Source organism: Chryseobacterium echinoideorum (assembly GCF_007474535.1).
Classification (GTDB): Bacteria; Bacteroidota; Bacteroidia; order Flavobacteriales; family Weeksellaceae; genus Chryseobacterium; species Chryseobacterium echinoideorum.
In genome coordinates, this window is sequence record NZ_VKNW01000002.1 from 1 (window position 1) to 57671 (window position 57671).

The 57671-nt window shown below is 33.6% G+C and carries 54 protein-coding genes and 1 pseudogene (1 of these 55 running past the window's edge); 34 read left to right on the forward strand and 21 right to left on the reverse strand.

Annotated elements, in window-relative coordinates; translation table 11 throughout:
• Positions 1–883: 883 nt before the first annotated feature.
• The 6 genes from FOL89_RS02420 to FOL89_RS02445 form a co-directional block, all read right to left on the reverse strand.
• The gene (locus tag FOL89_RS02420) at positions 884–1450 is read right to left on the reverse strand and encodes a methyltransferase family protein (RefSeq protein ID WP_185146891.1); all 567 of its coding nucleotides are present in this window, start codon (positions 1448–1450) and stop codon (positions 884–886) included.
• A 1-nt stretch (position 1451) separates the two neighbouring features.
• On the reverse strand, positions 1452–1751 hold the full coding sequence (locus FOL89_RS02425; RefSeq protein WP_144281261.1) for a 2TM domain-containing protein: 300 nt from the start codon (positions 1749–1751) through the stop codon (positions 1452–1454).
• Positions 1741–3066 (reverse strand): 2TM domain-containing protein, encoded by a 1326-nt coding sequence (locus FOL89_RS02430; protein WP_144281262.1) that lies wholly within the window; start codon positions 3064–3066, stop codon positions 1741–1743. Before FOL89_RS02430 ends, FOL89_RS02425 begins: the two co-directional genes overlap by 11 nt.
• Before the next feature lie 82 nt (positions 3067–3148).
• Entirely contained in the window at positions 3149–3787 is a 639-nt protein-coding gene (locus tag FOL89_RS02435) for a hypothetical protein (protein WP_144281263.1), read from the reverse strand.
• Positions 3788–3816: 29 nt separating this feature from the next.
• Entirely contained in the window at positions 3817–6048 is a 2232-nt protein-coding gene (locus FOL89_RS02440) for a TonB-dependent receptor (RefSeq protein ID WP_144281264.1), read from the reverse strand.
• 157 nt (positions 6049–6205) lie between these two features.
• Positions 6206–8335 (reverse strand): carboxy terminal-processing peptidase, encoded by a 2130-nt coding sequence (locus tag FOL89_RS02445; protein WP_144281265.1) that lies wholly within the window; start codon positions 8333–8335, stop codon positions 6206–6208.
• Positions 8336–8481: 146 nt separating this feature from the next.
• Between FOL89_RS02445 and surE the strand changes: the two genes are divergently transcribed.
• A complete protein-coding gene (gene surE / locus FOL89_RS02450) occupies positions 8482–9252 on the forward strand; it encodes a 5'/3'-nucleotidase SurE (protein ID WP_144281266.1) in 771 nt (256 codons plus the stop codon).
• 61 nt (positions 9253–9313) lie between these two features.
• Here surE and FOL89_RS02455 read toward each other — a convergent pair whose 3' ends face one another.
• From FOL89_RS02455 to FOL89_RS02470, 4 genes are read right to left on the reverse strand one after another with little or no spacing between them, the layout of a single operon-like run.
• Positions 9314–10516, reverse strand: coding sequence for a glycosyltransferase (locus FOL89_RS02455; protein ID WP_144281267.1), 1203 nt, complete (start codon positions 10514–10516; stop codon positions 9314–9316).
• A 59-nt stretch (positions 10517–10575) separates the two neighbouring features.
• The gene (locus FOL89_RS02460; protein WP_144281268.1) at positions 10576–11979 is read right to left on the reverse strand and encodes a radical SAM protein; all 1404 of its coding nucleotides are present in this window, start codon (positions 11977–11979) and stop codon (positions 10576–10578) included.
• 11 nt (positions 11980–11990) lie between these two features.
• Entirely contained in the window at positions 11991–12224 is a 234-nt protein-coding gene (locus FOL89_RS02465; protein ID WP_144281269.1) for a hypothetical protein, read from the reverse strand.
• Complete coding sequence (locus FOL89_RS02470; protein WP_144281270.1) at positions 12221–12985, reverse strand: prolipoprotein diacylglyceryl transferase; 765 nt, start codon at positions 12983–12985, stop codon at positions 12221–12223. Before FOL89_RS02470 ends, FOL89_RS02465 begins: the two co-directional genes overlap by 4 nt.
• Before the next feature lie 197 nt (positions 12986–13182).
• Here FOL89_RS02470 and FOL89_RS02475 point away from each other — a divergent pair, with 197 nt between their 5' ends.
• On the forward strand, positions 13183–14223 hold the full coding sequence (locus tag FOL89_RS02475; RefSeq protein ID WP_144281271.1) for a GMP reductase: 1041 nt from the start codon (positions 13183–13185) through the stop codon (positions 14221–14223).
• Positions 14224–14274: 51 nt separating this feature from the next.
• On the opposite strand, the gene fabG is transcribed toward FOL89_RS02475, so the two are convergent.
• From fabG to FOL89_RS02495, 4 genes are all read right to left on the reverse strand, one after another.
• Positions 14275–15018: a 3-oxoacyl-[acyl-carrier-protein] reductase gene (gene fabG, locus FOL89_RS02480; RefSeq protein WP_144281272.1), complete on the reverse strand. Its 744-nt coding sequence runs from the start codon at positions 15016–15018 to the stop codon at positions 14275–14277.
• A 127-nt stretch (positions 15019–15145) separates the two neighbouring features.
• Positions 15146–16033 (reverse strand): Abi family protein, encoded by an 888-nt coding sequence (locus FOL89_RS02485; protein WP_144281273.1) that lies wholly within the window; start codon positions 16031–16033, stop codon positions 15146–15148.
• 6 nt (positions 16034–16039) lie between these two features.
• The gene (gene rsmI, locus FOL89_RS02490; protein ID WP_144281274.1) at positions 16040–16717 is read right to left on the reverse strand and encodes a 16S rRNA (cytidine(1402)-2'-O)-methyltransferase; all 678 of its coding nucleotides are present in this window, start codon (positions 16715–16717) and stop codon (positions 16040–16042) included.
• A gap of 2 nt (positions 16718–16719) precedes the next feature.
• Entirely contained in the window at positions 16720–18096 is a 1377-nt protein-coding gene (locus FOL89_RS02495; RefSeq protein WP_144281275.1) for a ring-infected erythrocyte surface antigen domain-containing protein, read from the reverse strand.
• Positions 18097–18156: 60 nt separating this feature from the next.
• Here FOL89_RS02495 and FOL89_RS02500 point away from each other — a divergent pair, with 60 nt between their 5' ends.
• The 8 genes from FOL89_RS02500 to FOL89_RS02535 all read left to right on the forward strand — a co-directional run bounded on the left by FOL89_RS02500 (position 18157) and on the right by FOL89_RS02535 (position 27417).
• Positions 18157–18741 (forward strand): thymidine kinase, encoded by a 585-nt coding sequence (locus FOL89_RS02500; protein ID WP_144281276.1) that lies wholly within the window; start codon positions 18157–18159, stop codon positions 18739–18741.
• A gap of 59 nt (positions 18742–18800) precedes the next feature.
• Positions 18801–19139, forward strand: coding sequence for a hypothetical protein (locus FOL89_RS02505; RefSeq protein ID WP_144281277.1), 339 nt, complete (start codon positions 18801–18803; stop codon positions 19137–19139).
• A complete protein-coding gene (locus FOL89_RS02510) occupies positions 19117–19419 on the forward strand; it encodes a type II toxin-antitoxin system RelE/ParE family toxin (RefSeq protein WP_144281278.1) in 303 nt (100 codons plus the stop codon). The genes FOL89_RS02505 and FOL89_RS02510 overlap by 23 nt, the downstream gene beginning before the upstream one ends.
• Positions 19420–19422: 3 nt before the next feature.
• On the forward strand, positions 19423–21870 hold the full coding sequence (locus FOL89_RS02515; protein WP_144281279.1) for a bifunctional UDP-N-acetylmuramoyl-tripeptide:D-alanyl-D-alanine ligase/alanine racemase: 2448 nt from the start codon (positions 19423–19425) through the stop codon (positions 21868–21870).
• A 5-nt stretch (positions 21871–21875) separates the two neighbouring features.
• Positions 21876–24032, forward strand: a complete 2157-nt coding sequence (locus FOL89_RS02520) for a patatin-like phospholipase family protein (protein ID WP_144281280.1) — start codon at positions 21876–21878, stop codon at positions 24030–24032.
• Positions 24033–24035: 3 nt separating this feature from the next.
• Positions 24036–24446: an rRNA maturation RNase YbeY gene (gene ybeY / locus FOL89_RS02525; RefSeq protein WP_144281281.1), complete on the forward strand. Its 411-nt coding sequence runs from the start codon at positions 24036–24038 to the stop codon at positions 24444–24446.
• A 194-nt stretch (positions 24447–24640) separates the two neighbouring features.
• On the forward strand, positions 24641–26503 hold the full coding sequence (gene mnmG, locus FOL89_RS02530; protein ID WP_144281282.1) for a tRNA uridine-5-carboxymethylaminomethyl(34) synthesis enzyme MnmG: 1863 nt from the start codon (positions 24641–24643) through the stop codon (positions 26501–26503).
• Positions 26504–26595: 92 nt separating this feature from the next.
• Complete coding sequence (locus FOL89_RS02535) at positions 26596–27417, forward strand: class I SAM-dependent methyltransferase (protein ID WP_144281283.1); 822 nt, start codon at positions 26596–26598, stop codon at positions 27415–27417.
• Between the two features lie 244 nt (positions 27418–27661).
• Here the strand turns inward: FOL89_RS02535 and FOL89_RS02540 are convergent, their stop codons facing one another.
• A complete protein-coding gene (locus FOL89_RS02540; protein WP_144281284.1) occupies positions 27662–28852 on the reverse strand; it encodes a phosphoglycerate kinase in 1191 nt (396 codons plus the stop codon).
• Between the two features lie 882 nt (positions 28853–29734).
• Between FOL89_RS02540 and rpiB the strand changes: the two genes are divergently transcribed.
• From rpiB to tsaB, 12 genes are all read left to right on the forward strand, one after another.
• Complete coding sequence (gene rpiB / locus FOL89_RS02545; protein ID WP_144281285.1) at positions 29735–30169, forward strand: ribose 5-phosphate isomerase B; 435 nt, start codon at positions 29735–29737, stop codon at positions 30167–30169.
• Between the two features lie 325 nt (positions 30170–30494).
• Positions 30495–32645, forward strand: a complete 2151-nt coding sequence (gene rnr, locus FOL89_RS02550) for a ribonuclease R (protein ID WP_144281286.1) — start codon at positions 30495–30497, stop codon at positions 32643–32645.
• A 141-nt stretch (positions 32646–32786) separates the two neighbouring features.
• On the forward strand, positions 32787–35297 hold the full coding sequence (locus tag FOL89_RS02555) for a hypothetical protein (RefSeq protein WP_144281287.1): 2511 nt from the start codon (positions 32787–32789) through the stop codon (positions 35295–35297).
• A gap of 19 nt (positions 35298–35316) precedes the next feature.
• On the forward strand, positions 35317–35691 hold the full coding sequence (locus FOL89_RS02560; protein WP_144281288.1) for a hypothetical protein: 375 nt from the start codon (positions 35317–35319) through the stop codon (positions 35689–35691).
• Positions 35692–36499: 808 nt separating this feature from the next.
• Entirely contained in the window at positions 36500–37018 is a 519-nt protein-coding gene (locus tag FOL89_RS02565) for a hypothetical protein (protein WP_144281289.1), read from the forward strand.
• Between the two features lie 36 nt (positions 37019–37054).
• Positions 37055–37270, forward strand: coding sequence for a hypothetical protein (locus FOL89_RS02570; protein WP_144281290.1), 216 nt, complete (start codon positions 37055–37057; stop codon positions 37268–37270).
• A gap of 548 nt (positions 37271–37818) precedes the next feature.
• Positions 37819–38505, forward strand: coding sequence for a LysE family translocator (locus tag FOL89_RS02575; protein ID WP_144281291.1), 687 nt, complete (start codon positions 37819–37821; stop codon positions 38503–38505).
• A 148-nt stretch (positions 38506–38653) separates the two neighbouring features.
• Positions 38654–39577, forward strand: a complete 924-nt coding sequence (locus FOL89_RS02580; protein ID WP_144281292.1) for a S66 peptidase family protein — start codon at positions 38654–38656, stop codon at positions 39575–39577.
• A 48-nt stretch (positions 39578–39625) separates the two neighbouring features.
• The gene (locus FOL89_RS02585; protein WP_144281293.1) at positions 39626–39997 is read left to right on the forward strand and encodes a YraN family protein; all 372 of its coding nucleotides are present in this window, start codon (positions 39626–39628) and stop codon (positions 39995–39997) included.
• Between the two features lie 96 nt (positions 39998–40093).
• Positions 40094–40846, forward strand: coding sequence for an SDR family NAD(P)-dependent oxidoreductase (locus tag FOL89_RS02590; protein WP_144281294.1), 753 nt, complete (start codon positions 40094–40096; stop codon positions 40844–40846).
• A 37-nt stretch (positions 40847–40883) separates the two neighbouring features.
• A complete protein-coding gene (locus FOL89_RS02595; protein WP_144281295.1) occupies positions 40884–41315 on the forward strand; it encodes a hypothetical protein in 432 nt (143 codons plus the stop codon).
• 51 nt (positions 41316–41366) lie between these two features.
• Positions 41367–42044 (forward strand): tRNA (adenosine(37)-N6)-threonylcarbamoyltransferase complex dimerization subunit type 1 TsaB, encoded by a 678-nt coding sequence (gene tsaB / locus FOL89_RS02600; RefSeq protein ID WP_144281296.1) that lies wholly within the window; start codon positions 41367–41369, stop codon positions 42042–42044.
• 44 nt (positions 42045–42088) lie between these two features.
• On the opposite strand, the gene porW is transcribed toward tsaB, so the two are convergent.
• The 5 genes from porW to FOL89_RS02625 all read right to left on the reverse strand — a co-directional run bounded on the left by porW (position 42089) and on the right by FOL89_RS02625 (position 47389).
• Complete coding sequence (gene porW / locus FOL89_RS02605) at positions 42089–44659, reverse strand: type IX secretion system periplasmic lipoprotein PorW/SprE (RefSeq protein ID WP_144281297.1); 2571 nt, start codon at positions 44657–44659, stop codon at positions 42089–42091.
• Positions 44660–44730: 71 nt separating this feature from the next.
• Positions 44731–45300, reverse strand: a complete 570-nt coding sequence (locus FOL89_RS02610) for a Maf family protein (protein WP_144281559.1) — start codon at positions 45298–45300, stop codon at positions 44731–44733.
• 12 nt (positions 45301–45312) lie between these two features.
• Positions 45313–45831, reverse strand: a complete 519-nt coding sequence (locus FOL89_RS02615; protein ID WP_144281298.1) for a KdsC family phosphatase — start codon at positions 45829–45831, stop codon at positions 45313–45315.
• Positions 45832–45853: 22 nt separating this feature from the next.
• A complete protein-coding gene (locus FOL89_RS02620) occupies positions 45854–46609 on the reverse strand; it encodes an SIMPL domain-containing protein (protein WP_144281299.1) in 756 nt (251 codons plus the stop codon).
• A 27-nt stretch (positions 46610–46636) separates the two neighbouring features.
• The gene (locus tag FOL89_RS02625; RefSeq protein ID WP_144281300.1) at positions 46637–47389 is read right to left on the reverse strand and encodes a Rossmann-like and DUF2520 domain-containing protein; all 753 of its coding nucleotides are present in this window, start codon (positions 47387–47389) and stop codon (positions 46637–46639) included.
• Positions 47390–47558: 169 nt separating this feature from the next.
• Here FOL89_RS02625 and FOL89_RS02630 point away from each other — a divergent pair, with 169 nt between their 5' ends.
• The 4 genes from FOL89_RS02630 to lepA all read left to right on the forward strand — a co-directional run bounded on the left by FOL89_RS02630 (position 47559) and on the right by lepA (position 51505).
• On the forward strand, positions 47559–48110 hold the full coding sequence (locus FOL89_RS02630) for an RNA polymerase sigma factor (RefSeq protein WP_144281301.1): 552 nt from the start codon (positions 47559–47561) through the stop codon (positions 48108–48110).
• A gap of 21 nt (positions 48111–48131) precedes the next feature.
• Positions 48132–48746 carry a hypothetical protein gene (locus FOL89_RS02635; protein WP_228444846.1) on the forward strand — a complete coding sequence of 205 codons (615 nt, stop codon included), beginning with the start codon at positions 48132–48134 and terminating at the stop codon, positions 48744–48746.
• A gap of 5 nt (positions 48747–48751) precedes the next feature.
• On the forward strand, positions 48752–49261 hold the full coding sequence (locus tag FOL89_RS02640) for a hypothetical protein (protein ID WP_144281302.1): 510 nt from the start codon (positions 48752–48754) through the stop codon (positions 49259–49261).
• A gap of 447 nt (positions 49262–49708) precedes the next feature.
• A complete protein-coding gene (gene lepA, locus FOL89_RS02645) occupies positions 49709–51505 on the forward strand; it encodes a translation elongation factor 4 (RefSeq protein WP_144281303.1) in 1797 nt (598 codons plus the stop codon).
• Between the two features lie 103 nt (positions 51506–51608).
• Here lepA and FOL89_RS02650 read toward each other — a convergent pair whose 3' ends face one another.
• Positions 51609–52244 carry a DUF1579 domain-containing protein gene (locus FOL89_RS02650; protein WP_144281304.1) on the reverse strand — a complete coding sequence of 212 codons (636 nt, stop codon included), beginning with the start codon at positions 52242–52244 and terminating at the stop codon, positions 51609–51611.
• Between the two features lie 121 nt (positions 52245–52365).
• Between FOL89_RS02650 and FOL89_RS02655 the strand changes: the two genes are divergently transcribed.
• From FOL89_RS02655 to FOL89_RS02690, 8 genes and pseudogenes are all read left to right on the forward strand, one after another.
• Complete coding sequence (locus tag FOL89_RS02655) at positions 52366–53043, forward strand: NUDIX hydrolase (RefSeq protein WP_144281305.1); 678 nt, start codon at positions 52366–52368, stop codon at positions 53041–53043.
• Between the two features lie 329 nt (positions 53044–53372).
• Complete coding sequence (locus FOL89_RS02660) at positions 53373–53807, forward strand: ADP-ribosylation/crystallin J1 (protein ID WP_144281306.1); 435 nt, start codon at positions 53373–53375, stop codon at positions 53805–53807.
• Entirely contained in the window at positions 53782–54414 is a 633-nt protein-coding gene (locus FOL89_RS02665; protein ID WP_144281307.1) for a DUF4291 domain-containing protein, read from the forward strand. The genes FOL89_RS02660 and FOL89_RS02665 overlap by 26 nt, the downstream gene beginning before the upstream one ends.
• Positions 54414–55322 (forward strand): ADP-ribosylglycohydrolase family protein, encoded by a 909-nt coding sequence (locus FOL89_RS02670; RefSeq protein ID WP_144281308.1) that lies wholly within the window; start codon positions 54414–54416, stop codon positions 55320–55322. Before FOL89_RS02665 ends, FOL89_RS02670 begins: the two co-directional genes overlap by 1 nt.
• Complete coding sequence (locus FOL89_RS02675; protein ID WP_144281309.1) at positions 55312–55827, forward strand: O-acetyl-ADP-ribose deacetylase; 516 nt, start codon at positions 55312–55314, stop codon at positions 55825–55827. The genes FOL89_RS02670 and FOL89_RS02675 overlap by 11 nt, the downstream gene beginning before the upstream one ends.
• 109 nt (positions 55828–55936) lie before the next feature.
• On the forward strand, positions 55937–56623 hold the full coding sequence (locus FOL89_RS02680) for an SIR2 family NAD-dependent protein deacylase (RefSeq protein WP_144281310.1): 687 nt from the start codon (positions 55937–55939) through the stop codon (positions 56621–56623).
• Positions 56623–57555 carry an ADP-ribosylglycohydrolase family protein gene (locus FOL89_RS02685; RefSeq protein WP_144281311.1) on the forward strand — a complete coding sequence of 311 codons (933 nt, stop codon included), beginning with the start codon at positions 56623–56625 and terminating at the stop codon, positions 57553–57555. Before FOL89_RS02680 ends, FOL89_RS02685 begins: the two co-directional genes overlap by 1 nt.
• Before the next feature lie 10 nt (positions 57556–57565).
• A pseudogene (locus FOL89_RS02690) lies at positions 57566–57671 on the forward strand (RNA 2'-phosphotransferase); it runs 438 nt beyond the window's last position.

Here is a 57671-nt window from a genome sequence, read left to right on the forward strand (position 1 = left end):
TGAGCCTGCGATACAGCCATGGTGCATACAAGAAATGCACCCGAATAGAGTTTTTTCATAGCCGTGTTTTTTTAATAGTTTATTTTTTAATTTTTCAAATATAAATGAATTTTTTGAATGCATAATTCACCGTTTTTTTTACTGGTTTAAGATTATTTCACGCAAAGATTTATTTCAAAACGTTTTGTTTTAAGATATAAAGGCAATGAATTGCATCGCAAAGCTTGAAAATATCGCTTCATCAATCAACTTGTTGATTCAACTTTGCTCCTTATGAATAGCATTCTTTTTTTAAAACTTTGCGTTGAATGATGCGTCAAATGTCATGTAATAAAGTTTTATTTTTAATTTCACGCAAAGGTTTAATTCAAAACGGTTTGTTTTAAGATGCAAAGGCAATGAATTGCGTCGCAAAGCGTGAAAATATCGCTTCATCAATCAACTTGTTGATTCAACTTTGCACCTTATGAATAGCATTCTTTTTTTTAAACTTTGCGTTAAATGATGCGTCAAATGTTCATGTAATAAAGTTTTATTTCACGCAAAGATTTATTTTCAAAACGTTTAATTTTAAAGATGCAAAGGCAATGAATTGCATCGCAAAGCGTGAAAATATTTTGCGTTTAAAATATCGTCATTAAGTCTCCATATAATAAGTTTTATTGTTACCTCTGCAAAACTAAATCCTTAATGCGACAAAACTTGACGGGTTTGGAATGAACAAATAAAAGAAAATAAATTTCTGTAAATCATTATATTTTTGAGGGTAAAGGCAAAGTATAATTTTGATTCAAAAGAAATATTATAGTATATAAATAAACAAAGGAGACGTTTTACCATCTCCTTTAATATTATTTTCAATTATAAAAGTTCATTAAATATTTTAGTAAACAAGCGGAATTAGCATTTTAGTTTTCTTTTTATACTGAATGTATTCTTCGCCAAATTTTTCAGTAAGCGCCTTTTCTTCAATCTTAATGCGATACAGAAATGCAAGAAAGGTAGGCACAAAAGCAAGAAATAAAGAAATCCAGTTATTCAGAAAAATTCCGAGACCTAAAAAAGTAAGGAGCGCAAATGTATAAGAAGGATGTCTGATGTATTTATAAAATCCTTCCTGCTTTATTTTGTGATCTTCTTTGATGGAAACATCAACCGTAAAATATTTTCCTAATGATCTGATGATAATCCAGCGGAAAAAAATTCCGGTCAGAATAAGAAATTCACCAATATAAAGTGTAAGGTATTGATTTCTGATAGGAAAATAAGTGGTTTTGGAAACCAAAACGGCACAAAAAACAGAAGGTAATATGACTACCCATAAAATATTGAGTGTTGACTGATCTTTTTTCTGATCTTTTTCCCCGGATTTCAGCATTCTTTTATAATACAGTTCACTGAAAAGCCAGAGCGCAACAGATGCATAAAAAACAAGATAAAGTGCATTCATATTATTTATTTTTTTCCATTAATTCTCTTATTTTCTTTTCTTCCCAGTTTTTACCCAAGATAAATGCCGGCAGAAAAACACTCAGTCCATGAGCAGCCACACCAATTCCCCACAATGCAGGCAAAACGAGCAAATCCCATTCCCAAAATTTCGCTCCGGGTTTTGCTGTAATAGCTTCAGAAACAATGATAAAAATATTTACAAAAAAATATACCATAAGATGGATGTAAAAGCCTTTAATTTTCTTTACTTTTTTTTCTGCTTCACGATAGCGGATATTTCGCATCATATTATTTTCCATAGTTGTTGTTTTCTTTTTCTAAAATTTCTTGTATTTTTCTCTCCTCCCAGTTTCTACCGATAGAAAATACACTTAATCCGTGTGCAGCCACACCCATTCCCCAACCCAACATAGGCCAGTAAAACCAAAGATTTTTAGGTGATGTTATCAGATTAATAATAACTAAAACCGGTATCACCACAATGTAGGAGATAAGATTATTGTAGAAAGATTTAATTTCTTTCACTCGTTTCAATGCTCTTTCATAGTACATATCATCATCAGAAACAATCTCTTGTACGACATTTGGTTTTTCATTCAAAACAGGAAGTTTTACTTTAAAATAATCTTCAGATTTTTCTATAAAAACATTCCGTTTGGTAAGCAAAGCGTATCGCTGTACAATATTTGCCAAGCCGATTCCCGCACTTTCTTTGATCTGCTCACGGATCTGCAGATTATTTTCGATACACAGACTCTCTCCCTCCGTAAAAATTTTAATTAAAAGAGGTTTTGAAGAAGTGGCAAGATTATGTTTAATACAATTCTCCAGAAGTAACTGCAGAGAAAGCGGAACAACAAATTTCTTTATATCTTCTTTTTTAATATCAAAAATAAAATTTACACTGTCTTCAAACCTTGTTTTAAGCAATTCGCAATAGATTTTGGCAAATTCAATCTCGTCTTCTACAGTAACAAGTTCTTTATCTTTCTGCTCCAAAACATAGCGGTAAATCTTAGACATTGACGCCGTAAATTTCTGTGCCTGAATAGGGTTTTCATCTATCAATGAGCTTAAAACATTCAAAGAATTAAACAAAAAGTGAGGGTCAAGCTGATTTTTCAGACTTTCAAACTGTGCATTGGCAGATTTTGCAATAAGTTTTTGTTCCACCACTTCTTTTTTGGAAGCTTTTTTGAGTTCCTCCATGAAACCTTTTGCATGGAGAAATGCAGAAATCAGTAAAGCAATATTGATGGTAAACCAATTGATAAAGTTATATTTCCCAAGAAAATACTCTTCCGTTGTTGCCGATTTCTGAAAAACGACAAAGTTGATATAGTTGCAGAAATAAACCAGAATAATATTGGTAATTAAAATCGTAACAATGCTGATGACTGCACGCTTTGTCGTGGCTTCAGACCAAGGAAATTTCTTGTTAAGAAAATCATTCACAAAACCGTTTCCTCCACCTAAAACAAATGAATACATGGAAGAAATAAGAATGGTAAGCAAAAAGTTTTCGATTGTCTTTTCATTTGTAAACAAAAAGAAAAAGAACATAGATGTTGCGAAAGAAACCCAGGCAAGAGTTATCAGATTTTTGCGTGTCATAAGTTATTGTGTATTCAAATTTAGATAATAAACTGTATAAGGCGCTATTTTTAATATTCTTATACCATTTTTAAACTTTACTTTACTGACTGATAAAATATTCAGCTTCAGATTGTCCCCAATTAGGATCTAAAGACGTTTTAGGCTTAAAAGTTTTATACTTCTCCAAAGCTGATTTAAAAAGTTCCATTCCTTTAGCCTTGCTTCCACCATATTGTTCGGGAGTAAAATAAGTATCTTCAGCTTTAATCAAAACAACTCGTGGATTTGCCGGATTCAGCTGTTCAGCTTTTTTGAGTGCTTCTTCCGCTTTTGTTCCGAATGTCATGTATCTTTCCATAGGATTGACCATCATCTTGAGCGAATAAATCATTTTTTGAAGCAAGTGAATCTCAGAGTTATTTTTTTCTATAGATTCTGCCACATCCACATACTTTTGAGCCTGATCTGCCACCTCATCCAAAGTCTGCATTTTTCCTTCTCTCATCAAAATTCTTCCTTTCTGAATATAAGAAAATGCAGTATAATAATTGGGCTGCCATTTTCCCTTTTCTTTATCGGCAATTCTCTGAAAATCGTTGGCAAGAGCCTGAAAGTCTTCCGGCGTTTTGCTTGTTTCCAACTTGCTGATTTTTTCAGTCATTATTTTTTCGTAATTAGTTTGAGCATAAGAAAGTAAACTCATACAAACTAAAGCAAAGCTTAAAAGATATTTTTTCATGATTTCTAAATTTTAAAAAATTATTATTGTTAAAGATTATTATTGATTGCATCCTGTGTTCTGTCGACTCCGAAACTGAAAAAAGCTCCAACAAAAACAAAGGTATTTACAGGCGGTACCACCGCAGAACTCTGCATCCCGTTTCTGGAAAAATTATATCCGTAAATATTTTTATTTCCTAAAATATTGGAAATACTTAACACAAGTACAACAAACGACTTCGCATCTTTCTTTCCTAAATTCGGAAGATAATTAAAACTAAAATTAAGTGAACTGAAATCTTTCAGTCTTCCTTCGTTTCTGATAATATTTTCTCCGTTTTGCGAAACAATATCGTAGAAAGGTCTTCCTTTAGCGTAAGTATAAGAAAGATTGGCTCCGAATTTCAGATCAGGAAAAAATCTTTTGGCAACTGCGGAAATCGTATGTTCTGAAGCGAAATTGGGTCTTAAACTCAATGGATAATTTAAAAAATCTCTTTTAGAATCCAGAAAAGAATAACTTATCCAGTAATCTATATTTTGGAACGTCTTTTTGTCTCTCCAGAAAAATTCAAGACCTTTGGCAAAACCATTTCCGTCATTATTAATCGCTGTCTGCACAGGCGGAGACTGACCGTTTATCTCATTGATATTTAAAATTTTAACTAAATCATCATACTTTTTATAAAAAGCTTCCAGCCTCAAACTTCTTCCTTCCGAAGCTCTCTGAATCTGAAAAATATAATGCTGTGACTGCTGAAAATCTAATTTCAGCGGCGAATTGATGTAACGGCTTTCCGGATTCTGGTAAAACAATCCGTAGGCGAAAGAGGCTGTCCATTCTTTTGCCAGTCTGTAAGCCAAAGCAAAACGGGGAGCCACATTAAATTGGTTCAGAAAAGAAGAATGCTCCGAACGAACTCCGATTTTAGCAGAAAAATGATTGCTGAATCCCAAATCTGTTTCCACAAAAGCAGAAGAGATCAAATCTTTATAATTTTTATTAAAATCTGTTACTTTCAGCTCTTCACTGGTGTTATTCAGCTCAAAACCACCTCTCAATGCACTGATTTTATTCAGTTTTCTTTCTAAAACGGTTTTAAAATTAAAGTAGTTTCCCTGATTTAAAATCTGAGTATTCTCTGATTCTATTTCTTGTTTTTCTGTTGAAAAATTCAGATCAGATTCGTTAAAAGAATAAGAAGTTCCTATGTTCAAAAGATATTTCCCGAATTTTTGTCTGAAAGAGAGATTATGATATGTATTTTTTCCTTTCAGCTTTACCAGCGCAAAATCGTATTCCGGTTCCAGACTTTCTGTTTTTACACCCATTCTGTCGGTACTATACATTCCGTAATACTTGAAAAAGCCTCCGGATTTAGTTTTAAATCTGAAATTTGCATCTCCGTTAAAACCTTGTGGTCCATCTGTAAAATCGGTATTAAAATTAAAAATTTTGCGCATCGGAGTCAGCAGAGAATATCCTGCACTTGCTCCATAAGAGTGATTTTTATCTTCACTTAATCTTTGGAAACCTGCATTAAGGAATATCGGAGAAATTCCAATATCATAGGAACTCTGATCGGGAAGATCTACGCTTTCCAACATCAGAACACCAGAGAGAGCCTGTCCGTACAATGCAGAATAGCCGCCGCTGGAAAAAATATTTCCTTTAAAAAGAGAAGTATTAAAGCGGTCTCTTCCTGCAATTCCCGGAACAGAATTAGAAAAATAATTGTTGATAAGACTTCCGTCCATAAAAATTTTGGCTTCGGTTCCGGTTCCGCCACGAATGAAAAGACCTTCCGTTTCACCTACTTTCTGCACGCCCGGAAGATAAGTGAGCGCAGAAGAAACCTGCCCGTCTGCTCCGGCAATCGTATAAATATCTATGGGCGTAAGCAAAGCTGTGGCTCGTTTTTTATCGCTAGCTTCAATGGCTCCTGCGGAAATTACAACGGCTTCAATCTCGCTGATCTGTTCTTTAATTTCGGTAGTTACTATAATATTTTCATTTCCTATCAAAATATTTTTTTCTACTTCAATATACTTAGGATGCGAAAATGTAAGAACATGATTTCCTTTTTCAGTTGTTTCGAAAGAAAAGTTACCGTCTTTGTCGGTTGTAGCGCCGTCGTAAGTGTCTTTCAGTGTAACATTTACTTCACTGATTCCCCTATTTTTAAAAGTAACCTTTCCTGAAACTTGAATTTGAGAATAAGAAAAAAGAAAGCTAAGCATCAAAAGAAAGAAAGCAACTTTCTGAAATATCGTTTTCATGTCTGTTTTTATTTTTTGTAAAATTATCTCTAAAATTTTACAGAAAAATATTTTTATGACTGAATGGTAGATTTTAACTGCTGAGTTGTTTTTTCTGCCTGATTTGTGTTTTACAGAATAAAAAAACCAGCAACTTTCGTTGCTGGTTTGTGGTATTTTATTGTTTTGACTTCATGTCGGCAATGATATTCATCGCTTCCTGAAGATAAGAATCTTTCTGGAGATTTTTCATCCACATTTCAGATTTCTTTTTAAATGCTTCATCTTTCTTTTCTCTCTCAATCTCTGCAGGATACATGGCAAACTTCAGCCCGTTATCGAATTTAGAAAGTTTTTTGAACTTTTCGATCTGTGCTTTTCTCTGTTTCATCAATTCATTAAACTTATTGATGTTTAAAGTAATTGTTTCTTCTTTATTGAGCTGCTCTCTCCATTGTGCAGATTCCAGAAGCAGCTGATAGTTAGGATTTTTTGCCATTCTGTCGCTGCTTGCTTTTTCTAGTGCTTTCACATCAAAATTATTCATTCTCTGGAAATTAGCACTCGGAATTTTATCCCAAGCTAAAGCAAAATCATCATATCGTTCTCCGATTTCCGCAAAAGTGAAGAAATCTTTCATCTGAATATCCGACACAATTCCTTTTCTTTGGTTTGATTCTCCTGTCACTCTGTAGAATTTCTGAATCGTCAGTTTTAAAGATCCAAAATCATCTTCAGTATTTAAAAATCTGTTAAGATCTACGAAAGTCTGTACCGTTCCCTTGCCGAAAGACTGTGGAGATCCTACCACGATTGCTCTGCCATAATCCTGCATTGCACCGGCAAGAATTTCGGAAGCAGAAGCAGAAAGCTCGTTTTGCATGATTACTAAAGGACCATTCCAGATCGGGGATTCCTGCTTGTTTTTTAAAGTTTGGATTTTTCCGTTTCCGTCTTTTACCTGAACGTATGGACCGGCATTCATAAACAGTCCCATAATATCTCCTACTTCTGTTAAAGAACCTCCGCCGTTGTTTCGCAGATCAAGAACAATTCCTTCAATTCCCTGAGCTTTCAGTTTGATGATTTCGTTTTTGATGTCATCTGAAGCATTTCTGCCTTTTTCATCCTCAAAATCTGCATTGAAGCTTGGAAGATTGATAAATCCGTACTTTTTACCATTCGGTGAGTTTACAATAATACTTTTCGCAAACGTATCCTCAATCGCAACTTCTTCCCGAATCATGGTTACATCTCTGATCGTACCATCTTTTTTCTGAACCGTTAAAGTTACCGGAGTTCCTTTTTCACCTCTGATTAATCTCACGGCTTCATCAGCAAGCATCCCAACAACATTCACAGCATCTTCTTTTGGTTTAGACTTTACTTTCAGAATTTTATCTCCTTCAGAAAGCTGTTTAGATTTCCACGCAGGAGCTCCGATTGTTAATGCGCCTAAATAAAGATAACCTTTCTTCTCCTGAATTAATGCGCCAATCCCGATCACTTTTCCTTTAAACTGAGTGTCAAAGTCTTCTTTATCTTTTGGAGAATAATAATTCGTATGCGGATCAAAAACTTCTGTATAAGCATTCATATAGACCGTAAACCAATCCATTTTCTTTCTTTTTTTGAATCTTGTAAAAGTTTCTTTTACCAGATCCTTTACCTCATCTGTTGCTTTTGTCAGCTTTTGCTGAGGTGTAAGAATTTCGAGTTTTATGGTGTCTTTGAGCTTAAATTTCTGTACAGAGTCTTTTTTCTCTTTTTGAGTTTCTTCTTTGCTGTTCATCGACTCAATTTCCTGAAGAATATTGTATTTGATGAATTTTTTCCACTCGTTATACTGCTCCTGTTTGTTTGCAGGAGTTTTCTTAAGTTTAGGCTCTAGAATCAATGTTTCGTCTTCTTCAAGATTGATTGGTTTCGTAAAAATATCCTGCGTCATCTTATCAATTTCATCTACTCTTTGGTATAATCTATCAATCGTAAGCTTGTAAAATGTAAGATCTCCCTGATTAATGTAATCGTCCAGCTTGGTTTCATGCTTTGCAAATTCATCCATATCAGACTGAAGAAAATATCTTTTTGCAGGATCTGCCAATTCAAAATAATGCTTGTAAACATCTTTAGAATACGCATCATTGATAGGTTTTGGGCTGTAATGTAAGTAAGAAAGAGTATTTTTAACACTCACCATAATCGTCTGCATCTTTTCATCATCATTTTGAGGCGAATTGAAACAAAACATAAGACTTGTTAATGGTATGAGGAGTAAAAATTTATTCAGTTTAAAATTTTTCCACATAAATCTATAATATATTTTATTAATTTTTTAAAATTGTTTTTAATTAGTATTGATAATTAAATTTCCGTTACAAACTATCAAAATTAATACCTTCTTTAGAATTATCAATTAGTTTTAAGTATTTTTGTTAAAATTAAATTTTTTATATGGAAAAACCACTTATTCTGGTAACAAATGACGACGGAATTACAGCTCCGGGTATCAGAAATCTTGTAGAATTTATGAATGAGATAGGAGAAGTGATTGTGGTGGCTCCCAATTCTCCGCAAAGCGGAAAAGGTCATGCAATTACCATCAATTCTACTTTAAGCTATGAAGAAGTACATTTGGACGGACCTCAATGGGATTTTTCCTGCAGCGGAACTCCGGTAGACTGTGTAAAAATGGCTTTGGATAAAATTCTTCCGAGAAGACCGGATATTGTAGTATCAGGAATCAACCACGGAGCCAATTCTTCCATCAATGTTATTTATTCGGGAACGATGTCTGCTGCTGTGGAAGGTGGTGTAGAAGGACTTCCTTCCATTGGCTTTTCTTTGCTGGATTTCAGCTGGGAAGCAGATTTCACACAGGCTAAAGAATACATTCAGGGAATTGTAAAAAAGGTGATTGATAACCCAATGCCAAAAGGTGTAGTGCTGAATGTTAACATCCCAAAACTTACGAAAGAAGAAATAAAAGGCGTAAAAATCTGTAAACAGGCGAACGCAAAATGGGAAGAAAGCTTTGATGAACGCATCAACCCGCATGGAAAAAAATATTACTGGCTTACAGGATATTTCAACAATATGGATGAATCTGAAGATGCAGATGAAACGGCTTTGGCAAACGGATACATTTCTATTGTTCCTGTAAAATTTGACCTTACTGCGTACGAATACATGAACGAATTGAATGAAATAATGAAGTTTGATTAAACTTTTTAATTTCTTTTTAAGACAGATTTCTACAAAACTTAAAAATGCAGAAATCTGTCTTTTATTTTTTATTTTTCTCTTCAATCCAGCGACTCATATATTTGGTTGAATTTAACTGATGATGCTGCAGAATGATTCCCAGGTAATTTACTGCCCGATGATCTTGAAGGTTTTCCTTGATGTTCGCAATTTTTTCCCAAAATTGGTCAACGTAAAGCTGCTTATCAAAAACCTGTTTCAGGATCTCTGCTGCATAATCGTTTGCCTGGTTCCAGACTGTTTCATTTTGATATAGCTCAACCGCTTTTTTGATAAACTTGTCGTCAGAATCTTCAATAAAACCATTCCATGGCAGATTTTTGTGCATCGCTTCTGCTCCAACCGAGCTGGTAACATTCGGCAAACCCAATTTCATGCTCTCCCATAGTTTTCCTTTCAAACCCGCACCAAAAGGAATGGGAGCGAGTAAAACACGGTATTCTTTCAAAACAGCTTCCGCAGACTCTGCTCTTCCTTTCACAACAAAACCCTCATTCTCATTATTCAGCTGAAAAACTTTTTCTGTTGCATACGCTCCGTAAATATGAAGTTCCGCATCCGGGATTAGCTTACGAATTGATTTCCAGATCGTTTTAAGCTTAATAACAGTCTGCCAATTAGGTTCGTGAAGAAAATTCCCAATGCTTACGAAATGTTTCCGCTCTAAAAAAGATGTTTTATTCTTTTCCTTTTTTTCTGTCAGAAACGGAATATAAAAGAGAATTTCAGGATTAATTCTGAACTTTTGTATCAGCAAATTCATTTCAAATTCAGAAATGATTAACGATAAATCACACCGCAAAATGGAAGCAATTTCTCTTTTAAAAATTTCATTGATGAAATCCTGATCGTTTACTTCTCTTTTTTCAATAAAAGCTTTTCTTCGTGCTTCTCTAAGGAAATGAAGGTCTTCTGTATCAAGGATTTTAATCGCTTCCGGACAATTTTCAGAAATCCGCCAACCCAGCTGTTCTTCGGTGACATATCGGTCAAAAAGGACGATGTCGGGGTTCAGAGCTTTAATTCTTTTGTCAAAACTTTCACTGTTGATTTCAATTTTTTCAACATCAATTTTCTCCGAAAACTCAATATTCTTGGCTGAAGTAAGAAATGTGATTCTGTAATTTTTTTCTCTGAACAATTCAATAAGCTGCATCATTCTGTGGCCTGCTGCCGTAGAAGCCGGTTCGGGAATAACGAGACCGATAATAACAAGATGTTTCACAAACGCAAAAGTAGTACTAAATTTTTCAAATCATCAGATTAAAGCAATCTTCATCAGAGTTAAAATAAAACCCTGTCATCTTTTCGCAATTCTTCCAGATATTTGATTTTGTCATCACGATAAAATAAATTCATGGTCTCAAAAGGAATCATTTTCAAATCTTTGTTGACGATATGTACACAGGATTTTTTTACTGCACGAACATCAAAATCATGGGCATCCATAAAATTCATAATGATGATTCTGAATAAATTATCATAATCAAGATTCGGAGCCGAAACTTCAGGAAGACAACATAATAGCTGATTGACTTTTGGTTTTACTTCATCCACTGAAATACCTGTGCTGAAAATATCTAAGAGCTGCATCTGCAAACCGGTATCCTGTTCGTAGACGATTGTATTTTTGGTTTCATTATTTAGCAGATCAGCGGGATTGATATATCTTGTTAAAGGAATAGTTTCACCTTCCAGCTTCAGAATATATCCCATTGCCAAAGCATCGGGATTACACGGAACCGGAATCAAATCATCCGAATTTAAAAGCGGAAACTGATTTAAAATTTCCTGCCTTACTTCCGTTAAAGTAATTTTTTCATGTGCCGAATCTTCTCTGTTTCTGCCTGCAATTTCCACGGGCTGAAAGGTAATTCCGCGAACGCATTTTTGCTTTAAGGCAAACTCAATAATTTTTCCTATTTCATCAATATTCTTACCTTTTTGCAGGACAATTACCAATGTTGTGGAAAGATTTAAAGCATTTAATTTTTCTAAAGCTTTCATTCGAACATCTGTCAAATCTTTCCCTCTGAAATCTTCCAGAACTTCTGGCTTAAAAGAATCAAACTGAAGGTAAATTTCAAACTCCGGTGCATAAGTTGCTAACTTTTCTGCAAAACCCGGATCATTGGCGATTCTTACACCGTTAGTATTCAACATCAAATGCTTGATAGGTTTTGACTTCGCAATATCCATGATTTTGAAAAACTCAGGATGAATAGTCGGCTCTCCTCCACTGATCTGAACAACGTCCGGTTCGCTTTCATTTTTAACAATGATATCTAACATCGCTTCAATATCTTCCAGACTTCTGTGACTTCCGTAATGTGGAGAAGACATGGCATAGCAAGTCGGACAAGTCAGATTACAACGATCTGTCACTTCTACTATAGAAAGGCAGCTATGTTGCTCATGATCAATACATAAACCACAATCGTAAGGACAGCCATACTCTACATCGTTTCCAAAATGAACAGGTGTTTCTGATGCTTTATTGTAGTTTCGTATGTTTTTATAGTACTGAACATCGGAAGCAATTTTAGTTTTAAAAAATCCGTGATCAGGACATCTTTTGGTCATGAAGACATTATCATCTTCGATGATAATTTTAGCACCGACTCTTTTAAGGCATTCCGGACACAAACTGATGGTATAATCGTAATAGGTATAGTTTCTTACTGGCATAATTTCTTTTTTTACATTCCGCCACACACAAAACCGCTAATTAATCCGCAAACTAGTAAGCAAATAATCATAATTTGCCATAGTTGTTTTTTCGTTAGTCTTTTCTTATTATTAAACTCATAAATAAATTTAACAAGAGCTGTAATCATTGCGGATATCAATAAGGCAACGATGAGAATAATTACTATTATAATTAGAACAAAGACTTCTAAACCTCCCACCTCTAAAAGCGTAAGTATTTTCATATTGTAATTGTGTTTTTAATGTTCATTAAATATATAGTGTTTTTAATAGCATAAATATAATATAATATGAACATCAGGCAAACTACTTGTATGGTTCCCAATTTTCCTATAATTTCTATTTTGGGCTTAATAAAATCCAGAAAAAACCTAAAGTTGAAATAACTCAGCATAAATATCTGAAAAACAAAACCTGAAGGATATTTATTTTTCCTCTGGATAATTTTTAAAACAATCCATAAGACCATAAGAAAAGCAATTTCGTATAACGCAACAGGATGCCGAAGATATTCATCACCTAAATGCATTCCGAAAATAAAATTGGTAGGAATTCCATATGTTTCTTCGTGAATTCCGGTCAGAAAACATCCGATTCTGCCGATCATCATTGCGAGAATCAAAGGAAAAACAATCAAATCTCCTGTGCTTTCTTTGTGACCGACAATTTTTTTTGCCCATTCTACACCCATTAAACCAAAAGCCAGTCCACCAACGATGGTATTGTTTGTCCAGAATCTTTTAAAATCAAAATCATTAAAAAACACATCCGGATTTTCTAAATTCCCAATAAGCTTTGAACCCAATAATGCTCCTGCCGTAGCTCCGATTAAGACCGCAGCAGAAGTGTTGAAGGACAGCTTTTCTTTTGACTTCCGTTTTAAATAAAAATAATACCGCATTCCGATGAAAATCCCAATGGTTTCAAGAACAGGATGTGCAAGGATTGTATGATCAAAAATCTGAAAAGTAACAGGAAAATCCATAAAACCAAATGTAAGATATTTCAAAATAAGATGAAAATGTGATTTTATCAATTAACACTTTCACAAAATCTCAAAAATCGTGAATGATTAGCATCTATTGTGATACCTCTTGGGATTTAAAATTTTCATAAAAGTTTATTTCAAAACTTATCTTTTAAATCTTTTCCTTAATTTTAATTAAAATATTTTTCCAAATTATGAGAATAGAATATGATATAAAGCTAGGGTTTAAAGATGTAATGTTTCGTCCTAAACGTTCAACGTTAAAATCTCGTTCTGAAGTTGACCTTGAGAGAGAATTTACATTCCTTCACACCCAAAAAAAATGGAAAGGAACTCCGATTATCGCTGCCAATATGGACACGGTAGGAACTTTTGAAATGGCAGCTGAACTTGCAAAAGAGAAAATAATCACTGCCATACATAAACATTATTCTGTAAACGAATGGGCTGATTTTCTGAAAGATAAAAGTGATGAATTCTACCAATACATCACATTGAGTACAGGAACCGGAAAAAGCGATGAAGAAAAAATAAAAACAATTCTCACACAACATCCAAAAATTGAGTTTCTCTGCATAGATGTTGCCAATGGTTATTCTGAGCATTTTGTACAATTTGTAAAAAAAGCGAGACAGAATTTCCCTGATAAAATTATCATTGCTGGGAATGTGGTAACGGGCGAGATGGTAGAGGAACTTCTTTTGGTGGGTGCAGATATTATAAAAGTCGGCATTGGTCCCGGCTCGGTTTGTACTACCCGAGTAAAGACAGGAGTCGGATATCCACAGCTTTCAGCAATTATAGAATGTTCTGATGCAGCTCACGGATTGAAAGGTCATATTATTGCAGACGGAGGGTGTAAAGTTCCGGGAGATGTTGCCAAAGCTTTTGGCGGAGGCGCAGATTTTGTTATGTTGGGCGGAATGTTTGCCGGTCACGATGAAAGCGGAGGCGATATGGTGGAAGAAAACGGTAAAAAATATAAGCTTTTCTATGGAATGAGCTCCAAAACTGCAATGGATAAACATTCGGGCGGAGTTGCAGAATACAGAGCTTCCGAAGGTAAAACGGTGAAAGTAGAATATAAAGGTGCCGTGTCGGAAACAATAAGAGATATTCTTGGCGGTGTTCGCTCTACCTGCACGTATGTTGGTGCTTCCACCTTGAAAGAACTGTCAAAAAGAACCACTTTTATAAGGGTTCAGGAACAGGAAAATCAGGTTTTTAAGGATTAAAATAAAAATCCCGCAAATTTTTTTGCGGGATTATATTTAATTTTCTGTTTGTTAAGTAAGCATTCCACCGTCTACATTCAGAACCTGACCGGAAATATAAGAAGACATTTCGCTTCCTAAAAACACACACGCATTAGCTACATCTTCAGGCTGCCCTCCTCTTTTCAAAGGAATTCCGTCTCTCCATCCCTGAACTGTTTTTTCGTCTAAAGCTGCGGTCATTTCAGTTTCGATAAATCCCGGAGCAATTGCATTACAACGGATATTTCTTGATCCCAGTTCTAAGGCAATAGATTTTGTAAATCCGATAACACCTGCCTTAGAAGCGGCATAGTTTGCCTGTCCTGCATTACCTTTTACTCCTACTACAGAAGTCATATTGATGATAGAACCAGATTTTGCCTTCATCATCGGTTTAATTACCGCTTTAGTAAGGTTGAATACAGAGTCCAGATTTACTTTGATAATGGTATCCCAATCTTCTTTTGACATTCTCATCAACAAATTATCTTTTGTAATGCCTGCATTGTTGACCAAAATATCAATTTTTCCAAATTCAGTCATTACTTCATCTACTAATTTTTGAGCCGCTTCAAAATCTGAAGCATCAGACTGATAACCTTTAATTTGAGTTACAGAACTTAAAGCAGTTTCTAATTCTTTTGCTTTTTCTACAGAGCCTGCGTAAGTAAATGCTACTTTTGCTCCTTGCTGAGCAAAAATTTCTGCAATACCCTTTCCGATTCCTCTTGTAGCTCCGGTAATTAGTGCTACTTTTCCTTCCAATAGTTTCATATATAATATTATAAAGTTTTTCAAATTTATAAAAAAAGCTCACAATAAATTGTGAGCCTACGTTCTTTTTTTATAGTGCACCTATATATCTAGTATACAAAGGCACTTTCTTTTGCAAAGATATGATTTATTTTGTATTAAACATAATTAATCCTGATTTTTCACTATAAATTTCAAATGCTTCATGACAATTCTGAAATTTTTTTAGACAATCATTGATTTCAATTTCAAAATCATTTTTACGATTAGAGGAAATTTGATTTAAAACATATGAAATAGTTTTTACAATAACTCCTAAATTGCTTCTATTATCATCTTTATACATTATGGATGGAATGGTTGGCAAACTTGTTGGCAAATAATAATTGTATAATATCGCAGCATGAGCACATCTATTTCTTATATGGACTAAACCTTTAAAAGTTTTATTGAACTTAATTATTGGCTTAATTCCTAACTTTTCAGATATTCTTTCCTTAATTTCTTCATTTTTTATATTCTGATAAATCTTAAAGATTGATCCAAATGGAAAATTTTCAAGCGTTTTCCAAGCTGGTGCATATTTGCTACTAGGATATTTTCTATGATGATTTTTTATTACGTAATGTTTTAATTTAAAATCTTCATTATAATGATTATCAAAATCTTTAATAAAAGAATTCTCCATTACTTCATCATTTACAAACCATAATGAATCATCTTTATATTTTACCGAAACATAATAAACAAGTGATGTTCTAAAATTTATTTCAATTCGATTTAAATACTTAATTAAGATATATCTTATATCGTTATCTAGATAATAAAGATCAATAATCGTTTGAAATTTTGTTTTTTCAATAAAACGATGCGAACCTGTTCCGTCTCTTAAATCATACCAATAAAATCCTAATCGATAGTACCCAATATCTAATAAAATCTCTTTTATTTTTTGAGTTGTAAAACCTTCAAAACATAAACCTCTACTTTTTAGTAGATCTATTTGCTCATCGATTGATAAAGCTATATTTCCCATAATTAATTATTTGACAGAATTATTCACTACCAAAACAATCTCTCCTTTCAAAGTTTTGCTTTTAGAAAATTCAATTAATTCATCAATTGTTCCGCGTTTAGTCTCTTCAAATTTTTTTGAAATCTCGCGGCTTAAGCTTACTTTGGTTTCTTCACCGAAAAACTCTTTGATCTGTTCCAAAGTAGTATTGATTTTATGAGGGCTTTCATACAAAACAATCGTTCTTCTCTCTTCCGCAAGCTGTTTCAGTTTAGTTTGCCGTCCTTTTTTCTGTGGAAGAAAACCTGCAAACAGAAATTCATTATTGGGAAGACCGGAAACCACTAAAGCCGGAATTAAAGCCGTTGCTCCGGGAAGGCAAATCATCTCAATATTATGATCTGATCCTGCTTTTGCCAGTAAATAACCCGGGTCTGAAATTCCCGGTGTTCCTGCATCAGTGATGATCGCAATATTTTGCTCGTTTTTAAGATCAGTAATTATTTTTTCTGTAGCCTGATGTTCATTGTGTAAATGATAGGATTTCAGAGGTTTAGCTATTTCAAAATGTTTCAGGAGAATTCCCGAAGTTCGGGTATCTTCACAAAGAATATAATCCACTTCTTTCAGGGTTTTTATTGCTCTGAAAGTCATATCATCTAAATTTCCTACAGGAGTAGGTACAAAGTATAGGATTCCGCTCAAAACTACATAAATTTATTTTCTACCAACAGCCAAAGTCTTTGGGCATATTCATCTACCTTATCCCATTTTTTATCATAATAGAGGTCACTGAGATACTCTTTGGCTTCTTCAAGATTTTTACATCTGTTGAGTTCTGAAATAGCATTATTCAAATCTGTCTGGCTGCCTCCGAAAAGTATTTTTGTAAAAGCAAGCCTGTCATTTAGATCCAATCTAAACTCAGGTCTTGGTTTTGGGGCTTCCATAAAGTCGGTTGGAATATTGCTTTTTAACAAACTACCTGCATCCTCTTTCATAACCGAAGTTTCTGGCTTTTCTTCTTTTTCTCTTTCCAGAGGGTCATCATCAAACAAAGTCTGGATAGATTTCAGCCCTCTTATATTCGCCAGTTTTATTTTCTTTTCGTTTTTATAGGCTTCAATATTTTCAAAACTCTGATCCGAAAGAGGTGTCTCTCTTACAGTTTCGGAAACCGGATTCTCAATATCTATAACTTTGCTTCTATCAGATTCATCACCTATATCTTCCTGATTTTGAAAATCTTTTTTTATTTCATCTAACACAGTTTCTACGTTAGAGTTTTCAGTAATTATTTCTTCCTGATTCAGTTTTACAGCATCAGAAATATCATGATTTTCTGTTTCTTCGATCAGGATATCTTCTTCTTCTTCGTAATGATCGGAATCAAAAATGTCAGCAATTTTTTCTGAAATTTCCGGCTGGTTTTGTTGCTGAATATCAGCTTCACTCAATTGTTCCGTAGAACTGTTTTTTTCAGAAAACTCTTCATCTTCTTGTTTAAAATTATCTTCAGGTTCGGCATTTTCCAGAATCCTTTCTTCGTCCACAAAACTTAGAACAAGGTCTTTATTATCCGGCTCTTCTTCCTCAATTTCATTCAGCTCATTATTAAATACAGCTTCTTCCTCAAGATGATCCGAAATTTCATCAGAAACAAAATCTGTGGCAGCTTCGGGTTTATTTTCTTCAACAAAGTTAACTAGTTCCTCATGCAGATCACTTTCGATAATTTCATTGATCTGGTGATTAAAAATAGCCTCTTCTTCTTTTACTTCAGTGCTATTTTCAGATTCTGAAGGATACTCACTGCCAATCTCATTCAGCTCATTATTAAATACAGCTTCTTCTTCGAGATCTTCATTTTGAACAAAATGTTGTGGCTTTTCAGAATACAATTGATTATCAAAATTCCGGAGATTCTTGTTTAAAAGTTTTAAAAAAGAAATCTTCTCTGCAAGATCATCAGCAAGATCGTGCTTTGAAATCAGCTCTTCGACGTTATTTACGCCGCTCAGAATATGAATGATATTCCTTGATTCGGAAAAAATCTTATCCTTTAAATCTTGAATGTTCTGCATTGTAGATTCTTATTAAAATTGCTTACTTTTGATGTTAAAATATTACGGCTAATTTAACAAATGTTTTTAGAAAATACAATTAATCATTCCAAACAGAGCGGTTGGATGGAAGTTATTTGTGGCTCAATGTTTTCCGGAAAAACCGAAGAGTTGATCCGAAGACTCAGAAGAGCAGAAATGGCGGGGCAGAATGTGGAAATTTTTAAACCGAAAATCGATGTACGGTATTCTGAAGACGATGTAATTTCCCATAACCAAACTAAAATACGAAGCACACCTGTAGAAAATCCTAACGAAATCCTGCTTTTGGCTTCTAATTGCGCCGTTGTAGGAATAGACGAAGCTCAGTTTTTTGATGGAAGTGTTGTAGATGTAGCCAATCAGTTAGCCAACAGCGGAATAAGAGTTGTCATAGCCGGTCTTGATATGGATTTTTTGGGTCGTCCTTTCGGTCCTATGCCGAATTTAATGGCAACTGCAGAATATGTGACAAAAGTTCACGCAATCTGCAGAAGAACCGGAAATCTTGCTAATTATTCGATGAGAACATCGGCGGGAAAAGATCTTGTAGAACTCGGAGAAACAGAAGCTTATGATGCAGTGAGCAGAAGAGTTTTTGTGGATGAAGTTTTGAATAAAAAATAATTTAATATCAAATTAATTATTATTTTTGTTTAAATATTAATAGTAAAAACTATCATAAAATGATATTGGAAATCAAAAACTATATCAAAATCAGCAATTCTATTGATGAAATTCTGAAAAACTCTCCGTTTAAGATGAAATATATCATTGAAAAAAGCGGAATATCTGAACCTACATTTTTCAGAAAAATGAAAGAAAAAAAATTTCTTCCTGAAGAATTGCTGAAGATTGCAGAAATTATTGAACCGGAAAAAATTTCGCATGATGATATTCTCAAAGCTATTCAGGAAGGTTTAGATGACGTAAAAAACGGAAGGATAACCGAACATCTGGAAGTAATGACCGAAGTAAAGGCAAGAATTGCAAAAAAGAAAAATGAATATTTTTTGGACAAATAGAGCCAAATCGGATTTAGAAATTTTAGAAGATTTTCTTATTAAAAATTGGGGGTTTGATGTTTTGGAAGATTTTTATGAAATTTTAGAAAGAAAAATTTCTCTGCTTGAAAATGGAAATCTTATTCATCAAAAATATGAAGATACAGAGTTTCACAAATTACTAATTACGAAACACAACTCTATCATTTACGAAATTTCAGAAACTCAAATAAATCTTTTAAATATGATTAATAATTTCCGAAATCCTGATTCTAATTATAACTTAATTACAGAAAAGTAGTTTATGAACTACACGACAAACCATATTGCAGAAATCACCAATGCGAAGATTATTGGAGAAAGAAATATATTGATCAAAAATATAGCTTTCGACAGCAGAACGATTTATTCTACTAAAAATACAGCATTTATAGCGATCAATACTCCAAAAAATTCAGGAGAAAAGTTCATTGAATCTGCGGTCGACCGTGGAATAAACGTCATCATTTCCGAACATCATTATCCTCAGTTTGAAAATATCACATGGATTATTGTTGAAAATTGTGTGGAATTTCTTCAGAAATTAGCAAAATTTCATTTTGAAAATTCTCACATAAAATCTGTAGGAATTACAGGAAGCAACGGAAAAACGATTCTAAAAGAATGGCTTTATCAATGTCTCTGGAACGAATTTTCTACAGTAAAAAGCCCAAAAAGTTTTAATTCTCAGATTGGTCTTCCGCTTTCTCTTCTCCAGATCAATGATTCTCACAAGCTCGGAATCTTTGAAGTAGGCATTTCGGAACCGGACGAAATGGAAAAACAGGAAAATATTTTTCATCCACAAATTGGTTTGTTAACACATATCGGAACTGCTCATCTTGCAAATTTTAAATCTGAAGAAGAGTTGATTGATGAGAAAATCAAACTTTTCAAAAATTCAGAAGTCATTATTTATAATGGCAATAACCCATTGGTTGACAAAAAAATAAAAGAATTATATTCAAGTAAAAAATTAATTTCATACGGCTTTAAAGATCACAATCAGGTTTATTACAAAAACAATGTATCTAAAAATGAAGATATTGTTGTTAAATATTTGGATGAAGAAATTTCATTTCCTGTACATCAGAGAGATGAGGCTACTTTAAGCAATGCTCTAGCGTTAATAGCAGTATTAAAGGAATTAGGACTCGAAAATCAAAAGATCATCGAAAAAATCAATGCTTTGAAAGCTGTTGAAATGAGATTGGAAGCCATTGAGGGAATCAAAGGCAATATGATCATCAATGATTCTTTCAATCTTGATCTTGACTCTCTGAAAACGGCTCTTCAGTTTCTGAAAGAATATAAAAAACCAAAAAAGTCTTTAATTTTAACCGATATTATTGGCGTAAATGCCAATTCAGAAGCACTTTATGAGGAAGTTTCAGATTTAGTAAACGAACAAAAATTCAATTTTATTTTCTTAATCGGACATGAAATTTCTAAATTTAGTGACTTATTTAAAACTAAAACCTTTACTTTTATTAATACTCAGGAATTAATTGAAAGTAAACATCTTACAGAACTTGAAAACCAGCTCATCCTTCTAAAAGGAGCAAGGAAATTTGAAATTGAAAAACTTAAAGATATCCTTGAGCTCAGAAAACATGATACCGTTTTAGAAATTAATCTCAATGCTATTCTCCATAATATCAATTACCATAAATCTCTGCTGAAACCTTCTACAAAAATGATGGCAATGGTAAAAGCAAATGCTTATGGATTAGGAAGTTATGAAATTTCAGAATTTTTGCAGCATCATCATATTGATTATCTTGGAGTTGCATTTGTTGATGAAGGGATTGAGCTTCGAAAGAAAGGAATTACTGTACCAATTATTGTGATGAATCCGGAGCAACACAGCTATGATGCCATTATTCAGTATAATCTTGAACCTGAAATCTACAGTTTCAGAGTTTTAGAATTGTTTTATAAAACAGTTCAGAAATCAGGTTATGATAAAAAATATCCCATTCACATAAAACTGGAAACCGGAATGCACCGTCTTGGTTTTAAAGATCATGAACTCAATGAACTCGGCAATATTCTGGCTAATAAAAATCTGAAAGTTCAAAGTATTTTCAGCCATCTTTCGTCTTCAGATCTACCTGATGAGAAAGAATTTACTCTGAATCAGCTAAAAACTTTTGAAAAAAATTCAATTTATTTAATAGAAAAACTGGGCTATACTCCTATCAGACATATACTCAATTCATCAGGAATTACAAATTATACCGAGCATCAGCATGATATGGTGAGAATAGGTATTGGAATGCTTGGTGAATCCTCAGATTCTGAGATTCAAAAACAATTACGCTCTGTTGTAAGCTTCAAAACAGTTATTTCTCAGATTTCTGTAGTTGAAAACGGAGAATCTGTGGGTTACAGCAGAAGATTTAAAACGAATCATCCTACAAAAATTGCTACAATACCTGTAGGTTATGCCGACGGAATACCAAGATTGATCGGAAATCAAGTTGGAAATGTAGGCATCAATAAAACTTTGGCTCCTATCGTGGGAAGTATTTGTATGGATATGATGATGATCAATATAGATCACATAAACGATATAAAAGAAGGAGACACAGTTACAATTTTTAATGCAAAACCTAGTTTAAAAGAATTTGCAGCCTATTGCGAAACAATTACTTACGAAGTTTTAACATCCATTTCGCCTCGAGTGAAAAGAATTTATGTAAAAGATTAAAGCCTATGAAAAAGTTCCTGATTTTACTTTTCATATTAGAGATATTTTTTCTTAACGCTCAGGTTAAGAAAAATCTTGTTATTCCGAAAAATCCTAAGATAGGACTATCTTTAGCCGGTGGCGGAGCAAAAGGTTTTTCTCATATCGGAGTGCTAAAAGTTCTGGATTCTTTAGGCGTAAAGGTCGATTATATATCAGGAACGAGCATGGGTGCTATTGTTGGAGGATTATATGCAGCAGGATATACCGGTAAAGACATTGAAAAAATTGTCATGGATACCGACTTCTACTCTCTCATCAGAGATCCGAAATCACGTAAGGAAAGTACATTTTTCAATAAGTCTGTTGATAAATACCTATTCACAATCCCACTCCAAAATGGAAAAATTACTTTGCCTTCTTCAATAAGTTCCGGACAAAAGAATGTTTATCTGTTAAAAGAATTATTTAAAAATGTCTCTACAATAGATGATTTTTCGAAGCTTCCGATCCCTTTTATGTGCGTAGCAACAAATCTGGAAAGCGGTAATATGGAAATTTTTGAAAAAGGAGATCTGGTACAGTCTATTATGGCAAGTTCTGCCTTTCCTTCTTTGATGGATCCTGTAAAAATTGGTGACAGTATTTATATTGACGGCGCAATGACAGTTAATTATCCTTCAAAACCATTAAAAGATAAAGGAATTGACATTGTTATCGGTGTAGATCTGAATCAGGATTTATCTAAAAGAGAAGATTTAAACAACATAATTTCTATTCTCAATCAGATTATAGATTTTGGAATCAAAAAAGATACAAGAAGACAATATAAGTTTACCGATATTAATATTAAGCCTAATCTTACAGGAATGACTGCAACAAGCTATGATGATAAGAAAAAAATTCTTGATAGCGGTTTTGTAGAAGGTCTTAAATATACTGAAATTCTGGATCAGCTCCCGAAAAGAAACTTCGACCGTCTTAGACAGCCCGTAAATCCAATATTTTCAAATGTCTATAAGATAGATAGCGTTGTGATAGATGGAGGAAGAATCTACGGCAAAAACTATGTTTTAGGAAAGATGGGACTGCGGCTGCCATCAATGCAGACCTACGGAAGCATCAATCGAGGAATTGATAAGCTCATTGCGACCAATAATTATAGTTTTATCAATTATGATATTCTTTCTTCCAATAGTTCCAATTATCTCAAACTTTATGTAAATGAAGATGAAACAAGACATTTTCTGAAAGTCGGTCTCCATTATGATGAAATATTTAAAACAGGATTGCTGATGAATTATTCAGCAAAGAGACTTTTATTTAAAAATTCTAATCTCTCATTTGATGTTATTGTAGGAGATAACCCCAGATATTATCTAAATTATTTTATTGATAATGGGTATATTCCAGGTTTTGGAATTTATTCTTCCGGTATGAGTTTCGATATTAAAGATATGAACAATTACAATATAGACCAATGGGAATGGCTTAGAAACGAAGCTTACATACAATCTATCTGGAGAGACAAATTTGCTATTGGAGGTGGACTTAGCTATGATTACTTTGAAGCAGAATCAAATGGAACAAATAAAAGATATAACAGATTTCTTAATCCGTATGTGTTTTTGAAAAGTGATACCCAAAACGACAGAGATTTTGCCACTCAGGGAATTTATATTAATGCTGAAGGTAAAGTAGTAGACCTTTTAAAATCCGAAGTAGAGAAAAGAATTGTTCAAGTAAAGGCTGATATTAAAATCAATATTCCCATTTCAAGACAATTTACTTATAAGCTTAATTTATATGGTGGAATTACAATAGGCGAAAATACTCCGCAATTTTATAAATACAGATTGGGAGGAGTTTTTGAACAGAATATTATTAATTTCAAATCTTTTTCCGGTTTTTATTTTGCTCAGCTACATTCGAATAATGCTGTTTTAATATCTAATGATATACAATTTAAATTCAATAAAAACTATTTTCTAACCGGTAATTTTTCTTTTGCAAATTTATCTGATGATATTAGTTTTGAAGATACCGTAAAGCTTAATTACAGTTCTGCCGGTATCACTGCAGGATACAAATCGCCTTTCGGACAAATAAAAATAAATTTTAGCCATTCACTTAAAATTAATCAAAAAGGAATATTCAGTGTAATTTTAGGACACTGGTTTTAAATCATGATACAATATTTTTACGAAAACATTACAGCATCTGTAGATCAGAAATATATTACCTGGCTTCAGAATATTATTCTTTCAGAGCAAAAAAAAATTGGGGAAATCCATTATATTTTTTGTGATGACGATTACTTACTTAAGGTAAATCAGGATTATCTGCAACATGATTATTATACAGATATTATCACTTTTGATTATGTAAAAGGTAAAACTATAAGCGGTGAGATTTTCGTATCTTTGCAACGCATTTCAGACAATGCTTCTACCCTATTCAAAGATTACGAAGAAGAACTAAGAAGAGTATTGGCACATGGAATTCTTCATCTCTGCGGTTACAAAGACAAATCTGAAGAAGAAGAAATAGAAATGCGAAACAAAGAAGATTATTATTTAAATACATATTCTGAATAATATCTTTTATTAGGAGCTTAATCCCGCTCTCCGCACTCGCTATTTTTCTTTTAAAAGAAAAATGAGCTCAAACAATTGCTTCGATCGGGGCTAAAATGCCCATTTAAAGGGTTTTTTAAGCGTACTAATCAATAAATGTTTCACGTGAAACATTGAGGATAAAAAATAAAAATAAGCTTTAATAAGCAATAGAAATGATATCAGAAATATATGACGTAATCGTCGTAGGAGCAGGTCACGCAGGTTGCGAAGCAGCAGCAGCAGCAGCTAATCTGGGTTCTAAAACCTTACTCGTCACGATGAATATGCAAACCATAGGACAAATGAGCTGCAATCCTGCAATGGGAGGCATTGCCAAGGGACAGATCGTTCGTGAAATAGACGCAATGGGGGGTTATTCAGGAATTATAGCAGACAAATCTGCTATCCAGTTCAAGATGCTCAATCTTTCAAAAGGTCCTGCAATGTGGTCTCCGAGAACACAGAATGACAGAATGCTCTTTGCAGAAGAATGGCGTTTAGCTTTAGAAAATACACCGAATCTTGATTTTTTTCAGGATATGGTGAAACAGCTGATTATAGAAAACAATAGGGTTACTGGTGTAATTACTTCATTGGGAATTGAAATCAAAGGACATTCTGTAGTTTTAACTAATGGAACTTTCCTTAATGGTTTGATTCACGTTGGAGACAAACAATTAGGCGGCGGTAGAATGGGTGAACCAAGAGCTTTTGGGATTACAGAACAATTAGTCTCACTAGGATTCGAAGCTGGAAGAATGAAGACCGGTACTCCACCTCGCGTAGATGGAAGAAGTCTTGATTACTCCAAAATGGAAGAACAAAAAGGAGACGAAAATCCACAAAAATTCAGTTACTTAGATACGCCAAAGTTGACTAAACAACTAAGCTGTCATATAGTGTATACTAACGAAACAGTCCATGACATTTTACGTGAAGGTTTCGACAGAAGTCCTATGTTCAATGGGACTATTCAAAGTTTAGGACCAAGATATTGCCCAAGTATTGAAGATAAAATTAACCGTTTTGCAGAGAGAAATAGACATCAGCTATTTGTTGAGCCAGAAGGATGGAAAACTGTAGAAATCTATGTAAATGGCTTTAGTTCATCTCTTCCTGAAGATGTTCAAATAAAAGCAATGAAGCACATTCCTGGATTTGAAAATGTAAAAGTGTTTCGTCCTGGTTATGCTATTGAATATGACTATTTTCCACCTACTCAATTAAAGCATACTTTAGAAACAAAATTAATTGAAAATCTATACTTTGCCGGACAGATAAATGGTACAACAGGCTATGAAGAAGCAGCCGGACAGGGCTTAATTGCAGGTATTAACGCTCACAACAAGGTAAAGGAAAAAGAAGAATTTATTTTAAATAGAGACGAAGCTTATATTGGCGTTCTTATAGATGATTTAATTACTAAAGGAACAGAAGAACCTTACAGAATGTTTACTTCCAGAGCAGAATATAGACTGCTTTTAAGACAAGATAATGCTGACATCCGTTTAACACAAAAAGCTTTTGATTTAGGATTAGCAAAGCAGGAAAGGTTAGTAAGAGTACATGAAAAAGTGTCTAAAAGTGAGGAACTTGAAAGCTTCCTTAGAGAAACTTCTTTAAAACCAGGGATGATAAATCCCATTTTAGAAAGTATTGAAAGCAGTCCTGTAGATCAGGCATATAGAGCCGCTCAGATTTTAACCAGACCTCACATGAATTTGAATAAACTTGAGGAACTTGATTTTATCAAAGAAGTATCTTCTCTATATGATGATGAAGTAAGAGAGCAGGCCGAAGTAAATATCAAGTACAAAGGTTATATTGAAAAAGAGAAAGAAAATGTAGCTAAGCTAAATCGTTTGGAAAATGTTAAGATTCCAGAAGATTTTGATTATTTGCAAATTTCGAGTCTTTCTTCTGAAGCAAAACAAAAAATGAATAAACTAAAACCAAAAACAGTTGCACAGGCAGGAAGAATCAGCGGAGTATCACCTGCAGACATTAATGTATTACTAGTTTATTTAGCCAAATAATTACAAATGTTTCACGTGAAACATTCACTAAATAAAGTTCAAAAATAAAGTTTAAAAATAGCTGATTTTGAACTTGAATCTTTTTTAATTTTATGAAAATAAAAGACCATTTTCTCACTCAGGAAGAATTTGAAATTATAGAAACAAATACAAAAGGTGTTTATAAAACCTCCCCTATTCCTTCCGATATTTCAAAATATTATGAAAGTGAAGACTACATATCACATCATCAGGATTCCGGAAGCCTTAAAGAAAAGCTATATAAATTTCTGCAGTCTTTTAATCTACAGTATAAAAAGACTATTCTTTTAGATAGAATAAATAAAGGGTCAAGAGTTTTAGACTATGGTTGCGGAGCTGGAGAATTTGTAAAATATATTGAAACCAATTTCATAACCTACGGTTTTGAACCAGATAAAGATGCAAGAAATGCAGCTCAAAATAAAATTTCTAAAGCAGTTATTTTAGACAATATTCAATCTATTGAAGATAACAGCTTGGATGCAGTTACATTATGGCATGTGTTTGAGCATATAGAAAATCAGGATGAAATGCTGGAAATTTTTAATAAAAAATTAAAAGAAAAAGGTCTGCTCATTATTGCAGTTCCTAATCCTACTTCTTATGATGCCCAACACTATAAAGAATTTTGGGCAGCTTATGACGTGCCAAGACACATTTATCATTTCTCAAAAAAAGGAATGGAAAATTTGATTGCAAATAAACCAAACTGGAAACTGAGAAAAATTAAACCTTTAGTATTAGATTCCTATTATATCTCAATGCTAAGCGAAAAATATAAAAAATCTTCACTATTTTGGATTAAAGCAGCAATATACGGAACGATTTCTAACGTAAAAGCAGTATTTTCCAACGAATTTTCAAGTTTGATATATATTATCGAAAAAAGATAGAAAATAGATTTTTAAGCCATTTATGGAGGTCAATTTTCCGTATTTTTAATTAAAAATACAGAATTTAAAAAATTTTATGGTTTAAAACTAATTACCATAGTTAGTTTTTGAGCATTTATAAATTTTCTAAAAAGAATTATAGAAAATAAATTGTAATTTAAAATTTCAACAAACAACTACATATTGAAAAATAAAATAGTCTGCCTAAAAATTAAGCAGACTATTTTTTATAAAATGAAATAGATTAATTGTTAATCGCAGCAACACCCGGAAGCTCCAACCCTTCCAAACTTTCAAGCATTGCACCTCCGCCGGTTGAAACATAGCTTACTTTGTCGGCATAACCAAATTGTTTTACAAAAGCAACACTATCCCCTCCTCCAACTAAAGAAAATGCACCTAACTTAGTTGCCTCTGCGATACTGTCTCCTAATGCTACAGTTCCGCCTGCGAAATTAGGCATTTCGAATACACCGATAGGACCGTTCCATAAAATTGTTCTGGAGTTTAATAGAACATCATTAAATTGCTCTCTTGATTGGGTTCCAGCATCCAATCCCATCCATCCTTCCGGAATTTCATAAATATTAACTTCTTTTCTTTCAGCATCATTATTGAAAGTTTCAGCGATTATCGTGTCTGAAGGAAGATATACTTTAACATTATTTTCTTTTGCTTTTTCCAGAATTTCCAATGCTAAATTGAGTTTGTCCTCCTCTACCAAAGATGTTCCTATCTTACCACCTAAAGCTTTAATGAAAGTAAATGCCATTCCTCCGCCAATGATTAAATTATCAACAGCAGGTAAAATATTTTCTATGATTGTAATTTTTGTAGAAACTTTAGAACCTCCAAGAATAGCTGTTACAGGTTTTTCACCAGATTTCAAAACTTTATCAATCGCTTTAAGTTCATTTGCCATTAAAATACCGAAAAATTTAGTTGAAGGAAAAAACTGAGCGATTACTGCCGTAGAAGCATGTGCTCTGTGAGCTGTTCCGAAGGCATCATTTACATACGCATCTCCCATTTTTGACAATTGCTCTGCAAATTTTACATCTCCTTTTTCCTCTTCATTATGAAATCTAAGATTCTCAAGCAAAAGAATTTCACCCATTTGTAATTCTGATGTTGCTTTTTCTGCCTGTTCTCCGATGCATTCATCTACAAACTTCACTTCTTTACCCAAAACTTCTGAAACTTCATTTACAATATATTTCAATGAAAACTCATCCTTTCTTTCTCCTTTCGGTCTTCCTAAATGGGCCATAAGAATTACAGAACCTCCATCAGAAAGAATCTTATCTACAGTAGGTTTCACCGCTACAATTCTGGTATTGTCGGTTACTTTAAGCTGATCATCCTGCGGAACATTAAAATCTACTCTTACCAGAGCTTTTTTTCCATTGAAATTGTAATCGTTGATCGTTTTCATATAGTTTAAAATATTGTATGAGTTATATTGAGTCTAAAAGAAATCTTGCATTTACTATTTGATTCTTTTAAATTTTACTTTCACAAATGTATGATTTTAAATTTTCGGAGGAAACGGAAACTTCTAAAAGTTTTCAAAAAAAATAAGCAACCCGTTCATTCAATAATCAACATTAATTTCTTTTTTTTAAAATAAAAGAATGAGTTATGTTGTTGAGTGTTGTGAATTTCGGGGATAAGTTTTCACATAAAACTTCATCACATAAAAATGATCTTAAACTCATAAATAATCCACATTATAATAACTTATAAATGTGGTTATTTCTATTCTTACTAACAATTATGGATAACTTTATTGATCAGCTGTTTATTAGTAAAAAGATTATGGAAAAAAATAATAATACCCGAAAAAAGTTTTTAAAAAGTTTTTGAATTTTTTTTGGATGGATATTTCATTACGAATTTTTATAAAGCAAAAAAACACTATTTTCAACAAAGTTTTCCACACTTATTCACATTGCTCTTAACAATTTATAAGGGTTTAATTAACAATTAAGGAATAATAAGCTTTTTTAAAAATATGATCATCAGTTTCGTTTCATTTTCAGATACTTATGAGATTCAATAGGTTTGTAAAAATTATTTATTGAGAAATCTGATTTAAATTATAATGGACTGCGAATTATCAGATTTTAGAAAAATCTGTTTGCTTTGTAATGTATAAGTAAGAATAATGAGAGTCTAAAATAAAATTAAAAATAATTTTAAAACTAAAAATTTAGTTAATTAAAATGACTATAATATTAGATTTTATAAATAATAATACCTAAGATTTACCGTAACTTTGTCAGATAAATCTACTATATCAAGTAAAAAATTAAAAATGAAAAGAAAAATTGCTATAGCAGCTGACCATGCCGGTTTTGAATACAAAGAAATCGTCAAGAAACATTTGGAAGAAAATTTTGAAGTTCAGGATTTCGGAACTTTCTCTACAGATTCTGTCGATTATCCGGATTTTGTACATCCTGCTGCAACTTCTGTAGAAAATGGAGAAAACGAATTCGGAATTCTCATCTGCGGAAGCGGAAACGGGGTGCAAATTACCGCCAACAAACACCAGAAAATAAGATGTGCATTATGCTGGATGCCGGAAATTGCGGAATTGGCGAGACAGCATAACGACGCCAATATGATTTCTATCCCGGCAAGATTTATCGCAAAAGAAGTTGCCATAGAAATAGCAAAAAGGTTTCTCTCTACCGATTTTGAAGGTGGAAGACATCAGACAAGGGTAGATAAAATAGCATACTGCTAAAATATAAAGGCTTGTAATTCGGTTTACAAGCCTTATTTATTTTTAAGTTGTATATTTGTAACTCACAACAGAATTTACCAGACTGTTGTCTTCTCTAAAATTTTAGATGATCTTAAAAAATGATCGGAAAGTTTTCCTCGCACTTCTCCATATTTATTATAAATTTATAGAAAGATTATTACAAGATCCTATTTGATTTATTTCTGTACGGTTGAGCAGAAAATTATTGGCAAGGAAAATGATGAATTTTAATCATAATAAGTGTAATTTCATACAACTGAATATTCCAAGATAATGGTGGAATATATTTGAATTAATTAAAAAAATGGCAAAAAAGAAAAAATATATAAGTCAGAAAAACGACCATAAATTGATGGAAATCGGGAGATTAATCATGAGATTTATGAATCAGAATCAAACAAAGCTATACAATTACAAACAAATCTCAGACGGGATAGATTATAAAAATCCCAGACAGCGTGAGATGGTAATTCAGGCTTTGCACAAATTATTAGCAAACCAAAGAATAAAAGAAACCGAGAAAGGAAAATTCAGTATTAATCTTAATATTGAAGGCACTTTAACAGGAACTATTGATTTCAATCAAAGCGGGAACGCTTATGTTACGGTAGAAAATTTAAAAGATGATATTTTCATCCATTCAAAGAATGTGAAAGATGCTTTGCAAGGCGATACCGTATTAATTGTCACTTACAATTTCAAAGGTAAAAAACTGGAAGGTTCTGTTTTGGAAGTTATAGAAAGAAAAAGATCAGAATTTGTAGGAACATTTCAATTGGTTACTCACAAAGAATTTGGTTTTGTAGTTTGTGATAAAAAGACCATCAACACCGATATATTTATTCCGAAAGGTAAAATAAACGGTGCAGAAAATGGCAATAAAGTCATTGTAAAAATGACCGAATGGAAACCTGGAGATAAAAATCCCGAAGGAGAAATTCTACAGGTTCTCGGAAATCCCGGAGAACATGAAACTGAGATCCACTCTATTCTTGCAGAATATGGTTTGCCATACGATTTCCCTGAAGAGGTGGAAATAGATGCTGATAAAATAGACCGCAGAATTACCGATGAAGAGGCAGCAAAACGCTGGGATATGCGTGACGTACTCACTTTTACAATAGACCCGAAAGATGCAAAAGATTTCGATGATGCACTATCAATCAGAAAATTAGAAAACGGAAACTGGGAAGTAGGAGTTCACATTGCAGATGTTTCTCATTATGTGGTTCCGGGAACGATTCTGGATGACGAAGCGTATCAGAGAGCAACATCTGTTTATTTGGTAGACCGTGTTGTACCGATGCTTCCTGAAGTTTTAAGCAACGATGTCTGTTCACTTCGTCCGAATGAAGATAAATATACATTTTCTGCTGTTTTTGAATTAAATGACAAAGCAGAAGTTAAGAAAGAATGGTTCGGAAGAACGGTTATTCATTCCGACAGAAGATTTACTTACGAGGAAGCTCAGGAAAGAATTGAAACGAAAGAAGGCGATTTGCAGGAAGAAATCAATGTTTTGGACAGCTTGGCTAAAATTGTGCGTGGAGAACGTATCAGAAATGGCGCAATTACGTTTGACAGAAGCGAAGTTCGGTTCAATTTGGATGAAAATAATCAGCCGATCGGTGTGTATTTTAAAATCAGTAAAGACTCAAATCACCTGATTGAAGAATTTATGCTTTTGGCCAATAGAAAAGTTTCGGAATTTGTATCGCTGAAAAAAGGAAGACCGAATGGAAATACCTTTATTTACAGAGTTCACGATGATCCGGATCCGGCAAAACTGGAAGCTTTAAGAGATTTTGTTTCCACTTTCGGATATAAAATGGATTTGGCAAACACCAAAAAAGTTGCTGAATCTTTAAATAATTTATTGAAAGATGTGAAAGGTAAAGGAGAAGAAAACATGATCGAAACTTTAGCAATGCGAAGTATGAGCAAGGCCATCTACTCTACCGAACCAATCGGTCACTATGGTTTAGGATTCGATTATTACTCGCACTTCACCTCTCCTATCCGCCGTTATCCGGATTTGCTTGCACACAGATTGTTGCAGCATTATCTGGATGGAGGAAAATCTCCCGACAAAAACGAGCTGGAAGAAAAAGCAAAACACTGCAGTGCAATGGAACGATTGGCAGCAGATGCAGAAAGAGATTCTATTAAATTTATGCAGGTAAAATTCATGGAAAAACATCTGGGCGAAACTTTCACAGGAGTAATTTCAGGAGTTGCAGAATTTGGTTTTTGGGTTGAAATTCCTGAAAATGGAGCGGAAGGATTAATTAAATTAAGAGATTTAATGGATGATTCTTACACGTATGATAAATCAACTCATGCAGTTTACGGAAACCGTACAGGAAACCGTTATCAGTTGGGAGATCAGGTAAAAATTAAAGTAGTAAAAGCTAATTTGATTGCTAAACAGCTTGATTTTAAGATTGTTGAATAGAATTTTATCTTTCATTAGGATATAAAGACCACAATTTTGTGGTCTTTTTTGTTTTAAATTATAACACGTCAAGTTTTGTCGCTGCCTCACTTTAGATTTGTCGGAGAAACATTTCATACCTATTAATTAAAAACTAAAAAAATGGAAAATTTTGACGACGAATTTGGAGATTTATCCGGATACAAAATACTTTCTTTTGAAGAAGTAACCCAAGGTTTTGAAGGGAATAAAAATCCGTTGCAGGGGATAAAAGGAATGCAAAAATCTGATATTGAGTATAAAAATGATGTTTATATCAATCTTAATCTATTATTAGATCATATAAGATTAGCTTATAATTCAGGTTATGGAGATAAAATGCAGTATGCTTATCAAGAATATTTTCAGGATACAGCACAAACCTACATCATGGATGGAAATAAACATATTGATGTTTCCGCTAAGATATACCTCAAAAACGGAATAGTAAAAGTCTCTCAAAGAGTGGGAAGAGACAAACCTGCTATGGAAGTGTTTTTTGATGAAAATGATAAGCTTACCTACACCCTTACATTTAGATATAGTGAAACATTGCAGACCGCCATAGAACTTCGAACTCATTCTTTTGAAGATTACAAAAGCCTTTTATTATATTTGGGTTACGGAGATATAGAAACAGATTATGATGCATCTACCTACTTTATCAAAGAGTTTACAAATTTTCTAAAAGACCCCAACAATACAGCAACCGATCTCTACAAAGTATATGCGGATTTGCCCAAAAGCTTTATAGTGCATATACATCTAAGTACAGAAAATGTAGTAAAACATCTCATTACACTCACAAAGGAAGATGATACGGGATGGTTTAGTTGGATGAAAGATACAAGTTCCCTATTAATCACCGTAATGTCAATGTTTCGAGATTATGACAAGGTAGTAGATTATTTTAATGAGAACCCGAAATTAGTGAATGAAATTTACGATAATCTGGATGGACATTCTGAAATATTAGGGTTACCTTTTTCTAATCGAATACTATTTGCTTCTGTATTAAATATGTTTATCCAAAGGGATCCAAACATAAAAACGAAAATCACCAACAGCCTTATAAGAAAAGGAGACTATTATATTCAGTCTAATATTTTGGAACTTAATGATACACTTAATAATATTAAAGGAGTTACAAGTGTCGATTGGGATTTCGATTACAAAGACGCCATTTTCTTGCAGCAGAAAAGAACCGTACAAAAAACAATAGTACGACCACTTATAGACGAAGATGGAGAGCCTGTAAACGATATTACAATTGAAGAAAAAATTAATGTAGAAGAAAATATTGATCCAGGATATTTTTACAACCCTATGAGTCCGGTCATATATTTGGATGAAGAAGGGAATTCAAATATTGTAACCGCCTTATTTATAAAAGCCATTGCCGATGAAAAAGAATGGGCGAAAGTGATGCAAAACATCCGTATTGGAGGAGATATTTTTGCCATCATTTTAGGAGTAATGACGATAGGACTCACGTTGAAAATTTCTGCAATAGCAGCTGCAGATCTTGCGTTGGCGATTGTAGATTTAACATTGATGGATGAGGAGGTCAAAAAATGGCTCTCCCAATATTCTGAAGGCAAATGGTTTGCGAAAAACTGGGATTTAATCTACGCTTTGGTAGGTGCAGGAATAATGAGCGTAGTAATAATGGAAGGCATTCTTACTTATGGTCCTGCACTTTTGGAAAAATTGAAAAATCTAAAAAATCCTATTTCAAAGTATCGTAGTTTTGTTACGCAGTTAGACGAATTAGTAAAACAAATTTCGGTTTATGAAAGCAAATTGATAAGAGAGGGAATAATAGAGGAAGTGATTATTGCGGCAAAACAAAACAGTTCTGGAATTATACAAAAACTATTGAAATTAATTTTTCCTGGAAGTATAGAGACTTTTTTAAAGGGAGCTGCAGAAAATCTTGTACAAAAAGGATTTTCTATCATAAAAAAAGGCGAAGATTATATTGTTTCATATAAAGGAGTAGAAATTCTAAAAGGAAAAGATAGACTTGCTGGAGAGTTTTTGCGGTCTGCTCATTTTTCTACACGACAAGGTTTTCGTAATTTTATTGCCGTTTATGTAAATAAATTTGTAGCTCACCGTTTCTCGCATAATGCAACTAGTGGAGCGAAGTTGTTAGGAAATGAAGATTTAGGGACATTTTTAGTAGGAAGTTTTGGATCAGATTTGCATAATGTTTTAAAAGAGCTAGATTATCCCGAGCTTATTGATAAAGCAATGCTTAAAAGTGGCTACCCTTTTAATGCGCCGAAGGGACAAAAGTTTAATCTTTTAAATGTTTCCGATGAAATATATGAAGAAGCTATTGCGCAAGGAGGATTTTTTACCAATGTAAACTCCAAATGGGTGGATGCAGCTGTAAGACAGAAAGCCGAAGTGGTGATTATGTCGGATTTAATTAATTTAAGAAATCCAATAATGGAAAATGGAATAGTAATTGGTGAAAAGCTTACAGGTTTTGGTAAAGAAGTTCATCGTTTTGAATGGAAACATGATTATAGGTTTCATCCCAAAACCAAACGTATGGTACCTCCAAATGAAGCAAAAGGATTAAAACCGTTAACTAAACTTGAAGAATATACAATTAAAAATTAACACTTAAGAATTAAAAAAAATGGAAATAGCAGGATATATTGATTTTATAAAAGAACAGTTTAAAGAAGTTTCGATTTCAAATAATTTGGTATATGACAATAGAAATAAATATGCTGGGACACTGAAAAATAAATTTGTTGAAATTTATTTTTCAACTGAAAAATATGAAGATGGAATGAATGCATATTTTAAGAATGTTAAAAAAGGAACTTATTACAGTTTATATAACTCTATGATTAAAAAATTAGGGAATACTGATTTTTTAAAGCAAGATGAAATAACAAAATCTATAGGATTTAATGATAATAATAAATCTTTAATATTTAATGTAGCAATATTTGTTAAAAATCATTGCCAAGACTTATTGAATGGAGATTTTAGTTCTTTAGAATAGTTATAAAGTCGTCAGCAATGGCGACTTTTTGTTTTAAAAGGTTTTGGAAAAGAAGGCCATAGATTTGAGTGGAAACATGGATATAGGTTTGATGTAAAAACAAAAAGAATGTTATCACCTGAACAACTAAAAGGGAAAAAGCTTCCTACATTAACTCAATTTGAAGAATATAATATAAAATAATTAGGCATTAATATACCAGTTTACACTGATATAATTTGATTGTTATTTTTATTTCAAATAAAAAAGACCGCTTTTCAACAGTCTCTTAAAAATTCGTTACTTTTGATTTAGGTTTACATTACTACATCATAGGCAAATCATCCAAACATTTCGCCGAAGATGACACGGTAGTGGTTGTCATTGTAAAACTTGTAAAACAATGAGTAGAAAATCTACCAACAAGTTCGTAAAAGTACACAAGTCTACTAAAGACGGTAGAAAATACTTTTACAGAAGTAAACCTAAATCTTGTAAAAAGTAACAGGTTTCATAAGGGGTGTGAAAGCACCTCTTATTTTTTCTTATTATTCAATTGTAACATTCATTTTTTCTATATTTGTAATCTAAACATATTGACAAAATAAAGCGTTTGCTTTTTATTCTACCTTGCGGAATCTGGTAAATTCAAAAATAGGTGTAGGATAAATAAGTGAAATGCTCATGCTATAGGCGTGGGCTTTCCTGTTTATTCACCTAATGGCTTACCAGAGCCTCGCAAGAGATAAATACGGCAAAGTCCCACGCTTTCTGTATTTATAATAAACCATCACTTTGGGACTAGGTGAATCCAAAATCATCTTATGTCATGAAAAAAATCTTCGTTTCTGTAATGCTTTTAGTTGGAGTATTCAGTTTTTCTCAATCCGTAACAGAGAGATACAACTCTCTTTCTAGGCGATACGAATACTTTAATTCATCAGGAAATATTATCGGTTATAAACAGTATAACAGTCTTACCCGACAATGGGAATACTATGATTTAAAGTCTACTGAGTACCAGAGAAAACCAAGACAATATGGCGAATACATTCAGCCTAATAATCTTGGTTTGATAGAACGTGCTTTACAACAAAAGCAACAGAATTATGATAAAAACTTCCAATTTGTCAAATCTAAAATTGAATATATGATAAACGATATTAGAACATGGGATATAGATACTAATACCAAGTACCAAATAATTAGTCAGTTTAAAGATGCTATTTCTAAAAACTTAGACAGTAGAGATATTGATTATGGTTCTAATCAGCAAACTAATATTGTTATCGAGTGGTTGTTAGATACTTTGGAAGCTATAATTAAAAAGGTAAACTCTAATAGATAAAACATTTTTGTATCTTAGGGCAAAACTTTTTTATATATGAACGAAAAATTTAAAATTGGTGATTTAGTTACCTTTAAGGCTCAACCTAATCCTGGGCAAATGACTGTTGTTGACATTAAAGCAAAGTTCTTAGGTTTTCCACATGCATCTGAAGATAATCCCTTAATTATTGTTCGTTATTGGGATGACAATAAAAAAGATTTTGAATTTAAAAATTTCTACTTCGTAGAATTGGAATTGGTTAAAAATTGATTCATTTGTTTATTTCTTAGAATTAGGTAAAGAATTAATGCCTTCATCAGACATTAGTTGTAATACTCCATAGTAATAATGAGTTAAATGAATTTCATTTTTACAGTTTCTCATTGCAGATAGTAAAATCAATCCTTTAGAATAAGAATTAATTTTTGTTTTTTTTGATTTTTTCACGTTGCAAATTTTAAATTGTTAAATAAAAAAGCCCCTGAAATTAGGGGCTTTATTCGTTTGGTATTTTTATTAAGGTCTTTATAATCCTTTCAAATTCGATGTCTGTAATATATTCTTTATCTTTTTGAATCCCCCTCGCTGCCGCACGATTCTATCATGTGGCATTTCTTTAAAAACTACTCAAAAATTTTATCTTGATAAAAACATCCATTAATGAGTAGAAATTAAATTCAAAATTAATTTATTAAACCACACGAAAGGATTCGTGCAGGAGCGGGAGCCTTTTTAGTTTAGGATATGAATTAAAACACACCGTTTTTAAACCCAAATAAAAATATAATCTTTAAATTTGGCTTTGAAACAAAATTTGAATGTTTGAACTCATACTTTCTGCCATTGGTTTAGGTTTTATGCTGAGTCTCGTTTTTATCGGACCCATTTTTTTTCTCTTAATTGAAACTAGCTTTTCCAGAGGTCCGAAACATGCTTTAGCACTAGATTTTGGGGTAATTACTGCAGATTTACTTTGTATCATTGCAGCCTATTACGCCAGTGCAGATATTGTTGATCTTATCGACAAACATCCGGGATTTTATAGGATTACGTCCATTCTTATCCTTACTTATGGAATTATCATGCTGGTAACAAAGACCAAAATGCGGATGCCCGGAGAAGAAAAGTTGATCAGTCAGAATTATTTTAAAACCTTTATCAACGGATTTTTATTAAATCTCTTGAATGTGGGAGTCATCCTTTTCTGGCTCGTTACAGTTATAGGAGTCAGGAACCAGTATCCTGATACAGAAAGCGTAATTATATATCTTGGTATTGTGATTGCAACGTATCTTGCAATAGATTTTCTTAAAATATTTCTTGCTAAACAGTTCCACGACAAGCTTACCCAAAAACTGGCGAATAATATAAGGAGAGGTGTAGGTATTGTATTGATTATCTTCAGTTTTTTTATATTCCTTCAAAGTTTTAAAATGTTTAATCAGTTTGATAAACAATTGGAAGAAGCCGAAAAAAAGGAATTAAAATACAAGAAAAACAGATAATTTTAAAAGTATAATAATTCTCATCATCAACCTTACTGAGTAAATGTTCTTGCAAAAAAATATACATCGGAACTACAGAGAAATCATTGCGCACATTGCGAAAAAGCAAGTTTTAAACATTAATTTTAAATAAAAACAACATCTGATAATGAAAATATATCCCAAATCTCTTAAAAAAGGCGATAAAATTGCCATCATTTCTCCTGCCGGAGTTGTAGAACCTTCTCAGCTCGAAAAAGGAATTGAGATGATTAAAAATAAAGGTTACGAACCTGTTCTAGGTGGAAATCTCTATACAAAGTTTTCCAACGGATATAATTACGCAGGAACTGAAGCAGAAAGACTAAAAGATATCAACTGGGCATTAAATGACAGCGAGATTTCCGCAATCTGGGCTTCAAGAGGCGGTTACGGATGTCAGCATTTATTAGAAGGTTTAAACTTAAAAGAATTTACTAAAAATCCTAAATGGTACATCGGATATTCTGATAATACGGCTATTCAAAGTTGTTTGCTGAAAAAAGGTTTTGTTTCTATTCACGGACAAACGATTAAAACTTCAAGTTTTGGGGTTACTACAGAAAGTAATGATCTTATTTTTGATATTTTAAAAGGAAAAAAGCCAAAATACAGCTTAAAATCACATCAATTGAATAAAGAGGGTAATATTGCGGGAGAATTGATCGGAGGAAATTTAGCCTTGGTTTATGCACTTTTAGGAACTAAATATTCTTTTGATTTTAAAGATAAAATTTTATTCATCGAAGAAATCGGTGAAAAGTTTTATGCACTTGATAGAATGATGATGAGTCTCGAACTGGCGGGAGTTTTCAAAAAGATCAAAGGTTTAGTCATCGGCGGAATGACCAATATGGGGGACGAAAAAGACAACAAACTATACGAAGAAAGTTTCGATGAATTTGCTTATCAACTGATTTCAGACCGAATTTCCAAGTATAATTTCCCGGTAGTTTTTGGTTTTCCGAATGGTCACATTAAAGACAATCGTCCATTGATTATCGGAAGTGAAATTAAAATGAAGATTGATGATAAAGTAAAGATTCGGTTTTAAATAAAAGACGCTTAAATAGTCAAACTCTCCCACTCTCAAACTTATCCAATGGCAGATCATAACGAATTAGGCAAGAAAGCAGAAGACTTGGCAGCTGAATATTTAGTAAAAAACGGATACAAAATTCTTGTCAGAAACTTTCGTTTTCAAAAATCTGAAATTGATATTATTGCTGAAAAAGAGAATCTAATTGTTGTGGTTGAAGTAAAAGCGCGTTCCACAGACTTTTTTATTCTTCCTCAGGAAGCGGTCACAAAAGGAAAGATCAAGTCAATTGTTTTGGCAGCCAATCATTTTATGGAGGAATTCAATAAAAATCAGGAAGTAAGATTTGATATTATTTCCGTTCTTCCCGACACAAACGGAAATTTAGTTATAGAACATATTAAAGATGCCTTTGAAGCATTTGACGCAAATTAATATAACAATGTATCAATTTAGCAATGTAGTAATGTAACAATCACCGGTAAACTGTTATATTGATACAGTGTTACACTTAAAAAAAGTGAAATTTTTATGAAAACAATACTCATCACGGGAGCTACTTCCGGAATTGGAAAAGCAACAGCAGAACTTTTAGCAAAACAGGGAAACAGAATCATCATCTGCGGCAGGCGTACAGAAGTTTTAGAAAAGGTAAAATCAGAATTATCGAAATTGACTGAAGTTTTCAGTTTGCAATTTGATGTCAGAAATTTGCAAGAGGTTGAAAATGCTATTACATCGCTTCCCGATGAATGGAAAAATGTGGATGTTCTCATCAATAATGCAGGAAATGCACATGGTTTAGAACCACTTTCAGCAGGAAGCACAGATGACTGGGACAATATGATTGATGGAAATGTAAAAGGACTTTTGTATGTTTCTAAAACTTTGATTCCGATGATGAAAGAAAGAAGTTCCGGACATATTATCAACATCAGTTCGGTTGCGGCGAGACAGACCTATGCAAATGGCGTAGTTTATTGCGCTACAAAAAAAGCGGTTGATGTCATTTCCGAAGGAATGAGAATCGAATTGACTGAATTCGGAATTCGTGTCACCAATATTCAGCCCGGAGCTGTAGCGACAGATTTTTCTTTAATCCGATTTAAGGGCGATCAGGAAAGAGCTGCAACAGTTTATGCTGGTTATGAAGCCTTAAAAGCTGAAGATATTGCCGATGCGATTGCGTATTGCATCAACGCCCCGCAACATGTAACGGTTTCGGATATGACCATTTATCCGAGTGCACAAAGCGAACCGAGAACGATTTACAGAAAAGGATAATTTCAATCTGAAAATAATTTAATTTGAGAATTTGAAAATGAGGTTGTTCCCTATCCTACTTTTGTTTTGTTATGCTTTGGGATTTTCTCAAAAGTATTTAAAACAGGAAAAAGCAGTTTTAATACAGGCTAAAAAATTGGATTCACTGATGCAAAATAATGATTACCAAATTTTGAATTTGTTTGAAAATGGGGTTTCTTTCGGTCATTCCAATGGCTGGATTCAGAATTTGCATGATTTTAAAAAAGATTTTAATTCCAAAAAAGTAGTTTATAAAGAGATTAAACAGACAGAGGTTTCCGAAATCAAAAAATTCAACAAAACATTCAGCATCCGAAGGAAAATAAATGTCTCAGGTTTATATAAAAATCAGGAATTTAAAATGACTTTATCACTTCTGGAAATCTGGATCAAAAACAAATCCGAATGGAAATTGTGGAGCCGGCAAAGTGTGGAGATAAAGCCGTAAATTTGCCAAAGTAAAAACAGATTAGATTTATCGGTTAAAATTTAATTAAAAATGAAAATCCTATACCTCGAAACCTCTTCCAAAAACTGTTCGGTTGCCATTTCTGATGACGATAAATTGTTATGTGTATGCGAAGAAGTTTCAGAAAACTATAAGCAATCCGAAAGTCTTCATACCTTCGTAGAATGGGCATTGGAAGGCGCAGAAATTTCGTTGAAAGATATTGAAGCCGTTTCTTTAGGAAAAGGTCCCGGTTCTTATACAGGTTTGAGAATTGGTGCAGCTTCGGCAAAAGGGTTTTGTTATGGTCTGAAAATACCTTTGGTTGCCGTTAATTCTATGGAAAGCATGATTGAGCCGTTTTTAGGGCTAAACTTTGACTTTATTATCCCTTTAGTCGATGCAAGACGAATGGAGGTTTATACGGCTGTTTATGACGGAAATTCGGGTGAAGAGATTTTACCGACAGAAGCAAAAATTTTAGATGAATATGCTTTTGAAGAATTTAAAGATAAAAAAATTCTTTTCGTAGGAGATGGGTCTGCAAAAGCTAAAGATATTTTACAGCTTCCAAATGCGGAATTTAAAGCCGACATCTACCCTTCTGCTCAATATTTAGTCAAAAAAACTTTAGAAAAAATAGAAAACAAAGATTTTGAAGATATCGCCTATTTTGAACCTTTCTATCTGAAAGATTTTCACGGGGTAAAAAAGAAAAATACGGAATAGGCATCCATCAAAAAAAGCGAAGATAAATCCTCGCTTTTTTGTATTTATTTACCGAATTGCTTTGCCGGAACAGTATTGGGAACCATCTGAAGATCACTTTCTTGTGGTTTTTTAGGAACTCCATTATTCTGATTATTCATCTGCTGCATATTTTTATTCTGTTGAATTTGATTTTGCTGCTGATTGATTTTATTCTGAGGAATATTCCCTGCTTGATTAGTTTGATTTCCAATCACCTGCTTATTATTCTGAATCGTATTTCCCTTATTATCGGTTGCCTGAAATTTCAGATCACTTTTCAGGTAGTTCAGCATTTCTTTGGCTTTAATACCTTCAGGTGTTTTTGCATAATTGAGAACCAGCTGTTCAAGCTGTAGAATCATGACCTCTTTCCCATTCATTTTTCCGGCATTGAAGGCGTTCAGAAGACTTAGTTTAGGAACCAGCGCATCTTTCGGATATTTAAGGATAATCTCTTCTATTGTGCTTTGGCTCTGCGTAAATTTTTCAGATTCATATAATGCATAAGCAGTTTTATACGCATTTTCTACCTCATCGGATGATTTTACAAAGTTGCTGTTTTTAGGATTTCTTACAAATTCAGCATACGAGGTATAAGGATAATCTGTAAGTAAAATCTGCTTGGCTCTTGCTGCAACCTGTGGGTTTTTCTCGTAATTCATTGCAAAAATTTCATACAATGCCTGCAGCATCACTTTTTCTTCCGGTTTCACATCTACCAGATCGTATAATGTTTTAGTGGCTAAAGGGGTATTGGTAAAATAGTTCTGATACATCACGCCCAGTCCCAAAGAAGCTGTATCTCTGTCTTTTTTCAGCTGGGAAAGTTTGGCTGCATCTGTAGGAATCTGCTCAATATAAAAAGCCGGCTCAAAACGTCTGGGATTGGGAGCTGAATTTACGCCCAAAGCTTCATTTTTCAAGTCTTCCAAAGAAGCCATTTTTTTGGAATAACGCCAGTTGTCTGACAGCGCACGGTCTCCCCAAACCTGCTTAAAGGTAGCAGAACCTTTACTTACCGTATTATTATTGCTGAAATAAAAACCTTTGGCAGCTACTCCAAAATCCTCAAAACTTCCGCCTCCGTTGGCAAAAATGGAATTGGCATTATAATCTCCGGTATCAAAACCTTTACTTCTTTCGGCTCTTCTTCTTTCCTGTTCTTCTTTTTCTTCTTTAACTTTTAGTTTTTCGATGTATTTGGCAAAATATTCATTTTTTTGTGGCTCTGTCATTTTAGCTAAAGAAAGAATACTGTCGTTTTTCTTGATCAGGTAATAGTTTTTTGAGATTTTTTTGATATAGTTAGACTGATCCTGCAATAAAATTTTTGAGGGCTCATAAGTCATGGCTACCAATGCGGAATCATAGTAAGCTCCTGCTCCGATGTAATCATTCTTTTCCAGATAGCTCTTCCCTATTTCATAATAAGCCAGTCCTCTTACCTGCGAATCGGAAACTTTTTCCTGCAAAGACTTTCTGAAAAACTCCTGTGCCTCTGTCTTTTTACCGGCTTTATTTGCCATTAAGCCGAGCGCATAGTAAAATTCATTTTTTCTTGATCCATAAGTTCCCTTTTTACTTATTTTTTCAAGATAATCTTTTGCGCCTTCGTAATTTCCTTTGCCATTGAATGTCTTTGCGATTTCAATCTGAGATTTTACTTCAAATTCAAAATCATTAGCATATTTATAAGCAGCAAGAAAACTTTCTCTTGCAAGATCAGATTTCCCTTGTTCCTGCAATACCTGTCCCCTCAAAAAGGCTATCCTGCTTTTCAGTTTTCTGTTTCCGTTAAGTTCAAATGCACGGTTTAATTCTTTTATTGCCTCTTCTTTTTTTCCTGCATCTAAAAGGGACTCTGCATAGTAAATACTTAGGATTTTTTCGTGATCTTTACTTATTTTTTCACTTTTAAGCTGAGCGAATATTTCTTCAGATTTATGAAAGTTTTTCATCTGAGCATACGCCAAAGCCTCATACACATGAGCCAGAGGAAGTCTTTTATCCTCTTTCATGTGCGTAAAAACATAATTCAGCGCATCCAGAGCAGGAAGATATTTTCCTTGATAAATTCTGGATTGTACCAAAATCATGTAGGCATCAAAAATGGTTTTGTTCTGCTCTTCTCCTTTTCTGATAACCGAATATTTATTAATAGCTTTCAGAGCTTTTGCTTCGGCAATTTCTAAAACGGAAGCTCCGGTATTTTCGGTTCCGTCTGCATTTTGAGATACAGGATTATTTCCTGGCATTCCCGGTGGCATTCCGGGAGCACTTCTGGTGCTTGATGACCGGTTGACTTCTGCCATTTTCATTGAATTTTCTGCAAAGGCTGCAGATTGACCCAAATCACTTCCCAAAGGTTGTTCTTCATAAGTCAATATGGGAATATAAGGGGCATAAAAATTATCTTTATGCTCTTTATCTCTGTCTGTAAACTCACTGTTTAAAGCATCTTTGGCATTAAACAATGTATTATAATATGTGGAAAACCCTTTTAAAAACTTTGATCTCGCTTCCGGTTTCTTCACTTTCGTGGAACAGGAAACGACAACAATTGCTGCTAAAAGGAATATAATTTTCTTTTTCATTATTTTAATATAACTCGCTAATTTACTTTTTATTATCAGCAGTTTGATGATTTTGTAAAAATAATAAAAAATTATTTTGGAAATTCCTGTAGTTGTTTCAATATTTTAATGACCAAATGGGTAGGCAGTCCCATAATAGTATAGAAACTTCCTTTAATACTTTTTATTTTAGCCATTCCGAGCCATTCCTGTATTCCATAGCTTCCTGCTTTATCAAAAGGCTGATAATTTTTAATATAGAAATCTATTTCATCATCAGATATTTCATCAAATTCCACATCAGCAACATCAGTTTCTGTAATGGTCGTATGGATCGTTTTAATAGTAATTCCCGTAAAAACCTGATGAATTTTCCCGGATAACAGACGGAGCATTTTTTTTGCTTCCTCTTTATCTTTAGGTTTGCCGAGAATTTGATTATCAATAGCAACTACAGTATCTGCGGTGAGCAAAATCTCATTTTCAGAAAGATTTTGGTAAGCTTTTGCTTTGAGTTCGGAGAGATAGGCGGCTGAGTCTGCGATAGCAATATTCTGAGGTAAAATTTCATCACAATCAATTTTTATCACCTCAAACTTTAAACCCAGTCCGGATAAAAGTTCTTTTCTTCTAGGAGACTGTGAAGCTAAAAGTAATCTCATCATAAAAATTTTTTAAACAGATTGCGTATTGTCATCATGCCATTTTCCCTGTACTTTCATTACCTGTTCAATCACATCGCGTACAGCTCCGCTCCCACCCTTTTTCGATGAAATATAGTCTGCGATACTTTTAATTTCAGGAACAGCATTTTCCGGACATACGGCAATCACAGAATTTTGCATGATATGATAATCAGGAATATCGTCACCCATTGTCAGAATTTCTTCGTTTTTGAGATTGTATTTTTCTTTAAAATTTTCAAAATCGGTCATTTTATCATGCGATTTTGCATAGTAGTCTTCTATTCCGAGATAATTAAGTCGATGCCTTACCATTTCATCATTTCCACCTGTAATTACTCCGATGAGATAATTATTTTTTAGTGCTTTCACTACAGCATATCCGTCTAGAACATTCATAACTCTGCACATATTTCCGCCGGGCATCAAATATACATTTCCGTCTGTGAAAACGCCGTCTACATCAAAAACAAACGCTTTTATATCTTTTAATTTTTCTTTGTAACTCATTATAAATTTTAAAAATTCAGATCTAGTCGAGGTTGTAAGTAAGCCTTACGGTAATTCTCGCTGATTTTTCTTTACTCGAAGTATCAAAATTTCCGCCATAGCTGTCTTCATCCGTAGAACCTTTTGCCGTAATCTGGAAAACTCCCATTGAGGCATTTTTCAGTTTTCCAAGATCTCCGTCCGCGCTGCTGACAATCTTTTCAGCTCTCTGTTTGGCATCTTTAGAGCCTGCTTCTATCAAACTATGTTTCAACGAAGCAAGATCAGAATAGGTATATTGTGCTGAAGAAGGTTCAAACTGAACACCGTTGTTGATGAGTTCGGCCGTTTTGTCGATCACGCTTTCAATCTTTTTCATCAAAGCAGGGTCTTTTTTCGCTCTGAAAAAAACACTTTGAGTGGCTTTATATCCGTCAAAAATATCTTCAGATTTTTCGCTTCCATCAGATTCTTTTGTGGTTATGGTACGATAGGATCTCGAAAAATTTACTCCGCCAAAATAAAACTCTCCTGCTTTAAAACCTTTGCTGTAGAAAAAAGCTTTTACTTTTTCTTTATCCTGCGATATTAAATTATATGCGTCTTTTGCATCCATTGCGTTGGCATCAAAACTCCCGCTCCAGTTTATTTCGTCTGAAGTAAAATCTTTAGATCCTAAACCTGTAACAGATATAGTATCCTGTTTTAGATTTCTGTTTTTAAAACTTGAGCCTAAGATTAGAGCCGTAATTACAACAGCAGTTCCGATGATTAATGAGCGGATGATATTAGTATTCATTTTTTGAGTTTTATCAAAGGTAAAACTTTATGACAAATGATACATTTTTTTAATAGAATTATTAATGGTTTTGTAGAGTAAAAGACTTTCGTCTTTTAATAATTGTTCGTGAAGCTGCAAGACTCTCTCGTCATTTCTTACAGCAGGTCCTGTTTGAGCAGATTTAGGTTCAATTTCATGAATTTTCTGGACGGTCTCATCAATTAATGGCAAAAAATAGTCAAAAGGTATTTGTTGAGAATCTGAAATTTCTTTGGCTCTGGAAAAAAGATGATTCACAAAATTACAGGCAAAAACGGCGGTAAGATGGATATATTTTCTTTTTTCATATGTACTTTCCATGACATTTGCTGAAATTTGGGAAGCTAAATTCATTAAAATTTGCTGATCTTCACTATTTTCAGCTTCGATAAAAAAAGGAATTTTTTTGTAGTCCAGATGTTTAGATTTAGAAAAAGTCTGTAAAGGATAAAAGCTTGATTTTCTGTACTCTCCTACTAATATTTCTTTAGGTAAAGATCCTGAAGTATGGGCAACAAGACAGTTTTTTTTAGAGATGATTTTGGAAACTTCTTCAATTGACTGATCACTTACGGAGAGAAGGTATAAGTCCGCTTCTTCAAGCTTTTGAGTAGAATAAGGAATATGTAACTCGCTTGAAATTTTACGAAGTTCATTTTCATTTCTACCATAAATTTGTGCTAAAGGAATGTCATTTTGCTTACATGCTTTTGCTAAATGATAAGCCACATTTCCTGAACCTATAATGACTGTTTGCATCTAACAAAGATAATATTTTTGTTTTTTGATTGAAAATATTGCGCATACAAGTCAGAAGTTTTATCTATATTTATCAAAAGAAGTTTTAAAATTTGATTTATTGGACTAAAAATTGAATGATTAATTTAACTTTTAAATATTTTTGTAATCAAAACAATGAAAGCATCACATGAAGAGTAAAGACGCAGAGATTATTGCGCTTATGCAAAACTCACGAACACTTGATAAAGGGATTCGTGTGATGATGGATGCTTATCAGAGTAGATTGTATTGGCACATCAGACGTATTATTGTAGATGGAGATCTTGCTCAGGATACGCTGCAGGAAACTTTTATAAAAGCATATCAGAATTTTCATCAGTTTAAAAATGACAGCCAACTGTATACCTGGTTGTACAGAATTGCAACCAATGAGGCATTACAGCAAATCAATAAGCTAAAAAGAATGCAGAAAACTGATGAAGATCCGGAATATTATATGCAGAATATAGTTGCCGATAATACAGAAGGAGACGCCGAAGAAATACAGATTCTGTTACAGAAAGCCATACAAAGTCTTCCGGAAAAGCAGAAGCTTGTATTTACGATGAGGTATTATGATGATTTGCCCTATGAAGAAATATCTAAAATTGTAGATATGTCTGTAGGAACACTGAAAACAAATTATCATTACGCAAAACAAAAAATAGAAGAATACATCAAAGAAAATTACGAAAAATAATTTTTGAGAAAAAAACCAAACATGAAAGATTTTAATCTAGATAATTTAGAACGCAAAAACATTTACAAGGTTCCTGAGAATATGTTTGACAATATTCAGGAAAGAGTGTTGAGCGGAGTGAAAGATTTTGATCTGGACCAATTAGAACGCCAAAACATTTATAAAGTTCAGGATGACTTATTTTCTACTGTTCAGAATAATGTTTTAAAAGAGATATCAAAAAATAAAAAAACACCCGTATTCAGGTTACACTGGGGTTATGCAGCAGCAGCGTCTTTAGCACTTATCTTTGGATCTGCTTATATTTTTAGCAATGATAAAAACAGTGATGTTGAAACACAGAACAGCATAACAAAAACTGAAACACAGGCTAGTGAAAGCCAGATCGCTTATCAAACGCTGAAAGATGATTTAACCTCGGTTGAAAATACGAATCAAAAAGTGATAAGTCTGAAAAATGCAGAAGTTTCTGTTGCAAAAAGTAAAGTTATCAAAAATACAGAAAAGGTAAATCTGCCTAAAAAAGTTTCAGCAGAGACGAGAATGAATGAATATCTGGATTCTTTTACCAGTGCAGAAATTGCTGAGTTAGCAGATAATTCTAATCAGGATGTCTATTTAGACTTGTATAATTAAAGAAAATGAAAAAAATATTATTTTTACTTTTAATGATCTCCGGATTTGGTCTGAATGCTCAGATTAAAGATTATGACTGGAAGAAAATGAATCCGGAGCAGAGAAAGGAGATAATAAACAATCTTTCAACTGAAGAGAGAAAAAAACTTCTTACTCAGTTCAGAAATAATATGATGGTGGAAATGCTCAATGTTCCTGCGCAGGATAAAGATGAGTTTACCAAAATGTATACTGAATATATTGAAAGCCAGAATAAAATAAAAGGTCAGTTTGATTCTGACTTTGATCCGGATAAACTTTCAGAAGAAGAAGCAAAACAAAAACTTCAGCAAAGTTTTGATGTGGGACAGCAACTGTTTGAAAACAGAAAAAAGTATGCGGAAAAAATGCAGACCGTGATTCCTTGCCAAAAAGTACTGAAGCTTTTCCAGTCTGAGGGAATGATGCGAGATAAAATGAATGAAAGAAAACCTCATGGAAGAAATAAAGCTTCAGGAAGAAAGCAAACCCCATAATAGTTTATTTTTTTAATGTTGGACGACCTTTGCAATTTATTGTGAGGGTCGTTTAATTTAAAAAATCGCATAAAATAGGATAAGATATAAGCTAATTCATACTTTTGTACATAAGAATGAACTCTCAAGTTTGTTTAAATTAATTCGCAATTTTATAAATCATGAGTGTAAAAAAAATATTGTTCTTTTTATTGATTTCAAATCTGTTTCTTGGGCAGAAAACTGAGGTTATTAACTTATCAAAATCTATTAAAGATAGCAAGGGTACAATTAAAACTTTCACTGTAATAGATCAGCGACCAGAGACAAGGAGGTCGGAAGTGTCATATATCATAAAAGTAAGGTAAATATTATTTTTGAAAACGAACTTAAAACAGCATTTGCTACTAAAATTAAAAATTAAATTCTCCTGCATTTTATTATCTTTGCAAATTACATAGTTCTTAAATGAAAAACATACGAAATTTTTGCATAATCGCTCATATCGACCACGGTAAATCTACTTTGGCAGACCGTCTTCTGGAGTATACCAATACAGTGACTCAGAGAGAATTACAATCTCAGACGCTTGATGATATGGATTTGGAAAAAGAACGTGGGATCACGATAAAATCTCACGCTATCCAGATGGATTATGAGCTTAATGGCGAAAAATATATTTTAAACCTTATTGATACACCGGGACACGTAGATTTTTCTTATGAAGTTTCCCGTTCAATTGCTGCCTGTGAAGGAGCGCTTCTTATTGTAGATGCTGCGCAAAGTATTCAGGCACAGACAATTAGTAATTTATATTTAGCACTTGAAAATGATTTAACAATCATTCCGATCTTGAATAAAATTGATCTCCCTTCTGCGAACCCTGAAGAAGTTACCGATGAAATCATGAATTTAATTGGTTGCGATTATGAAGATGTATTAAGAGTTTCGGGAAAAACAGGAGAAGGTGTTCATCATTTGCTTGAGCAGATTGTAGAAAGAATTCCGGCTCCGGTGGGAGATCCGGATGCACCGCTTCAGGCATTGATTTTCGACTCTGTTTATAACCCGTTCAGAGGAATTGAAGCCTATTTCAAGGTTGTTAACGGAAGTATTTCTAAGAACGAGAAAATTAAATTCTTTGCAACCGGAAAAGAATATGGTGCAGATGAAGTAGGAACTTTGAAACTGAAACAGGTTCCAAAGAAAACCGTTCAGTGTGGTGATGTAGGATATTTGGTTTCAGGGATTAAAGATGCTCGTGAAGTAAAAGTAGGAGATACAATTACTTCTTTTGAAAAACCTGCAGCCGGACCTATTGAAGGTTTTGAAGAAGTAAAGCCAATGGTTTTCGCCGGGATTTACCCTATTGATTCTGAGGATTTTGAAGAATTAAGATTTTCTCTTGAAAAATTGAGACTGAATGATGCTTCTTTGGTTTTTGAGCCAGAAAGCTCTGCAGCACTTGGCTTCGGTTTCCGTTGCGGATTCTTGGGTATGCTTCACATGGAAATTGTGCAGGAAAGACTCGACAGAGAGTTTAATATGAATGTGATTACCACGGTTCCCAACGTTTCTTATTTCGGATATACTAAAAAAGAACCAGAAGTTCCGATTTTGATCAACAATCCATCCGAAATGATGGATCCTTCTACGATGGATAGAGTAGAAGAACCTTATATTAAAGCTTCCATCATTACAAAATCTGATTTTGTAGGAGCTGTAATGACGCTTTGTATCGAAAAAAGAGGCGAAATTGTCAATCAGAGTTATTTGACTTCAGACAGGGTTGAGCTCATTTTTAATATGCCTTTAGCAGAGGTGGTTTTTGATTTCTACGACAGGTTAAAATCTATTTCTAAAGGTTATGCCTCATTTGATTATCATCCGATTGGTTTTAGGGCTTCTAAACTGGTAAAAATGGATATTTTAATTAACGGAGATATGGTAGATGCTTTATCTTCATTAATCCATGATTCTAATGCTTATTACATCGGAAAAAGAATGTGTGAGAAACTTCGCGAACTGATCCCGAGACAGCAGTTTGATATTGCGGTTCAGGCAGCATTGGGAACAAAAGTTATTGCAAGAGAAACCATTAAAGCATTAAGAAAAGACGTTACGGCAAAATGTTACGGAGGAGATATTTCCAGAAAGCGTAAACTTTTGGAAAAACAAAAAGAAGGAAAGAAAAAAATGAAGCAGATCGGTAGAGTAGAGGTGCCGCAATCGGCATTCATGGCTGTATTGAAGCTCAATGATTAAGGAAAGAGCTAAGTAAAAAATAAAAAAGAGCCAGTTGATATGGCGAAAGATAAAAAGTGAATCCGCAGATTTTTTCTGCGGATTTTTTTGATTATGCTCTAAATTATTTTCTCTTAAAAACAATCTCCATTGTTTTAAATTCTTTTCCTGTTTTCGGATCCGGACCGTACATTTCCATTTTTTGGGTATTGTCATCCACGAAAGTGAAAACTTCTCTTACATCGCAGTCTTTTCCCGGTCTCGAAGGATCGGTCATTTTTCCTTTCAGTTCCATAGATTTTGCAGAAGCATTCCAATCGCCTTCCAGATTCATAATTCCTGTTCCCATATTGTCGATCCAGGTGCTTACAAATTTTTTCTTTGAATTATCGTAGCCTACAATGCTTATTCCTTCAAACGGCATCCCCATCATATTGCCTTTGTGCGTACTCATTTGATAGCGTCCGTCAAATACCATTTTGTTAGTTGCTTCAGATGTGCTGGTCATTGGTTGACCTCCGTTTTCCATCCACATGGTGGTTTCGCCGACCCAGTTTCCGTCTGATTTGGCAAGCATCTGGTGCTTATCTCCGGGAGTTGCAAAATCAATCCACGCCTTAGTAGCGGTTGCAGAGTCTACAGGTTTCCATTCTTCCGAAGCTAAAGAGTCATTTTTATTTGAATCTTTCACATCAACTTTTACTTTATCGCAGGAAATAACAAGGCAGACTGCTGAAAATGTTAAGATAATTTTTTTCATAATGGTTTATTTTTAAATAGATTATATTTTAATTAAAAGTAATAAATTTATTTTAACGAAAATTTATTTTTTTATGAATCTAAGAAATAATAATTTTGTGTAATCATAACGCAAACTTATTATGCAGAATATAAAAGTGGCTGTAGACGCAATTATTTTCGGATATTTTGATAAAAAAGATCTTCAGATTCTTCTGATAAAAAGAAACATAGAACCCTATAAAGGAGGTTGGGCACTTCCGGGTGGATTGGTTTTGGACGATGAAAACCTTGATGATGCGGTAAAGCGTGAACTTCATGAAGAAACAGGGATAAAACCTGATTTTTTAGAACAGCTTTACACTTTTGGAAACGTTGGTCGCGATCCACGAAACAGAGTCGTTTCTGTGGCTTATTTAGGGCTTGTCAATCCTTCTTATCACGAATTATTTGCTGATTCCGATGCGGAAGATGCACAATGGTTCAGTGTCAATCAGCTTCCAAAGCTTGCTTTTGATCATCAGTCTATTATTGATATTGCAGTGAAAAGACTTCGCACAAAAATCCAATATCAGCCGATCGGATTCAATCTTTTAAATGAAGAATTTGCTTTTTCTGATCTCGAAAATTTATACAAAACTATTATCGGAAAGGAAATTGACCGCCGTAATTTCCGTAAAAAAATCATGAGCTACGGATTGCTTAATGAAACCAATAATCTTAGAAAAGAAGGCAGCGGAAGACCCGGAAAACTCTTTACTTTCAATCAGGAAAAATATAAAGAATTGGAAGAACAGGGTTTTTATTTTGAAATAAAATAATTTTAAAACAAGACTACACTAACTTGTTGTTTTCTCACTGTCATTCTGAAAGTAGCGAAGCGGTGTGAAAAATCTATAAATTATATCTAAGATTCTTCCTTCTTCAGAAAGACAGAATTAGCATTTTCCAACTATATTTTTCATTTAAGTTTTATCATTAAAAATTCAAATCTGTGCCACCTGTGAAAAACATTTGTGTAATTTGTATTTCAAAAAACGAATTTTTATCACTGGAAATCAATTTATTAAACATTTTAGCGTAAAAACAACACAAATAAATTTGGAAGATAAAATAATACTTTTTTAAATTTGTGTAAAAATAACACAATATGAAATCGATAACATTATACAGACCCATCGGAGAAAAAGAAATGCTTTTAATTATAGAAAGCAACTACAAAAAATTTCCTCCAAGATTAGAATGGCAACCGATTTTCTATCCAGTTTTAGATGAAGATTATGCCTCCGAAATTGCAAAAAAATGGAATACAAGAGATGAAGCAGGAAATTATCTTGGATTTGTAACTGAATTTGAAGTGTTGCAAGAAGAAGTAAATAAATATCCAGCCCAAAATGTGGGAGCAAAAAATCATAATGAATTATGGGTTCCTTCAGAAGAATTGGATACTTTTAATCAGGCAATTGTAGGGAACATTAAAGTGACAAAAGTATTTATTGGGAACAACTTTAAAGAATCTGTGAATAAACCGATAGAAGATTTATTATTAATGCTTAAAAATGAAACTCAAATTAAAAAAATATAAAGAACAGCTACAGGATTGGCCGAAAAAAGGGTATCACATCATGGCTCAGTATGATGATGAGAAAATCATTGTCTATCAGTCGTACCGAAAAGAAATAGGCGAATTTGCAGTAGAAAATCAATATTTTGGAGGCGCATTCAGTCTGGAAAGAATGACTTGGATAAAGCCGAACTTCCTTTGGATGATGTTCCGAAACGGGTGGGGAACGAAGGAAGGTCAGGAATCTGTTCTCGCAATTCATTTGAAGATGAATGCGTTCAAAAATTATCTGAAGAATGCAGTCTATTCTTCATACAATGAAAATTTAGGAATTTCAAGGGAAGAATGGCAGAATCAGGTGAAAAAATCTTCTGTGAGGCTGCAATGGGATCCGGATCACGATCCTTTTGGTGGAAAATTGGAAAGGCGAGCCATTCAGATTGGTTTGAGGAATGAATTTACCCGTTCTTTTGCTAAGGAAGATATTCTTTTGATTGAAAATATTTCCGATTTTGTAAAAGAACAATATCAATTTGTATTGAATGACGATTTGGATAGTTTAATTCTTCCCAAAGAAAAACCGCTGCTGTTTGATGAAGATTTAAATAAAAAATTAAGATTAAAATAATGAAGAATAAACTCTTACTCGCTTCAAATTCACTTATGGGAATTTCCATTGGTGATGCTTTTGGAGAAAGTTTCTTTGGCGAAGAAAATATAATAGGAACGTACATAGATCAAAGAATCATTCCTGAAAGCACTCTGGATTTTACAGACGATACCATTATGGCGATTGCTATTTTTAAATCTTTAGAAAAATTCGGAAAAATCAATCAAGATTTTTTAGCAGAGGAGTTTACAAAAAATTATTATTTAGATATCAATAGAGGTTACGGACCTTCGATGCATCAGTATTTCAGAACTGTAAAAAATGGAGAAAACTGGAAAGAAGTTTCTTATTCAAAATTTGAAGGACAAGGTTCAATGGGAAATGGCGGAGCCATGAGAGCCTCGGTAATCGGAGCCTATTTTTATGATGATTTTGCTAAACTTAAATTGAACGCTGAATTTTCCTGTGAAGTTACTCACGCCAATAAAGAAGCGATTGAAGGAACAAAAGCAATTGCATTGGCTGCAGCTTTTTCGGTTCAGGAAAAGTTAGGATTGATAAAACTTAATCAACAGGAGTTTATTCAAAAAATTCAGGATGAATTAAATGATTCCGATATGAAAAGTAAGTTGAATAAAGCCTTATATTTAGAAGGAAATCCAAGTATTGAATTATTGGTTAAAACCTTAGGAAGCGGAATTAAAATGACGGCTCAGGATACCGTTCCGATTGTTATCTGGATGCTTTCGAGATACCGAAACCATTTTGAAGAATGCCTTTGGAATACAGTTTCAGCTTTGGGCGACAGAGATACAAACTGTGCAATGGCGGGAGGAGTTAGTATTTTGTGTTGTAATGAAAATACAACTCCAAATTGGATTGAAGATGTTGAAAAATGGAATAACAGCAAATTTTATGAAAATTGAATTAATAAAAGGCGACATCACCCAAATAAAAGCAGATGCTATCGTCAACGCAGCCAACTCGTCCTTACTGGGAGGAGGCGGAGTAGACGGAGCCATTCATCGTGCAGGAGGAAAACAAATTTTGGATGAATGTATTGAAATCAGAAACCGACAGGGAAAATGCAAAACCGGAGAAGCCGTTGTCACCACTGCCGGAAATCTTCCTGCAAAATATGTAGTTCATACAGTTGGTCCGGTTTGGAATGATAATGAAGAAAAAGGGTCAAAATTATTGGCAAATTGTTATAGAAACTCATTAAAATTGGCAGAAAGCCTTGAAGTAAAAACCATTGCCTTTCCAAATATCAGCACAGGAATTTATAAATTTCCAAAACAATTAGCAGGAAAAATTGCTGTTGATGAGGTGAAAAATTTCAAATCAAACATCATAGAAAAAGTTATTTTCGTCTGTTTTGATAATGAAAATGAAGAGATTTATAAAAAGCTCTTGAAAATTGAAGGTTAACTTTATGCTCATTTGCTGAGTGCAACGCCTTTACGAATGAAATATGCAAGATAATTTTTAACCTAAAATCTGCAAAGATTTTAGGTTAAAACAATTAAAAACAAAACAAATGAAAAAACTAACCATATTAACCGGCGCAGGAATCAGTGCCGAAAGCGGAATTAAAACCTTCAGAGACGGAGATGGTCTTTGGGAAAATCATAGCATCACGGATGTGGCAAGCCCGGAAGGATGGCGAAAAGACAGGACTTTGGTTCTTGAATTTTACAACCAGAGACGAAGACAGCTTCATGAAGTAGAACCCAATGATGCACATAAATTGATTGCCGATTTGGAAAAGTATTTTGATGTACAGATCATCACGCAAAATATTGATGATCTGCATGAGAGAGCCGGATCTACAAATGTTATACATTTACATGGCGAATTATTCAAATCCTGCTCATGCAGTAACAAAAATCTGATTTACGAGCAAAAAGAGGACATCAATATCGGGGATAAAGCAGAAGACGGAGCGCAGTTAAGACCATTTATTGTTTGGTTCGGAGAAGATGTTCCCTTGATGAAAGAAGCAACGACAAAAGCGAAAGAAGCCGATATTTTCTTGGTTATCGGAACCTCATTGCAGGTCTATCCGGCGGCAGGCTTGCTTCACGATATTAAAGATGAGTGTCTTTTAATTGTTATCAACCCCAACGAAACAGGTTTCGGATACGGACAGAGAGCGGTTGTCATGAAAGAAACGGCAACCAAAGGTATGAAATTATTGTACGATAAATTGATAAATCTTGCCTAATGGAAAACATCGTAAAAGCAGGAATTTTTGGAGTTTGTATCGGTGATGCTTTGGGTGTTCCAGTGGAATTTAAAACCAGAGAAACTTTGAAAGTATTTCCTGTTGAAAATATGCGGGAATTCGGATCGTGGAACCAGCCGAAAGGAACTTGGAGTGACGATAGTTCCTTAACGCTTTGTATCGCAGAAGAATTGACAAAAGGCTATGATCTGGAAAAAATCGGACATAGCTTTGTGAAGTGGGTAAAATACGGACATTGGACAGCCCACGGAAGATTATTCGATATTGGCGGAACAACAAAACATTCTGTCGCAAGATTAATAAAAGGAGAAAGCGCAAAATTTTCGGGAAATATTTTTGAAGAAGACAATGGGAACGGCTCTTTAATGAGAACGCTTCCCTTGGCTTTCTACCTTAAAGAAGAAGAAAATATTGAAAAATTATATCAAACCGTAAAAGAAGTTTCATCAATTACTCACGGACATTTTCGTTCTGTTTTTGCGTGTTTTATCTATGTGATTTTTGCTATTGAATTAATAAAAGGAAAAGATAAAAAAGAAGCATACAACCGTATTCAAAAAACAGCTTTGGAATTTGCAGGAATTCAAGGTTTTAACCCAAAAGAGATTCAGCTTTTTGAAAGAATTTTAAAGAATGATATTTCAAAATATAAGGAAGATACAATTAGTTCTTCCGGTTACGTTCTCCACAGTTTAGAAGCTTCATTATGGTGTTTTCTAAATTCTGAAAGTTATTCCGAAGCAGTTTTAAAAGCCGTCAATCTTGGAGAAGACACCGACACAACCGGAGCCATCACAGGTGGAATTGCAGGGATTTATTATGGTTTTGAAAGTATTCCTAAAGAGTGGATGGATGTTTTGGCGAGAAAGGAGGATATTGAAAAAATTTGCGAAAAATTTGAAAAAAATTAATAAACAAATCATGAACGAACAACATAAAAAAAGAATAAGCAAATACCTAAGCTTGGTGCTTAGACACAAACCCGAAATTATCGGGCTGAATTTAGACGAAAACGGATGGGCAGATG

What these genes read in the sequence shown, in the direction of transcription:
- FOL89_RS02420 (WP_185146891.1), bottom strand. Translation starts at nt 1,450, where the DNA reads ATGAATGCACTTTATCTTGTTTTTTATGCATCTGTTGCGCTCTGGCTT.
- FOL89_RS02425 (WP_144281261.1), bottom strand. Translation starts at nt 1,751, where the DNA reads ATGGAAAATAATATGATGCGAAATATCCGCTATCGTGAAGCAGAAAAA.
- FOL89_RS02430 (WP_144281262.1), bottom strand. Translation starts at nt 3,066, where the DNA reads ATGACACGCAAAAATCTGATAACTCTTGCCTGGGTTTCTTTCGCAACA.
- FOL89_RS02435 (WP_144281263.1), bottom strand. Translation starts at nt 3,787, where the DNA reads ATGAAAAAATATCTTTTAAGCTTTGCTTTAGTTTGTATGAGTTTACTT.
- FOL89_RS02440 (WP_144281264.1), bottom strand. Translation starts at nt 6,048, where the DNA reads ATGAAAACGATATTTCAGAAAGTTGCTTTCTTTCTTTTGATGCTTAGC.
- FOL89_RS02445 (WP_144281265.1), bottom strand. Translation starts at nt 8,335, where the DNA reads ATGTGGAAAAATTTTAAACTGAATAAATTTTTACTCCTCATACCATTA.
- surE (WP_144281266.1), top strand. Translation starts at nt 8,482, where the DNA reads ATGGAAAAACCACTTATTCTGGTAACAAATGACGACGGAATTACAGCT.
- FOL89_RS02460 (WP_144281268.1), bottom strand. Translation starts at nt 11,979, where the DNA reads ATGCCAGTAAGAAACTATACCTATTACGATTATACCATCAGTTTGTGT.
- FOL89_RS02465 (WP_144281269.1), bottom strand. Translation starts at nt 12,224, where the DNA reads ATGAAAATACTTACGCTTTTAGAGGTGGGAGGTTTAGAAGTCTTTGTT.
- FOL89_RS02470 (WP_144281270.1), bottom strand. Translation starts at nt 12,985, where the DNA reads ATGGATTTTCCTGTTACTTTTCAGATTTTTGATCATACAATCCTTGCA.
- FOL89_RS02475 (WP_144281271.1), top strand. Translation starts at nt 13,183, where the DNA reads ATGAGAATAGAATATGATATAAAGCTAGGGTTTAAAGATGTAATGTTT.
- fabG (WP_144281272.1), bottom strand. Translation starts at nt 15,018, where the DNA reads ATGAAACTATTGGAAGGAAAAGTAGCACTAATTACCGGAGCTACAAGA.
- FOL89_RS02485 (WP_144281273.1), bottom strand. Translation starts at nt 16,033, where the DNA reads ATGGGAAATATAGCTTTATCAATCGATGAGCAAATAGATCTACTAAAA.
- FOL89_RS02495 (WP_144281275.1), bottom strand. Translation starts at nt 18,096, where the DNA reads ATGCAGAACATTCAAGATTTAAAGGATAAGATTTTTTCCGAATCAAGG.
- FOL89_RS02500 (WP_144281276.1), top strand. Translation starts at nt 18,157, where the DNA reads ATGTTTTTAGAAAATACAATTAATCATTCCAAACAGAGCGGTTGGATG.
- FOL89_RS02505 (WP_144281277.1), top strand. Translation starts at nt 18,801, where the DNA reads ATGATATTGGAAATCAAAAACTATATCAAAATCAGCAATTCTATTGAT.
- FOL89_RS02510 (WP_144281278.1), top strand. Translation starts at nt 19,117, where the DNA reads ATGAATATTTTTTGGACAAATAGAGCCAAATCGGATTTAGAAATTTTA.
- FOL89_RS02515 (WP_144281279.1), top strand. Translation starts at nt 19,423, where the DNA reads ATGAACTACACGACAAACCATATTGCAGAAATCACCAATGCGAAGATT.
- FOL89_RS02520 (WP_144281280.1), top strand. Translation starts at nt 21,876, where the DNA reads ATGAAAAAGTTCCTGATTTTACTTTTCATATTAGAGATATTTTTTCTT.
- ybeY (WP_144281281.1), top strand. Translation starts at nt 24,036, where the DNA reads ATGATACAATATTTTTACGAAAACATTACAGCATCTGTAGATCAGAAA.
- mnmG (WP_144281282.1), top strand. Translation starts at nt 24,641, where the DNA reads ATGATATCAGAAATATATGACGTAATCGTCGTAGGAGCAGGTCACGCA.
- FOL89_RS02535 (WP_144281283.1), top strand. Translation starts at nt 26,596, where the DNA reads ATGAAAATAAAAGACCATTTTCTCACTCAGGAAGAATTTGAAATTATA.
- FOL89_RS02540 (WP_144281284.1), bottom strand. Translation starts at nt 28,852, where the DNA reads ATGAAAACGATCAACGATTACAATTTCAATGGAAAAAAAGCTCTGGTA.
- rpiB (WP_144281285.1), top strand. Translation starts at nt 29,735, where the DNA reads ATGAAAAGAAAAATTGCTATAGCAGCTGACCATGCCGGTTTTGAATAC.
- rnr (WP_144281286.1), top strand. Translation starts at nt 30,495, where the DNA reads ATGGCAAAAAAGAAAAAATATATAAGTCAGAAAAACGACCATAAATTG.
- FOL89_RS02555 (WP_144281287.1), top strand. Translation starts at nt 32,787, where the DNA reads ATGGAAAATTTTGACGACGAATTTGGAGATTTATCCGGATACAAAATA.
- FOL89_RS02560 (WP_144281288.1), top strand. Translation starts at nt 35,317, where the DNA reads ATGGAAATAGCAGGATATATTGATTTTATAAAAGAACAGTTTAAAGAA.
- FOL89_RS02565 (WP_144281289.1), top strand. Translation starts at nt 36,500, where the DNA reads ATGAAAAAAATCTTCGTTTCTGTAATGCTTTTAGTTGGAGTATTCAGT.
- FOL89_RS02570 (WP_144281290.1), top strand. Translation starts at nt 37,055, where the DNA reads ATGAACGAAAAATTTAAAATTGGTGATTTAGTTACCTTTAAGGCTCAA.
- FOL89_RS02575 (WP_144281291.1), top strand. Translation starts at nt 37,819, where the DNA reads ATGTTTGAACTCATACTTTCTGCCATTGGTTTAGGTTTTATGCTGAGT.
- FOL89_RS02580 (WP_144281292.1), top strand. Translation starts at nt 38,654, where the DNA reads ATGAAAATATATCCCAAATCTCTTAAAAAAGGCGATAAAATTGCCATC.
- FOL89_RS02585 (WP_144281293.1), top strand. Translation starts at nt 39,626, where the DNA reads ATGGCAGATCATAACGAATTAGGCAAGAAAGCAGAAGACTTGGCAGCT.
- FOL89_RS02590 (WP_144281294.1), top strand. Translation starts at nt 40,094, where the DNA reads ATGAAAACAATACTCATCACGGGAGCTACTTCCGGAATTGGAAAAGCA.
- FOL89_RS02595 (WP_144281295.1), top strand. Translation starts at nt 40,884, where the DNA reads ATGAGGTTGTTCCCTATCCTACTTTTGTTTTGTTATGCTTTGGGATTT.
- tsaB (WP_144281296.1), top strand. Translation starts at nt 41,367, where the DNA reads ATGAAAATCCTATACCTCGAAACCTCTTCCAAAAACTGTTCGGTTGCC.
- porW (WP_144281297.1), bottom strand. Translation starts at nt 44,659, where the DNA reads ATGAAAAAGAAAATTATATTCCTTTTAGCAGCAATTGTTGTCGTTTCC.
- FOL89_RS02610 (WP_144281559.1), bottom strand. Translation starts at nt 45,300, where the DNA reads ATGAGATTACTTTTAGCTTCACAGTCTCCTAGAAGAAAAGAACTTTTA.
- FOL89_RS02615 (WP_144281298.1), bottom strand. Translation starts at nt 45,831, where the DNA reads ATGAGTTACAAAGAAAAATTAAAAGATATAAAAGCGTTTGTTTTTGAT.
- FOL89_RS02620 (WP_144281299.1), bottom strand. Translation starts at nt 46,609, where the DNA reads ATGAATACTAATATCATCCGCTCATTAATCATCGGAACTGCTGTTGTA.
- FOL89_RS02625 (WP_144281300.1), bottom strand. Translation starts at nt 47,389, where the DNA reads ATGCAAACAGTCATTATAGGTTCAGGAAATGTGGCTTATCATTTAGCA.
- FOL89_RS02630 (WP_144281301.1), top strand. Translation starts at nt 47,559, where the DNA reads ATGAAGAGTAAAGACGCAGAGATTATTGCGCTTATGCAAAACTCACGA.
- FOL89_RS02635 (WP_228444846.1), top strand. Translation starts at nt 48,132, where the DNA reads ATGAAAGATTTTAATCTAGATAATTTAGAACGCAAAAACATTTACAAG.
- FOL89_RS02640 (WP_144281302.1), top strand. Translation starts at nt 48,752, where the DNA reads ATGAAAAAAATATTATTTTTACTTTTAATGATCTCCGGATTTGGTCTG.
- lepA (WP_144281303.1), top strand. Translation starts at nt 49,709, where the DNA reads ATGAAAAACATACGAAATTTTTGCATAATCGCTCATATCGACCACGGT.
- FOL89_RS02650 (WP_144281304.1), bottom strand. Translation starts at nt 52,244, where the DNA reads ATGAAAAAAATTATCTTAACATTTTCAGCAGTCTGCCTTGTTATTTCC.
- FOL89_RS02655 (WP_144281305.1), top strand. Translation starts at nt 52,366, where the DNA reads ATGCAGAATATAAAAGTGGCTGTAGACGCAATTATTTTCGGATATTTT.
- FOL89_RS02660 (WP_144281306.1), top strand. Translation starts at nt 53,373, where the DNA reads ATGAAATCGATAACATTATACAGACCCATCGGAGAAAAAGAAATGCTT.
- FOL89_RS02665 (WP_144281307.1), top strand. Translation starts at nt 53,782, where the DNA reads ATGAAACTCAAATTAAAAAAATATAAAGAACAGCTACAGGATTGGCCG.
- FOL89_RS02670 (WP_144281308.1), top strand. Translation starts at nt 54,414, where the DNA reads ATGAAGAATAAACTCTTACTCGCTTCAAATTCACTTATGGGAATTTCC.
- FOL89_RS02675 (WP_144281309.1), top strand. Translation starts at nt 55,312, where the DNA reads ATGAAAATTGAATTAATAAAAGGCGACATCACCCAAATAAAAGCAGAT.
- FOL89_RS02680 (WP_144281310.1), top strand. Translation starts at nt 55,937, where the DNA reads ATGAAAAAACTAACCATATTAACCGGCGCAGGAATCAGTGCCGAAAGC.
- FOL89_RS02685 (WP_144281311.1), top strand. Translation starts at nt 56,623, where the DNA reads ATGGAAAACATCGTAAAAGCAGGAATTTTTGGAGTTTGTATCGGTGAT.